The sequence below is a fragment of the Pseudoalteromonas aquimarina genome (assembly GCF_049257255.1).
Taxonomy (GTDB): domain Bacteria; phylum Pseudomonadota; class Gammaproteobacteria; order Enterobacterales; family Alteromonadaceae; genus Pseudoalteromonas.
Window position 1 is genome coordinate 576,717 of the sequence record NZ_JBMMUG010000001.1, and the last position, 57,671, is coordinate 634,387.

Genomic DNA, 57,671 nt, shown 5'->3' on the forward strand with positions numbered 1-57,671 from the left:
GTGTTTAAATTAGAGGTACCCAAAGGTAAATATGCGCTATTTATTTATGATCAAGACCAAAAAACCAATGAAGTTAAGGTTGAATCCCTATTAAATAATGCGCCACTTATTTTTGGAAATGCTTCTGTTACTCTTGAAAAAGGTAAACCCTTTTCACTTTCAGGTATTGGTTTTAATCAAGATTCAAAAGTGGTGTTGGGACCGCTTAAAATTACCCCGAAATTCGTTTCAAATACCCGTTTAACATTTGAAGTTCCTAATAATGCTGCAGGGCTTCAGTTTTATATTGAAAACAATGCGTTAAAGAGTAACATTATTCGTGTTACAAGCTACAAATAGGCTTATTGTTTTCATTCTTGTCTTTTACTTGCTCTTAAATAGTTTAATTACTTAAGTGACTACGCATTTTACAGATTAGTAAGTAGCACGATTCATGTTTGATTAAAGCTAAATGGTTTATTTTTAGTTCAAAATAAACAAATGTTAATTAATTTAGGTTAACTTTGTTTTTATTTTATTGCTGCACAGCCTATTTTTAAAGGCTTTGTGTTTTTGTAAAGGGGTATAACAGGTGTTATTTTATAAGCGTTTTTATTTTATGTTTTGCTGTTTATTAATTGTTTTATTTGGGTGTAAATCTACAACTTCTCCTACGCTCACTGTGTCTGGACTGGCTTTTTATAATGATGCAAACAGCACTATTGAAAATATTAAATTAACTGTTGTTGAATCGGCCAAAATGGTTAGCTGTAATTTAGTTGAGCCGCAAAGCTATTGTGGTACTGGCTTTCCACAAGCGCGTTATCAAGGTGCAGATTTAGTCTTAAGTTGGCAAACATCTCAAGGCCAAATAATCACGCGACCAGTACTTTTAAAACAACCTCAGAAATTCGACGCCTCTAAGCGCTATGCTGCTGTTATTAAATTTACAGACCCCACTAATTTTGAAGCGTTCTTCACAGTTAACCCAAGGCCTTTTTAAACGCTTTTTTTATACCTCATTTATTAGCATTTTATTCTCGGAATATCTGACCAACGAGTAGTGTATTTGGGAGATAAAAATGCGCGTCGCATATGCCAAAAAGCGCTTTGTTTTTCGCTTGCAAGCTTAAGCGCGTCGTTACCAAAGCGTTGGTTAATAGTATCTAAGCATTGCATTAGTTCAGGTTTATCTTGAGAGTGATTAAATAAGTCACCTTGGCGATACATTTCGTCTTCTAACTCAATTGCCCCAATACCGCATTTTTGAAAGCGCACATTCGAGCTATAAATTTTTAAAAATATTTTTTTTACAGCATTAGCAAATACCGTGACGTCGTTAGATGCTACGGGAAACTCATAAATAAATGTGCGTTTATAGTAATGCTCTTCAAAGGGAGAGCTATGGGCAAAAATAACAATGCGTTTCGCCAAAGAGCCTTGTTTTCTAAGTTTTCGTGCCACAATATTACAATGTGCCGCAAAGGCAGCGCGTAACGAATGTGCATCGCTAATGCGTTCGCCAAAGGAGCGAGTAGAGTAGACCTCTTTCTTTTTTTGCTTCACATCATCCCACGATAAGCAAGATGTACCATTTAACTCATTAATGGTTCGCTCAAGTACAACACTAAACTGCTTACGCATTAATTTTGCGGGTTGATTTGCTAAATCAAGTGCACTGTGAATATTCATGAGTTTTAGCTTTTTACTAATACGACGCCCAACCCCCCACACATCTTCTACAGCCATTAATTTTAAAATATGCTTACGGGAGGCCTCATTGTTTATTACTGCCACACCATCAAATCCAGGTAATTTTTTTGCTGCATGATTAGCAGCTTTAGCAAGGGTTGCTGTCGGGCCAAAACCTACACCTACGGGGATTTTAGTTTTACGCCATACTGCTTTACGAATGGTATGGCCATACTCATGCCAGTCATTAATTAGATTGTTAAAGCCATTAAAATTTAAAAATGATTCATCAATTGAGTAAATATATTGGTTATCACTAAATCGACTAATTTCGTTCATCATGCGAGCACTTAAATCAGCATAGAGCTCATAATTAGAGGAACGTACAATAACGTTATGTTTTTCAAGTAACTCTTTGACTTTGAAATACGGTTCAAACTTCGGAATATTCAGCTTTTTTGCAATAGGGCAAACAGCACAAATGCAGCCATCGTTGTTAGTTAACACAACAACAGGGCGATTTCGGATGGTTGGGTCAAAGACCTTTTCGGCGCTGGCGTAAAACGATACAGCATCTACAAGTGCAAACATTAAAACAAGGCCTTACGCGCGCGATGTAACCGTACCGATGTACTTACTACACCTTCGTATTGAAATGTATCGCCTTTATTAACCAAGATTGGCGGGTAGTGGGGAGAGCTCGATATCAGCATACCACGTTGTTTATCAAAAATTTTACAGGTGAACACACCATTAAAATTAGCCACGATCACATCACCTTGGTGCGGCTCAAGTGCGCGATCCACAATTAAAATATCGCCATCAAAAATACCGCAACCAATCATAGAGTCACCCGTTGCTACGCCAACAAAAGTGGCGTTAGGGTGTTGTATAAGCAGTTCATCAAGAGATAATCCAAGCTCTTGATATTCGGCAGCAGGGGACTCAAACCCAGTTATGCCTGCCTCAATTTTTATTGGTACAACTTTCACAAATAAGTAAATATTAAATAACTGTATAAATATACAGCTTAGTGCAAATCATCAAAATTAGGTAGTGTCGGTTTGTTCACCTGTAAAAGTTTTTAACACCCAAATGTGTAAAGTATGACAACTCAATAAGTTACAAATTACAGCAACGAAAAATAAAACTGGCCTAAAAGTTGATAAATAATTTTTGAAACAATGAACTATGTTAGGAAAACAGCATGTTGTTATATAACACACTTAAAAGGGACGTAAATTTAACAAATGGTACTGACATTAAAGAAGATACTCGTCCTAAAACAGGCAAAGAAATGCCGATGGCTGACAATTCGGCAACATTTTCTGAGCAATTAAGTACTGAGATGCCAAAACAAACAGCGTCACACACAGCGAGGCAGTATCAACAAAAAAGCGTTTATGAAGCCGACAAAAACGCGAGCTTTCTAGCAAAAATGCAAGAAGCTATATTAATGCAACGGCTAGGTGTGGATCTTGAAAAGATAAAGCAACTTAAAGAGAAAATTGAAGAGATTGAAGCACAGCTGAACTCCGGTGATATAAGCCAAAAAGATGCGAATAAACACATTGCAGCTTTAGAAAAAATGATTGCTGAAGAGTATCAAAAAGGCCAAGAACGAAGCCAGCTCATGGCACAAAAACAAGACATAGTTGAAGAATTTGAATAGTACTTGAAACTATCAGTTATTGGCGAAAATTTAAAAGTTATTAGCCGAATACCAAGACTCAGTATGATACTTTTTTAAAATGTCATTGAGCTTGCCACTAGCTTGCAAGCTGTTAATACCATCGTCAAAAAGAGTAATTACATCATGTGAAATCTGTGCGTTAAAACCAAGATAAAGTGGCGTAAGCGAACCTTCAGTAGTTACTCTAACAACATCATGGATATGTAAACGTGAAAGTTGGTAATCTAAGTTAAAGCGAGAATCTAATAAAAAATCGATGCGACCTTTTTGTAATAGCTTAATATTGCGCTTTAAAGGTGCGTTACCAGTGGAATAATACAAATTATTTGGGTACTCAGCAAAAAGCTTATCTAAAGTATCACCATATTCGTAACCTTTAATTAAACCAATCCGATTATGTTTGCGAAATATGGCTGGCAATATTTTTGAGTCTGGTTCATTTATTAAACGCTTAGCTGTATCGTTAAGAGCATAAAAATCATTGTACCAGCCACCAAATATTTCATGTGATTGTTGTAAATTAAACTCTTTAACATGTTGCTGTGTTAGCGCAAGTACAATATCAATTTCGCCGTGATCTGCCATTTTTAATGCACGCGATAATGGAATGATTTTAATATCGAGTAATAAATGATTGCTCAGTGCAATTTCATTCATAACTTCAATAAGAATGCCCGGTGAACTTGCATTGTCACAAATAAATGGGCACCAATAGTCTGAAGCTACTTTTAGTGTTTTTGCATTTAAGGAAATACTGGCAAGAAAAAGTGTTATATAAAACACAAAACGAATATGCAGTTTAAACATAAAAAATATTAACTAGACCAGTATCTAATTGAAATTTAAAGAATGATGCGTAATTTACCTAAAATTGGTAAGGTTCACCAGAAAATATTTAAAGCTATTATAAAAACTAAGTAAATAGTTATTGACAAGTATAATAAAGCACATGCTAAGTGATTAGATATAAATACAATTGATATCTCATAATGTATATTATGTTAAATAAGGTGTGTTTATATAATTTGTTAGTTTCGCCCTCCAATTTTCACTGCTTGAACGCACTTTTCAGCACATTAATTTAATAATATGGATTGAAAAATACAGTTTTGATGCGCGAGTGAATTTTGCAAGCTATAGTAAGTGACACTTTCTAGTGATTGTAATCAAACTAGATACCTGTATATTAAGTTCGATAACAACCTTTTAAGAGATTTAAAACATTCACGTTACCGTTAAAAGTTAATGGTATCTCTTAAATAAAAAACAAACTTATTAGATTTAGCAAATTACGTTCTCAGCAGTTAACTTCGAGAACTATAAACGTGTAAATCTAACCAATGGAAAATAGCAAAACATAATGAATCAAGCGCTTGACCAAATCATCCAACAATTAAATTCAGTCATTTTAGGCAAACAACAGCAGATTAAACTCTCCTTATGTTGTTTACTTGCAAAGGGTCACCTATTAATTGAAGACTTACCGGGCATGGGTAAAACATCCCTTGCACATGCACTGTCAAATATCTTAGGGCTTGATTATCAACGGGTGCAATTTACGAGCGACCTTTTACCCTCGGATATCACAGGTAGCACCATTTTTGATCCAAATAAACAAACGTTTCACTTTCACCCTGGACCACTTTTTAATCAAGTAGTGTTAGCCGATGAAATTAACCGTGCAGGACCAAAAACACAAAGCGCATTACTTGAAGCAATGGAAGAACAGCAAGTGAGTATCGATGGTAAAAGTCATCCTTTACCGACTCCTTTTTTTGTTATTGCAACACAAAACCCAATGCATCAGGCCGGTACATTCCCATTACCTGAATCACAGCTTGACCGTTTTTTGATGCGAATTGGTTTGGGTTATCCAGATAAAGAATCAGAAAAAGCGATTTTGTTAGGTGAAATTAGTGCCGCAGCTAAAAAAGTCAGTGCACTGTTAACCCCAGCGAACTTAGTCGAAATGCAGTCTTTGGTTAATGATGTTGTGCTTTCAAATGTGGTTGTTGAGTACATACTAGATTTAGTCAATGAGACTCGAGATAGTCAAGATTACCCTATGGCATTATCACCACGTGCATCAATCGCAATTGCAAATGCAGCAAAAGCATGGGCATTTATACATAGTCGCGACTATGTAATACCTGATGATGTGCAGGCAATTTTCCCATCTGTTGCGGAGCATCGCCTTGGTATTGCAAGTAATACCACAAACAAACTATCCCATGATCTACTAAGCAAAGTGAAAATCAACCCTTAGTTATGTCCGATACTAAAAACAATCTGCGCTACCGTGTGAAGAAGTATTTAAATACTTGGTTTAACAATCAGTTAAAAAAGCGCAAACACAGTGCTCAAACCATCACGTTAAGTCATAAGAATATTTATATATTGCCAAGCAAATTTGGCTTAGCGTACTTGTTTGTTAACTTGTTAGTGTATGTGCTGGGCATTAATTACCAAAATAACCTAGTGATTATGTTTAGCTATTTAATGCTGTCATTTTTATTAGTTAATTTTATCGTCGCCTTTATTAATTTATATAACTTGAAAATCACACTTTCACATACAAATGCAGGTTATCAACACACAGGGTATTTTGCCCAGTTTCATTTTTCTAACCGTGACGGTACTACTAGCCTTGAGATTGAAGGTGAAAATATCCAAAATCAGTTTATTGATGGTGTTGATACAAACCTCTTTAAACTTGATGTTCAAGTAAATGAAATAAAACGAGGATCGCACACATTACCTCGCATAAAACTGCTTTCGCGTTACCCATTTGGCTTGGTTACAACATGGAGTTATTTTGTTTCAGAGGTGAAAACATACATTTACCCTACTCCATTGGCCTTTTCATTTCACCAAGTTAATCAAGCTGAACTCGAATCTGAAACTGATAACAGTAAAACAAGCTTTGCGAGTGAAAACTATCAAGGAGTTCGTCCTTACATTGAAGGTGACAAAGTTAATCGAATATCATGGAAGCATTATGCTAAACACCAAGTACTAGCAACAAAAGACTTTACCGCTGGCAGTTCAAGTGAATATGAATTTGGCTTAAATACGGTGCCTGGTGATTTAGAACAAAAACTACAACATTTAAGTTACCTAATTACCCATGCAGAGAATGAAAATCTACGTTACAGTTTGGTGTTACCAAATAATAAGGTTAACCTTGGTAGTGGTAATAAGCACATGACCGAGTGTCTAGAGAGGTTAAGTGATGTTTAACCATGACAAAGTAAAAAGCTTGTCGGCACTCATTATTGCGATTGTGAGCGCTTTGCTTTTTGATGATTTGGCCCTCTTTTTCGTTGCCACTGTGGCTTTGTTGATTGTATGGGTATTTGCAGTGTGTTACACCAAAGCAAGTGCCCCCACTATGGTAGTCGCTAATATATTAGCTATAGCCTGCACACTTACACTCTTTTTAACCATCGGAATAAGCGAACTCGTTAACTTATTTGTAGCGATGTTATTACAGGCAAATTGCTTAAAACTATTAATTGCAACCAAGCCTAAGCAAATAAAATCGATAGTGTTAGTTAACTTTTTTATTGCTTGCTGTGTATTTCTGTTTTACCAATCATTACCTGTAACATTTTTAGTGTTATCGTTATTTTTAATCAATATTACAGCACTTTACTTACTGACAAACCGCAAACTAGTAAGACAAAGTAGTGTTCGTGCTTTTAAACTTTTAGCATTAAGTTTGCCCATTACTTGTGTACTATTTTTATTTCTACCTAAACTGCCAGCGTTTTGGCGAATGCCCAGCCTTTCAAGTGCACAAGTTGGCTTATCCGAATCGGTAAACCCGTTTAATATATCGAATTTAACAAAATCAGATAAGTTGGCATTTCGTGCGTTATTACCAAGTAATTACCAAGCACCTTACTATTGGCGGGCAATGGTACATGAAGAATTTGATGGTAAATCATGGAATATTGCTAAATCGGCAGATAACATTTTGCCTTTTACCCAAATTAAAGAGTATGGCAATACGATAAAAATTTATCATGAACAATCATCATTAAAATGGTTACCAAGCCTATTCTACAGTAAAGCAAATGCTGCCAATATTGTTACAACAGAAAATGGTAATTTATATCGCGTAAACCCAAACAATCAAAAGTTTAGCTATGAATTTACTGAAATAGAATTAAGCCAACAACTTACGAACAATCAGAGAGTTCGAAATACAAGACTTCCTGCTGAGATAAACATGGCAAGCATCTCTTTGGCAAATCAGCTTAAAGCGCAAGCAAATTCAACAGAAATGTTTATCAATTTATTGGCTCGTTACTATAGCGACAATGGTTTTATATATACCCTAAAACCGCCTATTTATGACGACAAAAATGCCATAGACCAGTTTATATCAGGAAAAGAAGGGTTTTGCGGTCACTATGCCAGTACAAGTGCGTTTATCTTTCGTGCTGCAGGTATTCCTGCAAGGGTTGTTTCCGGTTATTTAGGCGGAGAATTTTCTGAAAACAACGAATATTTGTCAGTATATCAGTATGATGCTCATGCATGGACAGAAGTTTGGGTTGAAAATAAAGGTTGGGTGAAGTTTGATGCCACTGCTTATGTCGAGCCAGACCGTCTATTTGGATCGCTATCCCAACTAGATAGTATACGTAACGAGTTTGAAGATAATATTGGGCTTGGTTTAATCAGCTTAAGTGAAATTGCGATATTTAATGAATTGCGACTTTATTTAGAACAGCTTGATTATCAGTGGACTGCTTGGGTGTTAGGCTTTGATAACACAGCACAAGAAAAGCTCTTAAAAGAGCTAATGGAAGATGTGAGTGCACTAAAAATAGCAATTATTATTATGTCGTTAATCGGCTTATTTTTACTTACATTCTTAGCATTAAAACTGTGGCAGCGTCGGATCCGTTATGATGATCCCATTGTGTATTACTTATTTGCACTAGAAAACTATGCAAAAGGCAAAGGATTAATAAGAAAAGATGGTGAAACGGTTGACGCGTTTATAACACGCCTAAGTCAGTTAATACCTCACCATAAAAAAGATTTAATGAGCTTTTTAATGCTCTATAGCCGCCACCGCTATGGTGGTAAAACACTTAGTAAGGCACAAGTTAAAGTGCTTAAACGTAATGTCAATAATATAAAATATAAGAGACAACTATGAACTCAGTCGTACTCGGCGTTAGTGTAATGCTGATTTTAAGTTTACTACGTATTAATGTGATAGTGGCAATGACAATTGCTGCAATAACAACAGGATTAACCGCAGGACTTGGCCTTGAGCAAACACTGCAAGCGTTTAATGATGGTTTGCAAGGTGGCGCAAAAACAGCGCTTAGCTATGCCATGCTCGGTGGTTTTGCCGTGGCAATTGCAAAATCGGGATTGACCGATATTCTTGCAGACAAACTAATAAACCAAATTAAAGGTGAGCAATCTCGCTACTCTGAACTGTTTATAAAAGCGAGTGTTTTATCACTCATTTTATTGGTATCAATTAGCTCGCAAAACGTAATTCCAGTGCATATTGCGTTTATTCCAATTTTAATTCCACCGCTACTTATTATTTTTGATCACTTAAAACTAGACCGACGCGCCATAGCATGCGTTTTAACTTTTGGTTTAGCGACTGCCTATATGGTGTTGCCATACGGTTTTGGCGGCATTTTTTTGTTTGATATAGTGCATACAAATCTTGAGAAAAATGCGTTAACAATTGAAGCTGCAAGTGTGCCTTATGCGATGATTATTCCTGCTCTAGGTATGCTAGTTGGTCTCGTAATTGCCGTATTTTTTAGCTATCGCAAAGAGCGTGTTTATCATGAACTAAACCAAGGTTCTGAAATTAAACTGCCTAAAAACAAAAGCAAAGTGATTGCTGTGGGTGTCATTGCCGTTGCTACTTCGCTTTATGCTCAAACCATTACTAACTCAATGATTTTAGGCGGCCTAATAGGTGTGCTTATTTTTACTATTTTTGGTGTTGTGAAATGGCAAGAATCGTCTGATATTTTCAGCAAAGGTGCTGCAATGATGGCGATGATCGGGTTTATTATGATTTCAGCCCAAGGCTTTGCCTCTGTTATTCAACAAACCAATGAAGTATCAACGCTTGTACAAAGTATTTCTAGTTCAATTGGTGATAGTAAAGCGTTTGCTGCAGCACTGATTTTAATAATTGGACTATTAATTACAATGGGAATCGGGAGCTCGTTTTCAACTGTGCCAATCGTGGCGACGATTATTGTACCTCTTGCTATGTCTTTGGGGTTTTCACCGCTAGCAACGGCTGCGCTAGTTGGTACTGCAGGTGCGTTAGGTGATGCTGGCTCCCCTGCTTCTGACTCAACGCTTGGTCCAACATCAGGTTTAAATGCCGATAATCAACACGACCATATTAGAGACACGGTTATACCAACCTTTATTCACTTTAACATTCCGTTATTAATATTCGGTTGGATTGCCGCGATGGTATTATAAAAAAGGCCTTATTAGGCCTTTTTTATTTTTTATCAAAACTAAAAATTGGGTTAAATACCCAGGCAGGCCCAATAAGTAAAAAACTTAAGTCATCAAAGAATGATGGTTTTTTGCCTTCAACCTTATGCCCTACAAACTGAAATATCCAAGCAATAACAAATACAGCAATGGCAATTTCAATCACATAAATTGAAATACTGAATGCAACGTAAATACATAACCCAGTAAATAGCGTCATTACTACACCAAGTTTAACGCTAAGCATAAAATAAAAAATTAATGCAGCAAGTGAAATAACAGAGAGACTAATCAACCCGGTTAATCCAGGAATAGCAGTTATAAGGGCAACTACAGAGAAATAGATAAGCGGGACAGCGACTTTGTGAATTTTTATATTGGTGGGATTCTGATGACTTTCACCATATAAAGAAAACCATTGTTCAATCGTTTTCATAATTACCTCAGTGTTATTTGTGTTATTAGAATAATTATACTAACAACAGTAATACACTGAGGTATAAAAAGCCAGTTGCTTGTTAGCTATCGAAACCGTTTAACATTTTGTCGCAAACAACCGGGGTTGGTTTATGCTCAGAATCAACGGCAACAAAGGTAAAAGTGCCTGAGATGGCTTGGTGTTTATCGTCTTTATGCATCGTTTCTAGGTAAATGATAACCTCAACTTTTAAACTTGTATTTCCAACATGCACAACGGTTGCTACTAGTTCTGCGAAGGTACCTGCCGGAATAGCTTCTTTAAAATCAACACGATCGGAAGAAATAGTAACAAGTGGCTTACGGCAAAATCGTGTAGCTGCAATAAAAGCAACTTCATCCATCCAAGCTAAAGCATCGCCGCCAAATAATGTGTTGTGATGATTGGTGCGACTTGGAAAAACAGTTTTAGTTACTGAAGTGACAGAGTCTTGAATACGTTTGTCTATAATGTCTTGTTTAGTCATGATTACTTTTGTTTACTTGCAAGTTCAACTTGCATTAATAATGCGGGATCAAGTCGGACTTGCCCCCAGTTTAAGCGCCAATCTAAGTGTGGGCCAGTAACACGACCCGTAGCGCCTATTTCAGCGATTTTATCGCCTAATTTTACTTCCTGACCTGCTTTAACATGTAATTTATGAAGATGAATATAGGTGGTTGTAACACCATAGCCATGATCAAGAATTAGCGTGCCACCTGAGTAATATAGATCGTTATCGGCAAATACTACTTTACCTGAAACAGGAGCATAAATAGGTGTGCCCGTTTTATTGGCAATATCTAACCCGAAGTGTGGACGTTTAGGGGTACCATTAAAATAGCGCTGGCTACCATAAACACCAGAAATACGCCCTGATGCTGGTCGGTATATTGGCGATAAAAAATCTTCTCTATGTGAAAAAGTACTGCGCGCTTCTTTTACAGCTTGTGCTTCTTTTTTAGTTCGCTCAAGTACAGACTTAGGTGGTGAAACATATTTTTTCTCCACCCCAGTTATTTTATCAATGTCATACTCACGCTTGGTAATAACCAGAGGTTGCTGATGCCATTTACCATCAGCAGTTTGCCAAGATAATGTATGCGATAACGTTTCATCTCTGCCAAAACCAAACACAAAGTGACCACCAGGTGTAATTGCAAGAGTTGTATCATTTAACTTAACTTGCTTCACATTATTTAACTGACCGGTAACTAGGCCGCCTTGTGTTAAATGACCTTTTAATTCAAGGGCATTGGCAGAGCTAATTACACACAAACTAAGGGCAAATAATTTCTTAAGCATAGGCAATTGCACCTTTGCCTACGCCTTCGTATGCAGCTACACGGAAGCTAGACTCTGGATTATCATTTTTTAAGGTATGCGCAATATGTTGCGCAATACATTCAACGGTTGAATCAACGGGTAAAATATCAACTACAGCTTCACTAATACTTAATTCAAAATAACCTTGCGATGAGGTATATGCAGAGTGAACACCACTTTCTACAGGTGATAGAAATTTAAGTTGCTCTGCGCTGATGCGATCCTCTTCACTGACAAGATAAATATCTTGCCATTTTTGGCACCATAACTTATTTAGCCTTGGGCTTCGCATACCATTTTCTTCAATTTCAATGGTGCTGCGGTGACCGTGAATAATACGCTGACAATTACCATCATGTTTTTTAAGACCATGACTATAGTGATAATAAAAACCATTGGTATGTTCTGGTCTTAAATTAAGCACAATTTTACTCACGTTTTTTGGTAATTGTGGCAAAATCGTGTCTTCTAAGAAGAGCTTTACACTTGCTTCATCTATCTTGTCTGTATCAATAAAGCAAAATGCTTGCTGCGGCGAACTCACAGCAAGTTGATGCTCGCCAAAACTAAAGCTAACGTTAGTTTGTTCACCTAAGTTTGAAATAACCGCATCACCTTGTGTTGCAATAGCAAGTTTATGGTCAATAACGTCATCAATAATGCGCTTAACTTGTTTTTTCACCAGTGAAAAATCAAGCACCATAGATTCATCGTTAAGATCACCGTGCATTTCAAGATCAACTATCCAGCTTTCGCCAAGCGGACCTCGTTTGTCACAAAGGTAAGAAAAATCAATAACAGTTAAGTCTTTTACAAATAAAATCATAGATAAGCTGCGCTTTTTAACAATGCTGTAATTATAAAGGGATAACTTCGCTATTAGTAGCAAATTGTTGGAAATCAACTGTTCGGAGTTGTTTGGCGTACAAGTGTAAGCTAAAGTAGCCGGAAAAATTTACAAAGAAAGAAGTTATGGAACAGAAAAACAGTTATAGCAAAGCCGAATTAGAAGCATGTGGTCGTGGTGAAATGTTTGGTGAAGGCAACTGCCGCCTTCCTTCAGATAATATGCTTATGATGGACCGTATCATCAATATCACCGATGAAGGTGGCGAGTATGGTAAAGGTGAAATCGTTGCAGAACTTGATATCGACCCAAGCCTTTGGTTTTTTGACTGTCACTTTAAAGGTGACCCAGTAATGCCTGGTTGTTTAGGCCTTGATGCTATGTGGCAATTAGTGGGCTTTTTCTTAGGTTGGTCAGGTGGCCCAGGCCTTGGTCGCGCATTAGGTGTAGGCGAAGTTAAATTCACTGGCCAAATTTTACCAACAGCTAAAAAAGTAACTTATCGTTTAAATATGAAACGTGTTATTAAGCGTAAATTATTTATGGGTCTTGCAGATGGTACGGTAGAAGTTGATGGCCGTGTAATCTATGAAGCAAAAGATTTAAAAGTTGGTCTTTTCCAAGATACTAGCGCGTTTTAATTTAAAACGAGCAAATACAAAAACGCCCACTTTATGTGGGCGTCGTCTCCTAAAGCTATGATTTAAACATTGTGCGATCTTCCATCGCTTCTCGCCATCCACCGAGCCATTGAGATCTTGGGTCAATATTGTCATACGGACACATTTCTTTGGAACGACCTGCTAGGCCCGCTTTATAACCTTGAGAATGTGCTCTTTCTAAACGATCTCTTTTTTGTCTCTTCATAGGTAATGTCCTCACCTTTTTTATTAAACTAATTGGATGTTGAAGTTGGGCCTGTGCCCGAAAACCAATAACTTAAAATTAGTAACGAAAACCGTTACAGCTAAGGGTGTTTAACATTTCCTTGTTAGCAACTATAACTAACAAATGGAAGTGCTCTACATAGATTTAAGTTGCTCCTTAATTGCATATTGAGATAGTAAATTGGCTTAAAAGCCACATGTCTAGAAGACCATATTTATAAGGTTAGATCAAACATTCGATCCGTGCTAGATAGAATAAACATGACAAATGTATGAAGATTTAATTGCATATTTAGGAAAACAATGCAGATAAATATGAATAGGAAAATTATTTTTTAATGAAATGAATTTAAGCGAATAAATATTTTTATTTGTGTTTTTTTCAAAACAATTTTGGAACTTTACGATTTACTCTTATCCATTTGATTTTCAATGAATAATTTTGGGTTTTTTGGGTAGTAATAGCTAGGGTGTTGATCACAAAGAGAAAACTCTCGGGTGTTCTTATACGGCAGCTTCATAAAGCCTGCAACGCCCACATCACGAATGCGAACAATGTTCGACATAATGCGATTAAGTAAGTTTTCAAACAGTCCTTTTTTAGCGGGTTCTAACAATCGATAATAATAATGCACTTTGATACGCTCAGGCAGTGATTCAATAATAATACAGCCCGTATGATGAATTTGGTTTAAGCCAAATACCGCTTTTAGAATTTCATTTGGTAGAGTCAATTGCTCATCTGGATCTTTACCATCTTCAAAATAACTGTGTGGCCTGACAATTTCGCTATCTGGCATTTCAGAGACTGAATATTTTAAGGTAGGTAATTCATCGAAAATAAGCGCACCCTCTTGGTCTCGCTCAAGTTGAATTGTTTGCCTTGCATCGAATAAACAACACTTAAATAACCCTTTTTGCTTTATGCCCTGAGCAATAAGAATGGTGTTATTAACTGCTTGCGTAAACGCTTTTCGATAAGATTCATCGTGAAGCACCAAGTTTGATTCAACATACAAATTATCTTCACGCCATTGATAACTTAAGCCCCCTACCACTGGGTATTTTGCTAATCTGGAAATAGACGCTAAAAACGCTTTTTCAGTATCACCCATATCGACCAGAAATTCTTTGTAGTAACGATCTAACTGCGCATCTTCAACCTTAGCCAACTGTTTTTCACTGTCAGCTTGACGTAAAAATTGTTTTCGCGAGCTATACACTACAGTATCCGGTGTATCATCAAAGGGGTGATGCCAAAAAGGAATAAGCGGTTTATCTTTATGAAGTGGTAAATCAGGTAAATAGCTTTTGGCAATTTTTGGCATGTTTTTGATAAAATAATCACCCGATAAGTCTCGCGTTGTTTTATCTTTACTCAGCATACCATCAATAATACTGGCAAATTCAATCGGCAACCCCAAACTTTTCGCAGGTAATACAAGGTTGCCAAAACGACATGATTGCGCAGACGCTAACGCATAAAGCGTGGATGCAACGCCTTGCTCATCAAAACGCGGCGAGGATTTAGCGCCCGACATCTGCTCATCACCAATAAAATAAACATCACCCATGCGAGCATTAGAGTAATTGGCATCGTGGCTCATTAAATCCATCATGTTAGCGGCAACAGGGTTGCCAAAGCCATCTTCTTGCGCAAACACACTTGAGCCCCAATCAACTAGTGAAAACTGGTTAGTGTGTTTATCCCACACAATGTTAGACGGTTTGATATCACCGTGAACTATAGGCTGTTCAGTAAAGCCTGTTTTATGATTACGAAGCGCCAGCAATATATTACGAAGTTCAAGACCCAGATTTACCAAAAAAGGCACTGATACACGGCCATGTTGTAAACTAACTTGTTCAAGGTTATCGCCTTTGGCATAGGCCATCATTAAAATGCCCTGCTTTTTTATGCGCTCAAAGGCATAAAATTCGGGCACCATGGGATTCTTCACTTGTGAAAGCATATAGCCTTCATCCTCTAAGCGGTCACGAACACTTTGTGCAAGCGTTATTCGTGAAAACTTAAATACGCAATCCTTACCTTGGGTATTGGTGCCAACAAACACAAAACCAAATGCACCTGAGCCAATCACTTTAACGTCATGGTAGCCAAGTTTTTCTAGCTGTTTTTCGCAAATTTTTAGCCATTGCTTATGCTTTTTAGCATCAATGTGTGAAAGCAAATAGATGGATTGCTCTTCATTGATATAAAAATTACGAATGGCTTTAGACATGAAAGGAAATAAACTGAGTTTTTATTGATTATAAAGAAAAAAACGAGTGAAAGACCACTCGTTTTTAGATTTAAACACGCTTTAGTGGTTAGAAAGTGATTCCACCATCAATTTCCATTACGCGGCCTGTTACAAACTCATTTTCAAAAATAAAGTTTGCTGTATGTGCGATTTCTTCAGCTTCACCTAAACGACCAACTGGTTTCATTTTAAGTAAACGCTCTTTCGCTTCAGGTTTCATTGCATCTGTCATTGCGGTGCGAATAACTCCTGGTGCAATCGCAGCTACACGAATACCATAACGGCCTAGTTCGCGCGCCCAAGTGGTCGTCATTGCAACAACGCCCGCTTTTGAAGCTGCGTAATTGGTTTGTCCCATATTGCCTGCACGTGCCACACTCGACATATTAATAATAACGCCTTTATTACCGTTATTAACCATATGGTTTGCAGCTTCTCGGCCACACAGAAATACACCTGTTAGATTAACGTCAATGACCGATTGGAACTGCTCTAGTGACATTTTTTTGGCAACTTTGCCTTCTTTGACTTTTAGAAATAAACCGTCACGTAAAATACCTGCGTTATTTACTAAACCATCAATCTGACCAAAGTCACTGTTAATTTGGTTAAAGGTGTCTTCAACTTCTTGCTCTTGCGTAACATTACACACATAAGTACGAATAACACCCGTTGTGGTGCCTAATTCAGACTTCGCATTTGCAAGCATTTCTTGTTGCATATCAATAAGGGCAATATTTGCGCCTTTATCAGCAAAATGTTGTGCCATCGCAAGCCCTAAACCTTGCGCACCGCCGGTAATAACAATGGTTTTACCATTTACTTGCATATTAAGAATCCTTATTAAACAACTTAAAGATTGAAGAGAAGTCGAGATTACCCATCTCTTGGTTTTGCATTAACTGATATAAGCTTTGCGATAAACGGCCAAGTGGTACATTTGATTGACTGCTGCTTGCTGTATCCATAGCAAGGCCGAGATCTTTCGCCATCAAATCAACCATAAAGCCACCTTTGTAGTCATTTGAGCTTGGCACATTTTCAAGCACATTTGGACAAGGGTTATATAATTCTAACGTCCAGTTACGGCCGGAACTTTGCAGCATAATGTCTGACAAGACCTTTGGATCAAGGCCATTATCGATGCCCATTTGAAGTGCTTCGCTGGTACCAGCCATTAAAATAGCAAGTAGCATGTTATTACAGATTTTAGCTACCTGCCCGGCACCGTGGTCGCCTGCATGAAAAATATTTTTACCCATATCAGCTAATACGGTTTTAGCATTTTCAAATTCAGTAACACTGCCGCCAACAATAAAGGTTAATGTACCATTCGTTGCGCCAGCAACACCACCAGAAACAGGTGCATCAACAAAACTAACGCCGCGATTGGCAAGCTCGCTTGCAACAAATTTAGCTGTATCTGCATCAATGGTGCTGCAATCAATCACTTGTGTATTATTTGTAAGTGCTGCGCCTACACCATTTTCATCTAAATAAATTGACTTAACGTGTTTGCCTGCAGGTAGCATGGTAATAACAAAGTCTTTTTCTTCAGCACATGCTAAAGCTGTTGTGGCACTGTTAGCACCTTTTTCAACAAGTTCAGTTACTGCTGAATCATTTAAGTCAAATACCGTAACTGAATGACCTGCTTTAACAAGGTTTGCAGCCATTGGGCCGCCCATATTACCTAAACCAATAAATCCAATATTTGCCATGATTATTCCTATAAATCCGTTAGTGGATGCCCGTTTGACCATTCAACATTAAAGAATGATTCAATCACTTCGCTATCTACATTGCTGATGGCGTCAAATTGCCATTGAGGGGCGTTGTCTTTATCAATCAATAATGCACGCACACCTTCTTTAAACTCACCAAGCTGACCACAACGTACACTCATACCAAGTTCCATTTGAAAACACTCTTTGAGTGATAAGCCATTTGCACGCTTAAGCTGTTGATAAACTAAATGGGCACTCAGTGGGCTTCCATGTGAAAGACCTTTTTGCGCACGCGTTAACCATTTATCGTCTGTTTCAAACGATAAAATGGCATCTACTTTATCGCTAAGTGCGTCTACTTCTGCCATTGCAGCAAATACTGCGTTGTGCGATTCCACATTGGCTGGCAGGTCAATATCACTTTTCGCATTATACGTTGTTAATAGATGACTTAATGCTTGATGGTTTTCATCAGCATTGGTTGACCACTTTGTACTTATAAGTGAATCTATTAACTCACTTTTAAATTGATGCTCAATTACGGTGTCGCCTAAACCAATATAAAGTGCATCTAAGGCATTAACTGATGCGCCGGTTAATCCTAAAAATAAGCCTACTTGTGTTGGCATTTTATTTAAAAAATAACTGCCACCGACATCAGGGTATAAACCAATGGTAATTTCAGGCATAGCGATACGCGATGATTCGGTTAATACACGGTGCGATGCACCAGCCATTAAACCAAGGCCGCCACCCATAATAATGCCGTTACCCCACACACATAGTGGTTTTGCATAATTATGGATAAGGTAATCTAAACGATACTCTTTAGTGAAAAACGTCTCGATGTAATCGCTTGGCTCGCCGGTATGCATTGCATTGTACAAGCTAACTACATCACCACCGGCGCAAAACGCTTTATCGCCCGCACCTTGTAAAAGCACCATGCTAACGTGTTCATCACTTTGCCAATCAAGTAGCTGGTTATAAAGCAGCTCAATCATTTCAAGATTAAGCGCATTAAGTGCCTTTTCAACGTTTAAGGTTGCGATACCGATAACAAACCCGTTATCGGTATTTTTTGTTTCAAACGTAACAACAGCCATTAGCCGTTCACCCAGTTTGCTTTGCGTTTTTCTAAAAAGGCATTCACACCTTCTTTTTGATCTTGCGTATCAAATAGGTTGATGAAAAGTTCGCGCTCAAGTGGTAAGGCAGAACTCATCGTGCCTGAGCGGCTATGTTGGATCAGTGATTTACACGCAGCAACCGAAGTTGGGCTTTGTTCTTCAACTTGTTTTGCAAGCGCCATTGCTTTATCAAATGCTTCACCTTTGCCAACAACCTCTTCCACAAGTCCAATATTATGGGCTTTTTCAGCTGTTAGACGCTCACCACATAAAATCATGCGTTTCGCCCAGCCTTCACCTACCAGCCATGCAAGGTTTTGCGTACCGCCAGCACAAGGTAATAAACCCACTTTAGCTTCTGGCAATGCCATTTGCGCTTGCTCTTCAGCAATACGTAAATCACATGCAAGTGCTACTTCTAAGCCGCCGCCCATGGCGTAACCATTAATTGCAGCAATAGAAACACCACGGAAATTACTTAACGCTTCAAACGCCTGACCAAAAATAATCGACATTTCAGCGGCAACGCCTTTGTCACCGCTTGCAAATAGGTTTAGGTCCGCGCCAGCTGAGAAAAATTTTTCACCTTCCCCTGTGATCACAAGCGAATACACATCTTTATTGTTATTCAGATCAGCGACCATATCTCGAAGTTGCGTCAGTGTTTCTTTGGTCCACGTATTTGCCGGTGGATTAGACATAGTAACAACTGCGATATGTCCTTCAATCGATAATTTGATTTGTGCGCTCATTATGCTCTCCTTACAGAATCTCTTGTGAACCTTCAGCTAAAATGCGACGACCAATTATCAGGCGCATAATCTCGTTGGTGCCCTCTAAAATTTGGTGTACACGAACATCACGGAAATGGCGCTCTAGCGGGTATTCTTTGATATAACCGTAGCCACCGTGAAGTTGCAGTGCATCATCACATACTTTAAAACCAACATCGGTTGCATAGCGCTTTGCCATTGCACAATACGTAGTGCGTTCAGGATCTTTTTCATCTAATTTGAATGCAGCAAGGCGTACCATTTGGCGGGCAGCTACAAGCTCTGTATTCATATCAGCAAGTTTAAATTGCAGTGCTTGGAATGCTGCTAATGGTTTGCCAAATTGCTTACGCTCAAGCATGTATTCTTTTGCTGTGTTCAGTGCTTGCTGCGCGGTACCAATTGAACAGGTCGCGATATTAATGCGGCCGCCATCTAAGCCCATCATGGCAAATTTAAAGCCTTCGCCTTCTTGACCAAGTAAGTTTTGTTTTGGAATACGCACACCATCAAACGAAATAAGGCGTGTCGGTTGCGCGTTCCAACCCATTTTTTCTTCTGCTTTACCGTATTCAATACCCGCTGCGTTTGCATCAACAACAAACGCCGAAATACCTTTAGGTCCATCTTCACCGGTACGCGCCATTACCACTAATAAATCGGTTTCGCCAGCGCCTGAAATAAACATTTTAGAACCAGAAATAACGTATTCATCACCTTCTAAAACCGCTTTGGTTTTAAGAGATGCAGCATCCGAACCGGAACCTGGCTCAGTTAAGCAATATGATGCAAGCAATTGACCCATCACAAGCTCATCACAATACTGTGCTTTAACTTCATCAGTACCAAAGCTTGCAATCATCCAAGTAGCCATGTTGTGAATGGTTAGCATGGCAGTCGTTGCAGTACAACCCATTGCCAGTTGTTCGAAAATTATGCTCGAATCAAGGCGCGATAGACCAAGACCGCCAGCTTCTTCTGGCGTATATAAACCACAGAATCCTAGTTCACCCGCTTTTTGGATTACGTCTTTTGGAAAAATATGTTCTTGATCCCATTTGCCTGCATTTGGTAATAATTCGCTCATAGCAAACTGTTTAGCGGTTTCTGCAAACGCTTGTTGATCTTCAGTTAGATTAAAATTCATAGTCACCCCTTTGAACGGCAGATAAGGCAAATGCCTTATCGTAGGTTGATACTCATATTTGGACCGGTTGCGATATCATCTTCAAACCAGCGTGCAGTAATTGTTTTAGTCTCAGTGTAAAAACGAACACCTTGTTTACCATAGGTGTGTTGGTCGCCATAGAAAGAGCCTTTCCAACCCGTAAATGAGAAGAAAGGAAGTGGTACCGGAATTGGCACATTAATACCTACTTGGCCTACTTCAATTTCATGCTGGAATTTACGTGCTGCAGCACCGCAAGCTGTAAATAAAGACGTACCATTACCGTATGGGCTTTCGTTGATGATTTGGATTGCTTCATCAAGCGTATCAACGCAAATACACGCAAGCACAGGGCCGAAAATTTCTTCTTTGTATAAGTCCATTTCACGCGTTACATCAGTAAATAACGTTGGGCCTACCCAGTTACCTTTGTCATAACCTTCAACAACAAAGTCAGAGCCATCTATTAAACACGTTGCACCTTGCGCTTTACCACTTTCAATAATTGATAAAATACGTGCTTTTGCTTGTGGCGATGTTTGAGGGCCATAGGCAGCTTTAGGGTCATTCCAAACGCCAGGACGTACTTTAGTAAATTCTTCTTTTAATTCGTTAATCCATTCTTTTGATTGACCAACAAATACAGCAACTGAAATACCCATACAGCGCTGACCAGCCGCACCAACCGATGCACCAACAAGGTTTGAAATGGCACGCTCTTTTTTCGCATCAGGCATAATTACCATGTGGTTTTTAGCACCAACACAGGCTTGAACACGTTTAAGATTCGCTGTACCACGTGAATAGATGTACTCACCAACACCACATGAACCAACAAATGAAATTGCACGTACACTTGGCTCATCTAAAATACGGTCTACTTGGTGTTTTGTACCGTGAATAACCTGTAATACACCTTTAGGTGCGCCAGCTTCTTCAAACAGTTCAACCAAACGCATTGGTGTAAGCGGATCTTGCTCAGACGGTTTTAAAATAAAAGTATTACCGCAAACAATCGCCATTGGGAACATCCAAAGTGGGATCATCGCAGGAAAGTTAAATGGTGTAATACCAGCACACACACCAAGTGGCTGCATATACGAATAAGTATCGATATTACGCGCTACGTTTTCAACGGTTTCACCCATCATTAGTGCAGGCGCGTTAGCTGCTTGTTCAACAACTTCAATACCACGCCACACATCGCCTTTGGCATCTTCAAACGTTTTGCCTAATTCGTGACAAATAATCGTTGCTAGCTCGTCATGATGTTCTTTTAAAAGTGCTGCGTAACGCATCATAATACGTGCACGCTCTGTTACTGGAACATCTTTCCACGTTTTAAACGTTTCTTTAGCAGAGGCAATCGCTTCATCAATTTCACTGTCTGTTGCTAGTGGCACTTGCGCCAATACTTCTTGGTTAGCTGGGTTTACAACATCTAACCATTCGTTTGATTCCGATTGGCGCATTTCGCCATTAATATATAAAGGAACCTTTACCATTATTCTTCTCCCCAAATAAAAAAGGCGCATAAACGCGCCTTCATTTTTAATTATTTTACTTCGATTGCCATTGCAACCGCTTCACCACCACCAATACACAGTGATGCTACGCCTTTATTTAGGCCACGGTTTTTAAGTGCATGAATAAGCGTTACTAAAATACGTGCGCCACTTGCACCGATTGGGTGACCAAGTGCACATGCACCGCCATTCACGTTTACTTTATTGTTATCAAGTTGCATTTCGTTAATAGCAAGCATAGTTACCATGGCAAATGCTTCATTAATTTCCCAAAGGTCAACGTCTTCTTTTGACCAGCCAGCTTTTTCTAACACTTTTTCCATCGCACCAATTGGCGCTGTCGTAAATTCAGCTGGAATATGTGAATTAGTCGCATGGGCTTTAATTTCACAAAGTGGTGTTAAACCAAGTTCTGCAGCTTTTGACGCTTTCATTAAAACAAGTGACGCAGCGCCGTCTGAAATAGACGATGAGTTTGCCGCCGTGATGGTGCCATCTTTTGCAAATGCAGCACGTAGGCTTGGTATTTTCTCAGGGCGCGCATTACCTGGCTGTTCATCAATTGCTACTGTCACATCACCTTTACGGCTTGAATAGGTATGTGGCGCAATCTCGGCTTCAAATGCACCACTTTCAATCGCAGTATTGGCTTTAGAAAGAGATGAAATTGCAAACGCATCCATATCGTCACGGGTTAAGCCATACTTATCAGCTGTTTCTTGAGCAAAGCAGCCCATTGCTTTATTGTCGTATGCATCTTCTAGACCATCGGCCATCATATGATCTTTAATTTCACCATGGCCCATACGGAAACCGCCACGTGCTTTTGGTAAGAAGTAAGGTGCATTACTCATGCTTTCCATACCGCCAGCAACAGCCACGTTAATGCTGTCTGCTTTTATTAAGTCATGAGCTAACATCGCTGCTTTTAAGCCAGAACCACATACTTTATTAATGGTTGTAGCGCCTGTTGCTAAATTAAGCCCTGCTTTTATCATTGCTTGACGTGCAGGTGCTTGGCCAAGACCTGCAGGTAAAACGCAGCCCATAATGACTTCGTCAATCATATCAACGTTTAGATTACAGCTTTCAATACTGCTTTTAATTGCTGTAGCACCTAAATCAGTTGCATTTACCGATGATAAAGCACCCATAAAACCGCCCATTGCTGTGCGTTTTGCACTCACAATTACTACTGGATCGATTTGAGAATTTTCAACAGACATTTGTTATCTCCAAAATTTATATGTTTTCAGCATACATAAAAATTACGTTTACGCAAACGTAAATCTAGATGTCATACCTTTTATAGTGTTAAGAAATAATGACAATGAAGGGTAATTGTGTAATGAAATTAAGGCAGAAAGTCAGAAATACAATGCATGCACGTTAATGTTTAGCCTATATATCCAAGACTAATTTGGTAAGATAAACACCTTACCCAAGCACACAGCTTTACCTTTACGTAAACTTCACTTATAGTTAATTACCAAATTAATGAGGTGTAGTTTAGATGAGTACAGAAAATACAGAACAGACCTTTAGTATTAGCGAACTTGCAAAAGAATTTGACATAACAACTAGAAGCATTCGTTTTTATGAAGACCAAGGTCTGGTTACGCCCCGCCGTCAAGGGCAAACACGTATCTATAGTAAACGCGATAAAGTGCGTTTAAAACTGATCTTACGAGGAAAACGCCTAGGATTTACGCTTGCTGAAACAGGCCGTTTGTTTGAGCTGTATGATGCCGACAAATCAAGTGCAACTCAACTTAAAATTATGCTTGAGTTAATCTCAGATAAAAAAGCACATCTTGAACAGCAAATGGATGACATTAAAGTTGTTTTAATGGAACTTGTTACCGCTGAGCGTCGTTGCCGTGACACGCTAAAAAACCTAGACGAAGCTTAAAATAATAACCACACCTTATGACAACAACACATCAATAGGATACACACAATGAGCACCGTTTCTCTTTATAAAGAATTAAATTTTGGTCTTGGTGAAACAGCCGACATGATCCGTGACCACGTAAATAGTTTTGCAACAAACGAAATTGCCCCACTCGCAGAAAAAACTGATATCGACAATATGTTCCCAAATGAACTTTGGCCAAAGTTTGGTGAAATGGGGTTATTGGGCTTAACCGTTGATGAAGAGTTTGGCGGTTCAAACTTAGGTTACCTTGAACACGTAATTGCAATGGAAGAAATCAGCCGTGCCAGTGCGTCTATAGGTTTAAGCTACGGTGCACATTCAAATTTATGTGTAAACCAAATTGCCCGTAACGGCAACCAAGCGCAAAAAGAAAAATATTTACCAAAACTTATTTCTGGTGAGCACATTGGTGCACTTGCGATGAGTGAGCCAAATTCTGGTTCAGACGTTGTTTCAATGCGTTTAAAAGCCGAAAAGCGTGGCGATAAATACATTCTTAACGGTAATAAAATGTGGATCACCAATGGTCCAGATGCAGATACCTTTGTTATTTATGCAAAAACAGATTTAGAAGCAGGCCCTAAAGGTATTACTGCTTTCATTGTTGAAAAATCGTATCCTGGTTTTAGCCAAGCACAAAAACTCGATAAATTAGGTATGCGCGGTTCAAACACTTGTGAGCTTGTGTTTGAAGATTGTGAAGTACCAGAAGAAAACATTCTTGGCGAATTAAACCAAGGTGTAAAAGTACTGATGAGTGGTCTTGATTATGAGCGTGTTGTGCTTGCAGGTGGCCCGCTTGGCATTATGCAAGCATGTATGGACATTGTTGTGCCTTACATTCATGAGCGTAAGCAGTTTAATACTGAAATTGGTAACTTCCAGTTAATTCAAGGTAAGATTGCTGATATGTATACGCAAATGAATGCCGCACGTTCTTACGTTTATACCGTTGCAAAAGCGTGTGACCGTGGTGAAACAACACGTAAAGATGCTGCTGGCGCAATTTTATATGCTGCAGAGCTTGCTACCAAAATGGCACTTGATGCGATTCAAATTCTAGGTGGTAACGGTTACATCAATGAATATGCAACAGGCCGATTACTGCGTGACGCAAAGCTCTATGAAATTGGTGCGGGTACATCTGAAATTCGCCGTATGTTGATTGGTCGTGAACTATTTAACGAAAGTAAATAGGATGTACCATGACCATATTAACTTCAAATATTAACCCGCTTGATTCTGACTTTTTAGCAAAAGCTGGATCAATGCAGCTACTGGTTGATGACTTAAAAGCTAAAACCAAAGAAATCACCCAAGGTGGTGGCGAAAGCCTAGTTGAACGTCATCGCAGCCGCGGTAAATTATTTGTCCGTGACCGTATAAATTGTCTATTAGACGAAGGTTCACCGTTTTTAGAAGTATCTCAATTTGCAGCTTTTGGCGTGTATCCAGAGCAAATCCCATGTGCCGGCGTAGTCGCAGGCATTGGTCGCGTTAAAGGCGTTGAATGTATGATAATCGCAAACGACGCAACGGTTAAAGGCGGTACCTACTTCCCTATTACGGTAAAAAAACACCTACGCGCACAAGAAATTGCAGAGCGTTGTCATTTACCGTGTATTTATCTTGTTGATTCAGGCGGTGCTAATCTGCCTGAGCAAGATGAGGTATTCCCAGATAAACTGCACTTTGGCCGTATTTTCTATAACCAAAGCCGTATGTCAGCTAAAGGTATTCCGCAAATTGCTGTGGTAATGGGCTTATGTACCGCAGGTGGCGCTTATGTGCCAGCAATGGCAGATGAAAGTATTATCGTAAAAGAGCAAGGCACCATCTTTTTAGCAGGTCCACCTCTTGTAAAAGCTGCAACAGGTGAAGAAGTATCAGCCGAAGAACTTGGCGGCGCAGATGTACACTGTAAAACATCTGGTGTTGCCGATCACTACGCTGAAAATGATGAGCATGCCCTGTCAATTGCACGCCAATGTGTATCGCGTTTAAACCATACACGCCCTACGGCACCAATTTTAACAAATTTCAAAGCGCCTCGTTATGATGCGAAAGAAATTTACGGCATTGTAGGTACGGACCTTAAAAAACCATTTGATGTTCGTGAAGTGATTGCCCGTGTTGTGGATGATTCATCGTTTGATGAATTTAAACAATATTTTGGCGAAACATTAGTTACTGGCTTTGCTGAGATTTTTGGTATGCCTGTAGGTATTGTTGCTAACAACGGTATTCTTTTCTCAGAATCAGCGCAAAAAGGCGCGCATTTTATTCAGCTTTGTGCCCAGCGCAATATTCCATTGGTGTTTTTACAAAATATTACCGGCTTTATGGTGGGTAAAAAATACGAAGCTGAAGGCATCGCGAAACACGGTGCGAAAATGGTAACAGCTGTAAGCTGCGCCGATGTGCCAAAATTCACCATTTTAATTGGTGGTTCGTATGGCGCTGGTAACTACGGCATGTGTGGCCGCGCATTTGAACCAACCATGATGTGGATGTGGCCTAATGCCCGTATTTCAGTAATGGGTGGTGAACAAGCCGCCGGCGTATTAACCCAAGTAAAACAAGATGGTTTAAAGCGCAAAGGCCTTGCAATGAGCGACGATGAAGTTGCAGCATTCAAAAAGCCTATTATTGCGCAGTATGAAGAACAAGGTCATCCGTATTATGCCAGTGCACGATTATGGGATGACGGCATCATCGACCCTGCTGAAACACGAAACGTACTCGGACTTGCTTTAAGTGCAGCTAAAAATGCGCCAGAGCAAGAATCGAAGTTCGGCGTATTTAGAATGTAGGAGTAAGTGATGTCTGTAACCTTAACAATAACAAAACAAAAAGTTGCGACCCTTACAATTGAACGCAGCGAAGTACATAACGCATTTGACGCACACACCATTGCACAACTAATTCAACAAATTGAATATGCCAACACATTGGATATTCGCGCGTTAATTTTAAAAGGCGAAGGCAAGCATTTTAGTGCTGGTGCTGATTTAAACTGGATGAAATCCATGGTGTCCAATACGTTTGAAGATAACGTCGCGGATTCAATGGAACTTGCCCGTTTAATGCAAGTACTGTTTGAAACCAAAGTGCCTACCCTCTGTTTAGTGCAAGGCGCGGCTTTTGGTGGTGCCCTAGGTTTAATCGCCTGCTGTGATATTGCTGTGGCTGATGAAAAAGCGAAATTTTGCCTAAGCGAAGTAAAACTTGGCCTTATTCCAGCAGTTATAAGCCCATATGTAATTAATGCAATTGGTGAGCGACAAGCGCGCCGTTATTTCCAAACGGCTGAAGTATTCTTTGCCGATAAAGCACTTGCCCTTGGTTTAGTTCATGAAGTATCAGATTCACCAGAAGATACACTCGACACCCTACTTCATGCGATTTTACAAAATGGACCTGAGGCTACAAAGCAAGCAAAACAGTTAATTTGTGATATAGCAAACAAACCGATTGATAACGATTTACGACAACTGACCGCAGAGCGTATTGCCCAAATTCGTGTATCGGATGAAGGACAAGAAGGTCTTCAAGCCTTTTTTGATAAACGCAAACCAAGCTGGCAATAGAGAGCATCACCATGATTAATAAACTTTTAATAGCAAACCGCGGTGAAATTGCGTGTCGTATTATCAAAACAGCACGTCGTTTAGGCATTAAAACTGTTGCGGTTTATTCTGACGCTGATATTCATGCAGAGCATGTAAAAGCAGCGGATGAAGCCTACCATATTGGCGCAGCACCAAGCCGTGAATCGTATTTAGATGGCGATAAAATTATTAATGTTGCACTTAAAGCTGGCGTAAATGCAATTCACCCAGGCTATGGCTTTTTATCAGAAAATACGCATTTTGCTGATAAGTGCGAGCAAAATAATATTATTTTTATCGGCCCAAGCAGTGAAGCAATTAACGCAATGGGGTCAAAATCACGCTCAAAAGAGCTGATGTTTGAAGCCAATGTGCCGCTTGTACCAGGTTACTATGGTGAAAACCAAGACCCAGCCTTTTTACTTGCAGAAGCGGAAAAAGTGGGTTTTCCAGTTTTAATTAAAGCGACCTATGGCGGTGGCGGTAAAGGCATGCGTGTGGTACGCGATAGCGCATCATTTAACAAAGAGTTAGAAGGTGCAAAGCGTGAGGCACTTGCTGGCTTTGGCAACGATAAAGTTCTGATTGAACGCTATGTTGAGGCGCCTCGTCACGTAGAAGTACAAGTGTTTGCAGATAATTTTGGTAACTGTATTTATTTAGGTGATCGCGACTGTACACTACAACGTCGTCATCAAAAAGTGATTGAAGAAGCCCCTGCGCCAGGTTTAAGCGCAGAGCTTCGAAAAGAAATGGGAGAAGCGGCGGTACGCTGCGCTAAAAAAATTAACTATAAAGGCGCAGGTACCGTTGAATTCTTATTGTGTGGCGATGAATTCTTCTTTATGGAGATGAATACACGCTTGCAAGTAGAACATCCTGTTACAGAGTGTGTGGTGGGTCAAGATTTAGTAGAATGGCAATTAGCCGTTGCTAGTAACGAGCCGCTACCGCTAGAGCAAGACCAAGTAGTGATCTCTGGCCATGCTTTCGAAGCACGTATCTACGCAGAAGAGCCAAATGATGACTTTATGCCATCTTCGGGTGTATTAACGCTATTTGATATGCCAAATGAGCATGCAAGTGATCTTTCAGCGGTAAGAATCGATACGGGTGTTATTGAAGGTTCTGAAATTTCCGCATTTTACGATCCTATGATTGCAAAACTGATTGTACACGGTGCCAATCGCAAAGTTGCGCTGCGCCAGCTATCACTTGCGCTTGAGAAAACTGCAATTTCCGGTGTTGCGACTAATGTAAGCTTTTTGCATACCTTAGCAAATCACCCAAGTTTTATCGAAAGCCCAACTAGCACCCATTTTATTGATGATCACATTAGTGAGCTAACGCAAAAAGATGAACAAGAACAGACTCTGCAATTACTAATGGCAGCGCTTGTTTATATTAATGCAAATACGTGTCAAACAAGTCCATCGCCTTGGAATACACTCACCGCATTTAGCTTAAATGCCAGTAATCATTACATTTTGCCATTTATTGATTTTAATCTTGAATGTCAGCGTAATAACGATGCTATGACCTTGGTTTACGATAATGAACACTTTGCAGTAAATGCCGATTTTAACGGTAATAACCTCACCGCATTTATCAACGGTGAAAAACACACGGCGAAGTTTGTATTAGATGAGCAGTCTATTGCGATTATGCACAATGGTAACACCCACCAGTTTGCTTTAAAAAGTAAGCACTATGTGGCTGAAAAGCAAAACGATGGTAATAGTTTACAAGCACCACTTAATGGTACCGTAGTCAAGCAAGTGGCAAGCGTTGGCGATAACCTTAAACAGGGTGATGCAGTTATCATTATTGAAGCGATGAAAATGGAATACACCTTAACGGCACCATTTGATGGGCAGTTAAGCCAATTCTATTTTGCTGAGGGCGACCTTGTATCGCACGGTGACCTACTTGCTAAAGTTGAGGAAGCGTAATGCAACCAAAGTTTGTAAAAGTAGTTGAAGTAGGCGCTCGTGATGGCTTGCAAAATGAAAGTTCAGTTTCAACACAAGATAAAGTATTACTGATTAACGCGCTTGCAAAAGCTGGTGTTAAGCATCTCGAAGCCGGAGCATTTGTGTCACCCAAATGGGTGCCACAAATGGCGGATTCTAGCGACGTATTAGGCCAAATTGATAAAAGTTTACTGGCTACATTCAGTGCGCTTACACCTAATTTAAAAGGCGCTGAGCTTGCATTTAATGCAGGTGCAAATGAATTTGCCATATTCACGGCGGCAAGCGAAGCCTTTACACAAAAAAACATTAATTGTTCGATTGATGAATCTATTGCACGTTTTCAACCTGTGATGGATTTTGCTAAGCAACATAACATTCCGGTACGCGGTTATGTGTCGTGTGTGATGGGTTGCCCCTACGATGGTGATGTTAGCCTTGATACTGTTGTAAAAGTAACCAAAAAGCTTTTATCTATGGGCTGCTACGAAGTATCACTTGGAGACACCATAGGTGTTGGCACACCTCAATCTACCGAACAATTATTAAACGCCCTGCTTGAGCAAGTATCAGCTGACAAGTTAGCTGTACACTTTCACGATACTTACGGCCAAGCACTTGCTAACGTTTATACCGCACTTAATATGGGCATTAAAACAGTGGACAGCGCAGTTGCTGGCCTTGGTGGCTGCCCTTATGCCGCTGGTGCGTCAGGAAATCTTGCCACTGAGGATTTAATTTATATGCTCAATGGACTTGGCATTGAGCATGGAATTGATTTAGAAATGCTAGCTCAAGCAGGTTGGCAAATTAGTGAAGCATTAAATAAACAACCAACAAGTAAAGTTTCAATGGCATTAAAAGCCAAACTAACTTAACCGATTTCTCGCCCTACTCGTTCAGGAGATTTTTATGGCAGGTTTTAATAAGGTCGTCGACAATTATCAAGACGCACTTGAAGGTATTAAAGACGGCGATACTGTTATCGCAGGCGGATTTGGCTTATGTGGTATTCCAGAGGGCTTAATCGCAGAAATTAAGCGCAGGAAAACCACTGATCTTACTGTGGTTTCAAATAACTGTGGTGTAGATGATTTTGGCTTAGGTATTTTATTACACGATAAACAAATTAAAAAAATTATCGCATCATACGTTGGTGAAAACGCGACTTTTGAACAGCAGTTACTTAATGGTGAAATTGAAGTTGAGCTCACGCCACAAGGAACGCTTGCTGAGAAAATGCGTGCTGGCGGTGCGGGTATCCCTGCATTTTATACAGCAACGGGTTACGGTACACCTGTAGCTGAAGGCAAAGAAGTCAAAGAATTTGATGGCCGCCCGTATATTCTTGAAGAGTCAATTACTGGTGAATTTGCCATTGTTAAAGCATGGAAAGCAGATCGCTACGGTAACTTAGTGTTTCGTCACACGGCTATGAACTTTAACCCAATGGCTGCAACGGCAGGTAAAATTACCGTTGCTGAAGTGGAAGAGATTGTTGAACCAGGTGAACTATCACCAAGCGAAATCCATACCCCAGGTATTTATGTTAATCGCGTGATTAAAGGTAACTTTGAAAAACGCATCGAACGTGTAACTACAAAAGACTAGGAGGCAACATGGCGTTATCAAGAGAACAAGTTGCAATGCGTGTTGCACAAGAACTACAAGACGGTTATTACGTTAATTTAGGTATTGGTATTCCGACCTTAGTTGCCAACTATGTACCCGATGGAATGGAAGTAATGCTTCAGTCTGAAAATGGTTTATTAGGTATGGGGCCATACCCTACTCGAGACCAAGTTGACGCGGATATGATCAACGCGGGTAAAGAAACCGTTACAGCAGCCACAGGTGCGGCAATATTTAATAGTGCCGAAAGCTTTGCAATGATCCGTGGTGGTCATGTAGATTTAACAGTACTTGGTGCCTTTGAGGTTGATCAACAAGGAAATATTGCTTCTTGGATGATCCCTAAAAAGCTTGTTAAAGGCATGGGTGGTGCAATGGATTTAGTTGCAGGTGCAAAAAATATTGTTGTTACCATGACCCACGCCAATAAGCACGGTGAATCAAAGTTACTTGAATCATGTACGTTACCACTGACAGGTGTAAACTGCGTTAAGAAAATCGTAACTGATTTAGCTGTGTTAGAAGTAAAAGACGGTGCATTTTATTTATTAGAGCGCGCACCCGGTGTAAGTGTTGATGAAATTATCAGTAAAACGGCTGGTAAGTTAATCGTTGAAGGTGATATTCCTGAAATGACAGTGTAAACCGCTTACACAGTAACAGTTCCTCATTCCCGGTGTAATGAACACTGAGAAACCCAACAAAAACCCCTCAATTGAGGGGTTTTTTCTTATCTAAAAAGTATATTCTTAGTTTGAATTTCTACGCATTGTTAGAAGACCACCAACTAATAATAACAGGCCACCAAACACTGCTGGTAAGTGTTGGTTGCTAGCTGTTTTTGGCAGTTCCTCAGGCTCTTCAACTATCACAATTTCTTCTACTGGCGCTGTTTCTTCTTCATCAATTGACACAAATGCCCAGCGATCATGTGGTACATATACCGTAATATCTTGGTAAGGTGCTAATTCAGCCCAAGTAATTTTTTCACCTTCATAGGTGCTAACTTTAAGATTTTTACTTGGCTTAATACGGTGAACTTTACCTAGTTTGTCATCATCTAAACGAAGTTGTAAACGAGTACGACCTAGCTGGTCTGTTTTCCCAATATGCGCTACTACTTTTGTAAATGATTCACCGTTACGTTCAACAACACCTTTACAAGCTTGTTGAATTTCAGGGTATACATTAGTAACTGAAGATGCATAAATAACATCGCTACATTGTTTATCGTTTGCAAAAGCAGCACCTGAACTTAATAAAATGCCTGCACCTACGATACTTGCTAGCTTGTTTCTATTCATCATTATTCTCCATAATATCAATTTAAGGGGTTTGCCATCACAATAAAACGCTCAGGAGCATCCCCTAAAAAATAAAAGGGATAGCACGTAACAAGCGTTAGTTGTTTTGACGGTGTAAAGCGCAATACATCCACATTATTTGGCTTTACGATTTTGGTTTGAAAAACTGTGTACAATTCAGTGCCACTATTAGTTTGAACGCTAATTGTGTCGCCTATCTGAACATCTTTTAACGATCTAAACCAAGAGTCACGATGTCCGGCAATGCCTATATTGCCATCTGGTTCATCAAAAAAAGCGGTATGTGATACCCAACCAGCACCTCTGTCCATATTGTCATCACTAGCACCTTGGAAAATTGGTACTTTCATAGATAAACGTTCAATTTCCATAATGGCAATTGGCGCTTCGCTTTTAGATAGTTTTTGGTATTTGTCTTTTGCGGATTTTGACCAAAGAGAAAAATTAGCTGGTGTTGCGTCAAGTTTAAGCTGAGTATCAACAGTCAGCGTATCCGTTTTTGTACTCTTTGTGTCTGTTTGCGTGTAATTTTGTGATTTATGGAATTGTGCAATATCCATTTCTGCTTGAGCAGACTTGATAAGTTGTGAAAAACCATAATGGCCAAGGATAACTACCCCAGCTAGCCAAAATACTCTTTCAATATATAAGTGAAATTTCCTTTTAATCACTTTAATTTACACTCGCTTATGTTCCTAAAACCTATCCTGATAATAAATAAGTTTAATGTCAATGTTATTGCATAAAATAACTCTAAAACTTGATCTTGATTAAAAATCACCAGCGATTAACGAATTCTCAATTATTTAATCAATTATCGTGGTTTTTATTAATTATATTCATCTTTAAGCTCATTTTATTGATGAATTAAAATCAAAGTTGATTGTTTGTTATAAATTGTTCATTTTGATGTGACTTCTGCTTTTGAGTTTGATACAAATAAATTAACAAACTTATCCAAGATAAGTAATTTGAAAAGAATGAGGAAGTTATTATGTGTTCAATTTTTGGCGTATTAGATATCAGAACAGATGCAGCGCAATTGCGTTCGCAAGCAATCGAAATGTCGAAGTTATTACGTCACCGCGGTCCTGATTGGTCTGGTGTATATTCATCTGAAAAAGCTATTTTAGTGCATGAACGTTTGGCGATTGTGGGTGTTTCAAGTGGTGCACAACCACTATACAACCCTGAGAAAACAAATGTACTCGCAGTAAATGGTGAAATTTATAACCATAAACAACTTAAACAAGAGTTAGCTGTTGATTTCGAGTTTCAGACAGAATCAGATTGTGAAGTGTTACTTGCGCTTTACAAGCAAAAAGGCCCTGAGTTTTTAGATGACTTAAACGGAATTTTCGCCTTTTGCTTATATGATGAAGAAAAAGATGCTTATTTAATCGGCCGTGATCACATTGGTATCATCCCACTTTATACCGGTCGTGATGAGCATGGTAACTTTTATGTTGCCTCTGAGATGAAGGCATTAGCGCCAATTTGTAAAACCATTGAGGAATTTCCTCCAGGTCATTACTTATGGAGCCAAGATGGCGTAATCCGTCCATATTACGCTCGTGATTGGCAAAGTTATGATGCAGTAAAAGACAATGAAGCAAAAGCAAGTGATGTTAAAGAAGGTTTAGAAGCCGCTGTAAAGCGTCAATTGATGTGTGATGTACCGTATGGTGTTTTACTATCAGGTGGTTTAGATTCATCTGTTATTTCAGCAATTACGCAAATGTATGCTGCAAAGCGTGTTGAAGACAATGATGAATCAAAAGCATGGTGGCCGCAATTACACTCATTTTCAATTGGTTTAGAGGGTTCACCTGATTTAGCTGCGGCACAAAAAGTTGCAGACGCTATTGGCACTGTTCACCACCCTATTACCTTTACAATTCAACAAGGAATAGATGCGCTCAAAGAGGTTATTTATCATATTGAAACATATGATGTAACTACAATTCGAGCATCTACGCCGATGTACTTAATGGCACGTTATATTAAAGCGATGGGCATTAAAATGGTACTTTCTGGCGAAGGTGCAGATGAATTATTTGGCGGCTACTTGTATTTCCATAAAGCGCCAAATGCAAAAGAATTTCATGACGAGCTTAACCGTAAAGTAAGCAAATTACATCAGTTTGATTGTCTACGTGCAAACAAATCAATGGCAGCTTGGGGTGTAGAAGCACGTGTCCCATTCTTGGATAAAGAATTTGTAGATACGGCAATGCGTATTAACCCTGAAGGTAAAATGTGTAAAGACGGTAAAATTGAAAAACACATTATTCGTGAAGCATTTGATGGCTATTTACCAGATGAAGTATTATGGCGTCAAAAAGAACAGTTTTCTGATGGGGTTGGTTATAGCTGGATTGATACCTTAAAAGAACATGTAGAATCAATTGTGTCTGACCAAATGATGGAAGCTGCAGCGTTCAAATACCCAATTAATACACCACTAACAAAAGAAGCTTATTATTATCGCTCTTTATTCGAAGAACACTTCCCGGGTGATGCTGCAGCTAAAACTGTTCCTTATGGTAAGTCTGTTGCGTGTTCTACAGAAGCAGCTTTAGAGTGGGATGAGTCATTTAAAAATAACGCAGATCCATCAGGACGAGCAGCAGGTGTTCATAACAAAGCTTACTAGTTATTTAATTAAATCATTTAGAAAATAAAAAACCGGCAATAAGCCGGTTTTTCTTTAAAACGACGTTTTAAGCGTTTTCTGATTGCGCTTTTTTACGTGCTGCTTTTTCTGCTTTGCGTTTCGCAATAGTTTCTTGTGCTTCATTGCCAATATGGCCTTCACCACGGGCTTTTGCCAGTTCTATTTGCTTTTGGCGCTCAGCAAAACGCTCGCGCTGTTCATCACTAACTGTGTCAATACAATGATGACACGACAACCCTTCTTGGTATGAATCAAGCTGTTTTTCTTCTTCAGTAATTGGCATTCGACATGCGTGGCATTGATCATATGAACCTTTATTTAAGTCATGATCTACCGCTACACGGTTATCGAACACAAAGCATTCACCTTTCCACATGGTTTCTTCTTTTGGTACTTCTTCTAAGTACTTAAGAATACCGCCTTCAAGATGATAAACTTCTTCAAAACCCTGCTCTTTCATATAGGCAGTTGATTTTTCACAGCGGATTCCACCGGTACAAAACATAGCAACTTTTTTATTCTTGCTAGGGTCGAGGTTTTTCTCTGCCCATTCAGGAAATTCTCTGAATGTTTTGGTTTTAGGGTCTACTGCATTTTCAAACGTACCAATTTCAATTTCGTAATCGTTACGGGTATCAACTAAAACAACATCTGGATCCGAAATTAAGGCATTCCAGTCTTGTGGTTTTACATAAGTACCAACCACTTTTTTAGGGTCAATACCTTGAACACCCATAGTCACAATTTCTTTTTTCAGCTTTACTTTTGTACGGTAGAAAGGACATTCATCGTCGAAAGATTCTTTAGATACAATATTATCAAGGCCTGGTTGCTTATCTAACCAAGAAAGTAATGCATCAATCCCTTCTCTTTTTGCAGCAACGGTACCGTTAATACCTTCTTCGGCTAAAAGTAACGTTCCACGAACATTATTTTGTTCCATTGTATTTAATAACGGTTGACGTAATTCTTTGTAGTTAGGCAAAGATACGAATTTATAAAGGGCACACACGACGTATTGTTGAGACATAATAAACCTAATGTTTAGCTTTAAATAATAACCGGAACGTAAATCCGGCGCCAAAATGGGTCGCTATTGTATCAGAAACGGTGTTAGGTTCAATTGCATTGACTATAATTTGCACAGCTAAAATACGTTATTAGCTATGTTTTTGTCTTTCATGTAAAATATAGCTTTAATTTTTTGCCACAAACGCATTAGTGGAGAGACACATTTGTCCTTTGTAGATCTTGGCGTTGATAAACGCATCGCAAGTCAACTTTCACACATTGGTATTTCAACACCAACAGAAATTCAGCAACAAGCAATTCCAGTTGCAATCGCAGGTCATGACTTACTTGCTCAATCTAAAACAGGTTCAGGTAAAACATTTGCTTTCTTATTACCGGCAATTACCCGATTGAGTAAACAAAAAGCCCTAAGTAAACGCGATCCTCGCGCTTTAATCATTACGCCAACACGCGAACTTGCAAATCAGGTATATAAACAACTTACGTTGATTATTGCTGGCACCGCATTAAAAGCGGCTAAAATTGTCGGTGGTGATAACTATAATGATCAAGTTAAAGCATTGCGCAAAGATCCACAATTTGTGGTGGCGACCCCAGGCCGTTTATGTGACCATCTTGATGATAAAAATTTCTACTTAGAAGGTCTTGAACTTCTTATTTTAGATGAAGCTGATCGTGTATTAGAACTTGGCTTTAAAGAACAAATTGAACGCATTAATGAGGCTGCTAATCATCGTCTTAGACAAACACTGTTTTTTTCTGCAACGTTAGAGCATGCAGAGGTAGATGCCCTATCGCGTAATTTATTAAAAAATCCTAAGCGTGTAACCATTGACGCAAGTACGCAAGAGCATAAAGACATTACACAAAAATTCTATTTAGCTGACCACCTAGACCACAAAATTGAATTATTAAAAGCAGCGACAAAACAAGCTGAATCTGGTCAGCAAATTATTTTTACTGCAACACGAGAAGATACCGTCAAACTTTCTGAATTATTAGAAGAAACGGGCTTTAAAACGTTAGCTTTGTCTGGTGATATGGCCCAAAGTAAGCGTACTTCGATTATGGATTCGTTTTCACGCGGTCATGCTCAAATATTGGTTACAACTGATGTGGCCTCTCGTGGTCTTGATCTATTAAACGTATCTCAAGTTATAAATTTTGATTTACCAAAACAAGCTGAAGAATATGTTCATCGTATTGGTCGTACTGGACGTGCAGGTTTTAAAGGTACGGCATTATCTTTAGTAAGTGCAAAAGATTGGCAAAGCTTTAAAGCAATTGAAAGTTATTTAAACAGACGGATTGGTTTTTCTGAATTAGCAGGGCTTGTAGGTAAATTTAAAGGTTTTAAAGATAAATCAGAAACTGTTAAAGATACGAAAAAAGTAAATCACAACAAAAAGAAAGCAAATACCAAAAAGACATACAACAAACCAAGAAAAGCAAAACCGGCTAAGGCAATACCTGCGCCGTTTGATGTTGATGGTGTCGCGCCACTAAAACGCCGCAAAATAAAGGATGATGAATAATGAGCATTCAACTTGGAAAAATTAACAATCTTGTTGTAAGTGAAATTGCTTATGAAGGTGCTTATTTAACTGATCATCAAGGCAATGGGGAAGTTTTTTTAAAGAAAGAGGAATTGCCTGAAGGCTTAAGCGCAAAACAATCTATAGATGTGTTTGTTTATGAAGAGCAAGGTAATTTAACTGCAACAACTAAAACTCCTATTGCTCAACTAGGTGATTTTGCACTTCTTCAAGTAACATCTATCAATAAGATTGGTGCTTTTGTCGATTTAGGTATTGGTAAAGAATTGCTTGTGCCCTTTAATGAACAAAAACCAAAATTTGAATTATCGAGATCTTATCTTGTAAAACTATATTTAGATAAAGCATCACAACGTTTATGTGGTTCATCAAATTTAAATAAATTTGTAAAACCAGAATCTTCGGGATTTAAAAAGTCGCAAGAAGTATCAATTATTGTTGCAGGGCGAACTGATCTTGGGTTCAAAGTGATTGTTAATAACGAGTTTTGGGGCATGGTGTTTACTGATCAAGTTTTCAAACCTCTTTTTATCGGCCAAAAGCTACAAGCCTATGTTGCAAAGGTGCGAGAAGATGGAAAGTTAGATATCCGTCTATCTAAGCCTGGTGTTGCAGGTTCAAATGAATTATCGGATGTTGTTTATGAAAAACTAGTTTCAGAGAATGGCGTGATCCATCTTGGTGATAAATCCGATCCTGTCGCCATAAAAAAAATGTTTGGTTGCAGTAAAGCCAATTTTAAACGCGCCATTGGTCACTTGTTTAAAGAAGGAAAAATAGACCTAGCGGCAACAAAGATTAGTTTAATAAAGTAAAAAAGGCGCTTAAAGCGCCTTTTTTATTATAAAGTGTTGGTATCAACTAAATAGGTAAATTGATTACTCAAAACACATTTTTGGTAACGCTTGCCATAATCTCTCGCTTCTTTGCCATCTTCAAACTCGACTGGGGCTAAACGGAAAATTTGTAACTCACATTCATCTTGATAAGTTTGCACTAAGTTTAAACACTCTTCCATTTTTGCAAGATTTGTCTCATCAGCACCAATTGCTTGGCAACGTGCTTTTACTTGCGTATTAAGTGATTGTTTAAGCTCAAATTGATTAATTGGTTGTGAATCTATCGTTTCAACGAGGGCGTTAAATGCATTTTGGCGGTTTTGATTATCGTAATGCTGATAACCTAAATAAGCTGCAGCAATAGCAGCAATTAAAATTAAAATACGCATGAAGTACAACTCTTTCTTATTTTTTTTAGCTTCAAGACTTAAAACACTAATGCATTTAGCAATGCATTAGTGCAACTACTTTAATTTAGATTAACTTAATGTTTTGTTTATTTCAATTAAAGTAGCTTGTGGATCTTCAGATTGCGTAATTGGACGACCAATCACTAAATAGTCACTACCTGCATCAATTGCTTCGCGTGGCGTCATAACACGTTTCTGATCACCTTTATCAGAACCAGCAGGACGAATACCAGGTGTAACTAATTTAAATCCTTGACCAAGAGTCGATTTTAAAACCGACGCTTCTTGAGCTGAACACACTACCCCATCAAGGCCTGACTCTTTAGCGAGTTGTGCTAAAAATTGCACTTGTTCAGCTGGAGTTTTATCAACGCCTAAACGTTTTAATTCAGCCTCGTCCATAGAAGTTAAGATAGTGACAGCAATTAAAAGCGGTGCGTCATCACCGTACTTTGCAAGCGCTTCTTTTGCTTTTCGCATCATTTCAGGACCACCACTGGCGTGAACATTTACCATCCACACACCTAGTTCTGCAGCGGCTGTAACAGCCTTAGCTACTGTATTTGGAATATCATGAAATTTTAAATCAAGGAAGACATCAAACCCTAAATCGATTAATTTCTTAACAAATTGTGGACCAAAATAAGTAAACATTTCTTTGCCTACTTTTAAGCGGCAATCTTGTGGTGAAACGCGTTTTACAAATTCTAACGCTGATTGTTCGTCCGCATAATCTAATGCAATAAGTACTTTGGCATCGTGATTCATTAATGAGTCCTGATTATAAAAAGATTGAAAAATGTTGTGTTAAAACCCATCTACGCCATTTAATGGCACTAAAGATTCTACATGTTTACAAGAGGGACAAAACCAATACAATTTTTTACTTGTAAACCCACAATGATTACACTGATAAAGTGCTTTTGTGGCAATGTAGTCTTGAACAAGTTTGTTTATCTCAGTTAGCACAAGTTTAATATCTTGGCTTTGCTCTGACATTAGAGTGAGTAAAAAACTAAAGCCACGTATATTAGGTTGTTTTCGTAAAACTTGGGTAATGTAATTGATTGCTTCATCAACCTTACCTTGTGCCATTAGATTCTTACAATAATGAATTTTGATAAGCACATTGTCATTTTTTAGATGCTTTGACAGATGTGAAAAATAATTTTTTTGTAAATTAAGTTTTTCATAGCTTAATTCCAGCTTATCTAAAAATATTGGGGCAAAAGCGGTATTTTTATCTAGTAAACTTCCCCAGTACTTAATTGCTTGAAGATAATCTCCTTCATTAAAAGCATTTTCGCCAAGCATGTATTTTGGTCTTACGAGATCTTGAGTTAAATCGGCAATTTCATCAAGTTGCTTAAAATTCTTTTCTAACAATGCTTTTTCACAGTAAAAATTAGCGATTGTTTTTTTAATTTGGCTAGATTTAAAGTCGGTTTGTTTTGATTCAAATAAAGCGATGCCTTTATCCCAATCATGACTTTGCAAATACAACAACATCAATTGGCAAAGCGCATTATCATCTTCTAGAGCATATAAATAAACTAAGTTTTCTTCCGCTCGGTCTAATAAACCAGCCATCATATAATCTTGAGCCAGTTCATAAAGCACATGTTTTTTTTGTTCTAATGAGAGCGCATCATGTTTAAGCAATAGCTCGTGTACTTTAATTGCTCTATCAAGTTCACCACGACGGCGAAATAGAGTTGCTAATGTAAGATAGTGTTCTACAGAATTTGCTGATATTTCTAGTAAACTTATTAAGTGCTCTAAACCTTGATCTTCTTCTCGATCAAGTAAAAACTTCAGACCCTTACTGTATTCATTAATGATTTCTTGATTTTGTTGTTGGGCTTCATTACTTGCGTTGTTTTTTCCCATTATATAGCCATATGCTGCAGCAACAGGTAACAACAAAAACAGCAATTCTATCATTAACTATCCATGGCTTTGTGAAGAAAGCTTCTGATTTTGTCTTCTCAATTGACGATTTTGCAGTTTAGCTTTTGACAACAGAATAGTACTAAGTGCAATACCTAAAAATAGGCCTAAAGCACAACAAATACTTATTATGAAAGCGAGAGGAATTTCTGCACTTGCTATTATAAAGTTTATTTTAACTAAATGTGGGTTTTGTGCGCCCAGTACAAATAAAATAAATAGCAAGCACAGGAGAAAAGTGACTTTGAGTATTTTTGTCAAAATAACCTCAAATTATGCAATACTTGCATTTACGCGATCGCGCAGTTCTTTTCCTGGCTTAAAGTGCGGTACGTATTTACCTTGTAATTCTACTTTATCACCTGTTTTAGGGTTGCGACCAACACGTGGTGCACGGAAATGAAGTGAAAAACTACCAAAACCACGGATTTCAATTCTATCTGAACTAGATAAAGAGTCAGCCATAAGTTCTAACACTTCTTTTACTGCATTTTCTACATCTTTCGCTGGGATATTTGCGTGCTGTTCAGCAAGTTTTTCAATCAGTTCTGATTTTGTCATGTAAGTACCCTTTATAATTGTAATAGGAAGGGCTGCTATTAAGCCGCCCTTCCAAGTCGACTAATTAGTCTTTTTGAGCATTTTTGAAAGCTGCTGCCATAGCGTTTTCGAACTGTGGCTCTTCTTTCTTAAGCTTGTCTAGAACTTCTTTCTCTTCAGCTTCTGAAATTGCTTTGATTGATAGGCTGATAGCACGGTTCTTGCGATCAACACCAACAAACTTAGCTTCTACTTCGTCACCTACAGAAAGAACTGTTGAAGCGTCTTCTGTACGCTCAACTGCTACGTCAGCTACACGGATGTAACCTTCAACACCTTCGATAAGTTCAACTGTAGCGCCTTTAGCGTCAACTTCAGTTACTTTACCTTTAACAATAGCACCTTTTTTGTTTGCGTCCAGGTAGTTATTGAAAGGATCAGCTTCGATTTGCTTAACGCCTAGAGAGATACGCTCACGCTCTGGGTCAACTTGTAAAACGATAGCTGTGATTTCATCACCTTTCTTGAATTCACGTACAGCTTCTTCGCCAGGCGTGTTCCAAGAGATGTCTGAAAGGTGAACTAGACCGTCAATGCCGCCTTCTAGGCCGATGAAGATACCGAAGTCAGTGATTGACTTGATCTTACCAGTAACTTGGTCGCCTTTGTTTTGTAGACGAGCAAATTCTTGCCATGGGTTAGCTTTACATTGCTTAAGACCTAGAGAAATACGACGACGCTCTTCGTCGATTTCAAGAACCATAACTTCAACGTTGTCACCTAAGTTAACAACTTTTGAAGGGTGGATGTTCTTGTTAGTCCAATCCATTTCAGAAACGTGTACTAGACCTTCTACGCCTTCTTCGATTTCAACGAAACAGCCGTAGTCAGTTAAGTTAGTTACACGACCAGAAAGCTTAGAACCTTCTGGGTAACGACCAGCGATAGCTGCCCATGGATCTTCGCCAAGTTGCTTAAGACCTAGAGAAACACGAGTTTTATCTTTGTCGAACTTAAGTACTTTAACTAAGATTTCGTCACCAACGTTAACGATTTCACTTGGGTGCTTAACGCGTTTCCAAGCCATATCAGTGATGTGTAGAAGACCGTCAACACCACCTAAATCAACGAATGCACCGTAGTCAGTAAGGTTCTTGATGATACCTTTAACTTCTTGACCTTCAACAAGGTTTTGTAGAAGTTCATCACGCTCTTGTGAGTTTTCTGACTCGATTACAGCACGACGAGAAACAACAACGTTGTTACGCTTCTGGTCTAGCTTGATAACTTTGAATTCTAACTCTTTACCTTCAAGGTGAGCTGTGTCACGTACTGGGCGCACGTCAACTAGTGAACCTGGTAAGAATGCACGGATAGTGTCAACTTCAACAGTGAAACCACCTTTAACCTTACCATTGATGATACCAGTAACAGTTTCTTGCTCTTCACATGCTTTTTCAAGACGGATCCAAGCTTCGTGACGCTTCGCTTTCTCACGAGAAAGGATAGTTTCACCAAAACCATCTTCGATTGCATCTAGTGCAACATCTACTTCATCACCAACTGCTACTTCTAATTCACCAGCAGTGTTTTTGAATTGCTCAGCAGGGATTGCGCTTTCAGATTTAAGACCAGCGTCAACTAGTACGATGTTATTTTCGATTGAAATAACAGTACCTTTAACGATTGAACCTTGTTCTGCTTCAAAACCCTTTAGGCTTTCTTCAAATAACTGTGCAAAATTTTCTGACATTATAAGTCTCTAAATAAATATATCCATTTGGCTATCCTGCCGCATGGGGTTGTTGTAAAAATTAACTCTTCCAGTGAGTTAACCAATTAAATTCTTTTCAATACACAAAGACACAACTTGCTCAAATGCCTGATTTGCATCTAGCTCGGTAGTGTCAATAACAATTGCATCCTCTGCTGGCACTAGTGGTGCAACAGGACGATTCATATCGCGATCATCACGCGCTTTGATATCTGCAACTAAGTTGTCTATTTTAACATCAACACCACGTTGCTTCAACTCAAGAAAACGGCGATTTGCACGCTCTTCTGCAGAGGCTGTTAAGTATATTTTTAAAACGGCGTCTGGAAATACCACTGTGCCCATATCACGACCATCAGCGATAAGCCCTTTTTCGCTTCTAAAAGCACGCTGCCTGCGCAATAACGCCTCTCGAACACTCGGTAACGCAGCAATTTTAGAGGCCATACCACCAACTTCTTCTGTACGAATAGATTTGGTAACGTCTTCGCCTTCTAAAACGATCTTGCCTTTACCCGTTTCAGTATCTACCACAAATTGCACATCTAAATTGGCCGCTAGCGGCAATAAAGCTTCTTCATCTGTTGGCGCTATCATATGGTGGCTAGAAGCTAATGCTAATACGCGATAAATCGCACCACTATCTAATACGTCCCAGCCAAGCTTATTTGCTAATAAACGGCAAACGGTTCCTTTTCCTGAACCACTTGGTCCATCGACTGTAATAACCGGTTGATTAACCTTCATTACAACCTCCCAAAATGTACAAAACTAAAATCGCCGCGCAGTATAAGCGATAATTAAAAAATTATCGCTACTTTACGGTGAAAAAACTGTGATTTCTATCAAACAATTTATTCTGAAACGCTTGCAAGTGTCTCAAAATAGGTAGGAAATGTTTTATAGGTACATTTCGGGTCATTTATGATGATATCGTGACCACCAACAGCAACCATGGAAAAACACATGGCAATACGGTGATCGTCATACGTGTCAATTTCGGCAAGTTGAATATTCTCGGTTGGCGTAACTTCGATAAAATCATGCCCTTCAACAACGTCAGCACCAAGCTTTCTAAGTTCCGTTGCCATCGCATACAGCCTGTCTGTTTCTTTTACACGCCAATTATAGATATTTCGAATAGCAGTTTTTCCCTTTGCAAAAAGAGCAACAGTGGCGAGTGTCATAGCTGCATCAGGAATTGCATTAGCATCAATATCAACGCCATTTAATTCACCTTTATTGACAATTAAGTAATCATCATGCCATTCGATGTTTGCACCCACCTGCTCCATTACTTTTGCAAAACCAATATCACCTTGAACACTTGCAGCGCCGACACCATTAATACGGATTGTGCCACCGTTAATCGCAGCTGCTGCAACAAAATATGACGCACTAGAAGCATCACCTTCCACCATTATGCGCCCTGGTGATTGGTATTGCTGATTACCTTTAACCACAAACGTTTGATAATTATGGTTATCTACAGTAATGCCAAATTTAGCCATCACGCCTAAGGTAATATCAATATATGGCTTAGAGACAAGCTCGCCTTTAATGCTAATTTCAGTATCATTCGAAAACAAAGGAGCAGCCATTAACAATGCAGTTAAAAATTGACTTGAAATACTGCCATCTATCTCAACTTTACCGCCAGCTAATTGCTTACCTGAAATTTTAAGCGGTGGATAATCTTTATTTTTTAGATATTCAACATCTGCATCTAAAGTATGTAACGCATCGACAAGATGACCAATAGGTCTTTCTTCCATGCGAGGTTCACCGATTAATTCAAATTCGCCTTGTGACGTTGCTAATACCGCTGTTAATGGACGAAATGCAGTACCAGCATTTCCAAGGAAAAGTGGCTCTTTAGGGGTTTTAAAAATTCCACCATTACCAGTTACTTGTGCAACTGTTTTGTCAGAATTTAGTGAAACGTCAATCCCCATATCACCAAGGGCTTTAAGCATATGGCGAATATCGTCACTATCAAGCAAGTTTTCTACTTGCGTTGTACCTTCGCACAGCGCTGCCAGTAATAAAATGCGGTTAGATAAGCTTTTTGAACCAGGTAATGTTACTTCACCATTTACACGCTTAATTGCTTTTAAATGTAATTGTTCCATTAACTGTGCTCCTTTTCGAATTTATGCATAAAATCAACAAGTGCTTTTATGCCTTCGATTGGCATTGCATTATAAATACTCGCTCGCATACCACCTACCATGCGATGACCTTCAAGCGCGAGCAAACCAGCTTGTTTCGACTGGGCCAAAAATGCTTCATTTAATGACTCATCATTGAGCCAAAATGGTACATTCATACGTGAACGAAAATCACTTGCCACAGTATTTTTATAAAACTGACTGTTATCAATAAAATCGTAAAGTAGCGCTGCCTTTTCGATATTAACTTGTTCTATCGCTGCTACACCGCCTTGCGCTTTGAGCCATTTAAAAACTTCAGCAGCTAAGTACCAAGAATACGTTGGTGGCGTGTTATACATGCTTTCTTTTTTCGCTTCTAAGGCGTAATCGAAAATGCTTGGTTTTTCTGTGCCTTCACGTGAAAGCAGTGATTTTTTCACAATCACAATGGCAAGACCTGAAGGACCAATATTTTTTTGTGCGCCCGCATAGATCAAATCAAACTGATCTACATCGATTTCACGTGAAAGAATATTGGAAGACATATCCGCGACAATCGGTGCTTCATGTTTAACGGTATCGAAAATTTCAATACCATCAATTGTTTCATTCGGGCAATAGTGAATGTATGACGCATCTTGTGGTAGTGCCCATTGCTCTGGTTTCAAGCAATTAAATTGACCATTTTCGTCATTGCGAACATTAAGTTCGATAGCTTGGGTAAATTTAAGCGCTTCGCTATAAGCACCATCAGACCAAATACCTGTATTGATATACACCGCAGGTTTATCAGGTAAATGTAAGTTTTGTGGAACTGCAGCAAATTGACCTCGACCACCACCGTGCATAAATAACACAGCATAGTCGTCAGATATGTTCATTAGATCGCGTAAATCGCGTTCACTTTGTTCAGCAAGGGCAATAAATTCAGCACTGCGATGGCTGATTTCCATCACATTAACACCTAGCCCCTGCCAATTAAGAAATTCTTTTTGCGCTTTTTCGAGTACTTCTTTGGGCAAACTTGCCGGCCCTGCACAAAAATTATATACACTCATTCCCAAAACCTCTTTTGTACATAACTTAGAAAATAAAAAAGCGGCTGTTAGCCGCTTTTAACATTGTTCATACTGTAACTGATTCATTTTCAAATTACCGCATGAGAAAGATGAATATTTTTTCTATTCAGCTGGTTGCTCTGAATTATTTTCATCTGTGTTAGGTGTTTCGCTATTTTCTGTTGAAATTGCTTCATCTTCACTGTCTTCTCCAGGGAATTGTGACTCTTCAATTTCATCAATGCGCTGTAATCCTACAACCTGCTCATCATCTGCGGTTCGAATTAAAATCACACCTTGTGTATTACGACCTACGGTAGATACTTCATTAACGCGTGTACGTACTAATGTACCTTTGTTTGAGATAATCATAATTTCATCATTATCTTCAACTTGTACCGCGCCAACTACTTTACCATTACGCTCAGATACTTTGATCGATACAACACCTTGTGTTGCACGACTCTTCGCTGGGTAATCTTCAAGTACTGTACGCTTACCGTAACCATTTTCAGTGATAGTTAAAATTGCACCATCATTCTTAGGCACAATTAATGAAACAACTTTCACATCATCTGGCATCTTAATACCACGTACACCAGTTGCAGTACGACCCATAGGACGAAGTGCTAATAGCTCTTCACCTGTTTCTGGGTCAATTTTCACTTCTCCAGTTTCAGAGTCACGCTGCTTTTCGTTAAAGCGTACTACTTTACCATGATCGGTAAATAGCATGATGTCGTTTGTACCATCAGTGATATCTGCACCGATTAAGCTATCGCCGTCATTTAAGTTGATTGCAATAATGCCTGATGCACGCTGACGGCTGTATGCTGTAAGTGGTGTTTTCTTAACTGTACCGTTAGCAGTTGCCATTAATACATACTTATCTTCTTCGTACTGACGTACAGGTAAGATCGTTGTAATACGCTCATCTGCTTCAAGTGGTAGTAAGTTAACAATAGGCTTACCACGCGCGGCGCGGCTTGCAAGTGGTAACTGGTACACTTTAAGCCAATATAAACGACCTGATGTTGAGAAACATAAAATCGTATCGTGTGTGTTTGCAACTAATAAACGTTCAATGAAGTCTTCATCTTTCATTTTAGTTGCAGACTTACCTTTACCGCCACGACGCTGCGCTTCGTAATCAGAAAGCGGTTGATACTTAACGTAACCTTCGTGTGAAAGTGTTACCACAACGTCTTCTTCAGTGATTAAGTCTTCAAGACTAATATCGTGCGCAGCTGCAGTAATTTCAGTGCGGCGCTCATCACCAAAGTTATCTTTAATTTCAACTAGCTCTTCACGAATAACTTCCATTAAACGCTCAGGTGTTGAAAGGATATAAAGTAGCTCAGCAATAAGCTCTAATAGCTCTTTATATTCATTTAAGATTTTCTCGTGTTCTAAACCAGTTAGTTTATGTAAACGTAGGTCTAAAATTGCATTTGCTTGCGCTTCTGATAAATAGTATTGGCCATCGCGAATACCCAAATCAGCAGCGAGCCATTCTGGACGAGCAACATCATCTTCACCTGCTTTTTCAAGCATGCCTTTAACGTTACCAAGCTCCCAGCTACGAGAAAGTAGTGCAACTTTTGCTTCTTCACGGGTTTGAGAACGACGAATTACTTCGATAATAGGATCGATATTCGCAAGCGCGATTGCTAAACCTTCAAGCGTATGCGCTCTGTCACGTGCTTTACGTAAGTCGAATACGGTACGACGCGTTACAACTTCACGACGGTGTGTAACAAATGCTTCAAGCATTTCTTTTAGGTTAAGTAGTTTAGGTTGGCCATTATCTAGCGCAACCATATTCATACCAAACACCGTTTGCATTTGTGTTTGTGCATAAAGGTTGTTTAGAACAACTTCGCCTACTTCACCGCGCTTAATTTCGATAACAATACGCATACCGTCTTTATCAGATTCGTCACGTAGTGCACTAATGCCTTCAATTTTCTTGTCTTTTACAAGTTCAGCAATTTTCTCAATTAAACGGGCTTTGTTAACTTGGTATGGGATTTCGTGAACAATGATTGTTTCTTTGCCCGTTTTTTCGTTAACTTGAACTTCCGCTTTGGCACGAATGTAAACTTTACCACGGCCTGTTTTGTAAGCTTGTTCAATACCTTTTTTACCGCTGATAATACCCGCAGTTGGGAAGTCAGGGCCTGGAATGTATTCAATAAGCTCATCAATTTGAATTTCTGGGTTTTCAATAACCGCTAAACAGCCGTTAATAACTTCTGATAGGTTATGCGGCGGGATGTTCGTCGCCATACCTACTGCAATACCAGAGGCACCATTTACGAGTAAGTTAGGTACGCGCGTTGGTAAAACAGCTGGAATTTTTTCCGTACCATCATAGTTATCAACGTAATCAACCGTTTCTTTTTCAAGGTCCGCTAATAATTGATGTGCCATTTTAGCCATACGTACTTCGGTATAACGCATTGCAGCGGCACTATCACCATCTACAGAACCGAAGTTACCTTGACCATCAACTAATAAATAACGAAGTGAGAACGGCTGAGCCATACGTACTATCGTATCGTAAACAGCACTATCACCATGAGGGTGGTATTTACCGATTACGTCACCTACAACACGTGCAGACTTTTTATAAGGTTTGTTCCAATCATTATTGAGTTCGTTCATTGCGAAAAGTACGCGGCGATGAACAGGCTTTAAACCATCACGTACATCAGGTAGCGCACGCCCTACAATTACACTCATAGCGTAATCGAGGTATGAATTTTTTAATTCATCTTCAATATTGATTGGAAGGATTTCATTGGCGAGATCTGTCATCCGATTTCTCTTCCTTCAATCGACTATTAATTCAGTTATTATTTTTATAACCGAAGCATGCTAACACAAAAAATCATTATTTACAGGTTGTAAGCGGTAGTCTTTTTATAAAAAATCCCTTTATAATGCCCTCAAATCACTCTGGATGCTTTTTATGACCGTTCAACAAAATGTCGATGCAAGTGAAATTGCAAAGTTTGAAGCCATGGCCGACCGATGGTGGGACCTTAATGGTGAATTTAAACCACTACATGAAATTAACCCGCTTAGATTAGATTTCATTAATTTACACAGCCAAGGTGTGTTTTCAAAAAATGTATTAGATGTCGGCTGTGGTGGCGGCATTCTAGCTGAGAGTATGGCTAAACTTGGTGGCAATGTAACCGGAATTGATATGGGTGAAGAACCGCTAAATGTTGCAAAGCTTCATGCCTTAGAAGTGGGTGTTACCCTTAATTATAAAAAGGTAACAGCTGAAGATTTTGCAGCCGAGCACCCTCAGCAATTTGATGTTGTTACCTGTATGGAAATGCTTGAACACGTACCGGATCCTGAATCGGTAATCGCTTCACTCGCAACGCTTGTAAAACCGGGTGGGCATGTATTTATGTCTACGCTTAATAAAACACTCAAAGGGTATTTATTCGCAATTGTAGGCGCGGAACATTTACTTAAAATCGTCCCTAAGGGTACTCATGATCACGACAAGTTTATCAAGCCAGCAACGTTAATTACTTGGGCTGAAAAGTACGGCTTAAAAGCACGTATTATGAAAGGTCTTAGTTATAACCCTCTTGGTCAAACCTATAGCTTAACCAACGATGTATCAGTCAATTACATGATCCATTTCGAAAAGTTGGCTTAAATAAATATGTATCAAGCAGTCCTTTTTGATCTTGATGGCACCTTAATCGATAGTGCGGATGATTTAGGTGCTGCTTTAAATTACGTATTAGCTAAACATAATAAAAATATAGTCAGTGCTGATTGTTATCGTAGCCAAGCATCTAATGGCACCATTGCCCTTCTTAAGCTTGGTTTTGGAGAGCAATGGCATCGTTTATCTAAAAATAAACAAGAGACGCTTAAACAAATGTTTCTTGAATTTTATAAACAACACCTTTGGCACAAAAGCCGTTTTTATGACGGTATAAAGGAATTAATTGCACACCTTGATAGACAACAAATACCTTGGTCTATCGTCACTAATAAGCCAGCACATTTAACTGAACCATTAGTGGCACAAATTCCTGAGTTTAATCTATGCCAAAATATTGTGTCTGGCGATACACTTGAAAAAGCAAAGCCGCATGCTGATCCTTTATTGCATAGTTGTCGTTTAATGAATGTTGAACCACACCAATGTATTTATATTGGTGATGATGAACGGGATATAATCGCTGCCAATTCTGCTGGTATGAAATCAGTCGCAGCGCTTTGGGGTTACCTCAATGGCAATGCTGTTTCTAGCTGGCAATTTGACCTATCTTTCAAGACCCCTTGGTTATTGCTTAACCATATATCTAGTTGCTCTGATAAAAAATAACCACTATATATTGTGGTTATTTTGTTGATGGACCCAAAAACAATATCTTGTAAATTTGCAACAAATAAATTTTAAATATTTTTTTTTATCGTCATTTTTTCGTTGTTTTTTTACATAGACTAAACATACTTTGCTTAACACGTTAGTGGATGCTAACACGCAAGTTAGTAAAAATTTGATCACTAATTTTCTCGCTTTTTTAGGCCTTGAAAAATGATCAAGACCCCTCTATCTTGTGATCATCTGTGAAGGCGACACCATATCTAGTAGCTGAGCACAAAAAGCTCACATTGATGATTTCGCCTGAGCCGTGCGCTAAATAATAGGACAAAAGTCCAACTAAACAATTTCGACATAATAAAAATTATTTGCTCGTTTGAAGGAATTTGCAGGCATAACTATGAACCAAGAGCTTTCAGTCAGTAAACGTGACGGTCGCAAGGAACCGCTTGACCTAGACAAAATTCACCGCGTTATTGCATGGGCAGCAGAAGGCCTAAATAACGTTTCTGTTTCACAAGTAGAATTAAAATCACATATCCAGTTCTATGATGGTATTCGTACTGAAGATATTCATGAGACGATCATCAAAGCAGCTGCAGATCTTATTTCTAAAGAAACACCAGACTATCAATATCTCGCTGCACGTTTAGCGATTTTCCATTTGAGAAAGAAAGCTTATGGTCGCTTTGAGCCACCGACGCTTTATGATCATATGGTTAAGATGGTCGAAATGAATAAATACGATCCACATTTACTTGCTGATTATAGCCAACAAGAAATCGACGAACTTGATGCGTATATCGACCATGGTCGTGATTTAACGTTTAGTTATGCCGCTGTAAAACAATTGGAAGGTAAATACTTGGTGCAAAACCGAGTATCTGGCGAAATTTATGAAAGCGCACAGTTTCTCTATATTCTAGTTGCAGCGTGTTTATTCTCGAAATACCCGAAATCAACACGTCTGGAGTATGTTAAGCGTTTTTATGATGCGACATCGACGTTTAAAATTTCATTACCAACACCGATTATGGCTGGTGTGCGTACGCCTACCCGTCAATTCAGTTCATGTGTACTAATTGAATGTGACGACAGCCTTGATTCAATCAATGCTACTTCATCTTCAATTGTTAAGTATGTCAGTCAACGTGCAGGTATTGGTATTAATGCAGGTCGAATTCGCGCGCTAGGTAGCCCAATTAGAAATGGTGAAGCATTCCACACAGGGTGTATTCCGTTTTACAAGCACTTCCAAACAGCGGTAAAAAGCTGTTCTCAAGGTGGTGTGCGTGGTGGTGCTGCAACCCTATTCTACCCACTTTGGCATTTAGAAGTAGAAAACCTTCTTGTACTTAAAAATAACCGTGGTGTTGATGATAACCGTGTTCGTCATTTAGATTATGGTGTGCAATTTAACAAAGTAATGTATTCACGTTTAATTAAAGACGATTACATTACCCTATTCAGCCCATCTGATGTGCCTGGCCTATACGACGCTTTCTTTGAAGATCAAGAAGAGTTTGAACGTCTGTATCTACAATATGAACAAGACCAGTCAATTCGTAAAAAACGCATTAAAGCGATTGAGCTGTTCTCTATGTTTGCACAAGAGCGTGCTAGCACAGGCCGTATTTATCTACAAAACGTAGACCACACAAATACACACAGCCCGTTTGATTCAAAAGTAGCGCCAATTCGCCAGTCTAACCTGTGTTTAGAGATTGCGCTTCCGACTAAGCCATTAAAACACGTGATGGACGAAGAAGGTGAAATCGCTCTTTGTACGCTTTCTGCGTTCAACTTAGGTGCAATTAAAACACTTGATGAATTAGACGAATTAGCTGAACTAGCTGTACGTGCACTTGATAACTTACTTGATTATCAAGATTATCCAGTTCCTGCTGCATACAATGCAACTATGGGTCGTCGTACATTAGGTATTGGTGTAATTAACTACGCTTATTACCTTGCGAAAAACGGTGTTAAATATTCAGATGGTTCTGCAAATGCGCTTACGCACCGTACTTTTGAAGCAATTCAATACTATTTGATGAAAGCATCAAATGAACTTGCGAAAGAAAAAGGTGCTTGTCCTAAGTTTAATGAGACAACGTATGCGCAAGGTATTATGCCAATTGATACCTACAAGAAAGATCTTGATGCAATTTGTGATGAACAATTACACCTAGATTGGGATGGTCTTCGTGAGAGCATTGTTAAGCATGGTATGCGTAACTCGACATTATCTGCGTTAATGCCGTCAGAAACTTCATCACAAATTTCTAACGCTACAAATGGTATTGAGCCACCACGTGGTCATATCAGCGTTAAAGCCAGTAAAGATGGTATTCTGAAGCAAGTTGTTCCTGAATATGAACGCCTGCAAGATGCTTACGAACTGCTTTGGGATATTCCAAGCAATGATGGTTACCTTCAATTAGTTGGTATTATGCAGAAATTTATTGACCAAACAATCTCTGCAAACACAAACTATGACCCAAGTAAGTTTGAAGGCGGTAAAGTACCAATGAAGCTACTGCTTAAAGATTTACTGACTGCATACAAACTTGGTGTTAAAACACTTTACTACCATAACACCCGTGATGGTGCATCGGATTCTCAGGATGAACTTAAGCCAGAGCCTGAAGATGATGGCTGTGCAGGCGGCGCGTGTAAAATCTAATCCACAACGGGCAAAGTTTGCACACTTTGCCCGTTAGTTTGTTTTCTCTAGAGTAAAAATAACTATGTCGTATTCTACATTTAGTCGCGAGCATAACGACCAATTAAAAGAACCTATGTTCTTTGGACAAACTGTCAATGTTTCGCGCTACGATCAACAAAAACACCCTATTTTTGAAAAGTTAATCGAAAAACAGCTTTCATTTTTCTGGCGCCCAGAAGAAGTTGATGTGAGTAAAGACCGCATTGACTTTGAAACATTACCAGAGCATGAAAAGCACATTTTCTTAAGTAACTTAAAATACCAAACATTACTTGATAGTGTGCAAGGTCGTTCGCCAAATGTGGCATTATTGCCAATCGTGTCAATTCCTGAACTTGAAACATGGATTGAAACTTGGGCATTTAGTGAAACCATTCACAGCCGTTCATACACGCACATTATTCGTAACGTTACAAAGCAACCTGAGCTTATTTTTGACGATATCGTAACTAACGATAAGATCGCAGAACGTGCAGAAGAAGTAACACGTTACTATGACGAATTAATTCGTTTAACGACTATTTACAATGAGCTTGGCGAAGGTAAACACCAAATCAATGGTGAAGAAGTTCGCGTAAACTTATTTGATCTTAAAAAGAAACTTTACCTTTGCATCATGTCAGTAAACATCTTAGAAGCGATTCGTTTCTATGTAAGTTTTGCATGTTCATTCGCGTTTGCTGAACGTGAATTAATGGAAGGTAACGCGAAAATTATCAAGCTTATTGCGCGTGATGAAGCACTTCATTTATCAGGCACACAGCACATTCTTAATATTATGCAAGAAGGTGATGATGATCCTGAAATGGCCATAGTGGCAGCACAATGTCGTGAAGAATCAATCGCAATGTTTAAGAAAGCTGCTGAACAAGAAAAAGAATGGGCTGAATACCTATTTAAAGACGGTTCAATGATTGGCTTAAACAAAGATATTCTTTGCCAGTATGTTGAGTATATTACAAATGTACGTATGGCAGCTGTTGGCTTACCAACCCTTTTTGAAACAAGTTCGAATCCAATTCCATGGATTAACGCTTGGCTTGTGTCAGATAACGTTCAAGTTGCTCCGCAAGAAGCTGAAATCAGTTCATATCTTGTTGGCCAAATTGACGCAGAAGTTGATGCATCAGACTTTGGTGATTTCGATCTTTAATGAGCAAAGTCACCATTGCTAATACTGATCAGAGTCTTGATTTTGACTCTGATCAGCCAAATCTTCTTACCTTCTTAGAAAACAATAATATTGAACCGCAATTTCACTGTCGTGAAGGGTTTTGTGGTGCATGCCGTTGCAAGCTAATTAGTGGTGATGTGGAATATCAGCAAGAACCTTTAGCCTTTGTGAGAAAGGGCGAAATATTACTTTGCTGTGCTACCCCTACTAATGATATTGAAATTGATATACCTAAGTTTTAGTTTCTATAAAACGTATTATCTTTCTTAAAATACCTGCCCTATTGTCATTTATTTGCAATTCATTACAAATATCATATGTAATGTTATAACAATTTATTTAAAACCGTACAATTTAATGTTACAGTATCACATAACATGAATTTCCCGTAGTTTTCTGAAGTATTGTTTATGAAAAAATCTCTCATTAACTTAGCTGTTGTAAGTGTAATATTTCCAATTGCGTCTCAAGCCGCTCCTATTTCTGGTCAATTAAAAGATCAACAAGGTAACCCTATCGCTGGCGTTGCTGTGCATGTTCACGGTAAAGAAAAGCAAGTTATCACAGATAATGCTGGTAATTACCGCATTGATCTTGATGCAAATAGCCAATTGCACTTTAGTAAAGATGGCTTTCTCGATAAGCGAATAGATGTTGAAAACGCCGAGCAAACTATCAATCTCGTACTTGAAAAATCATCAATCGAAGCAATTACTGTTTACGCATCAGCACTACATAAAAGCAATTTAGAAATGACTTCTCCTGTCACTGTAATTTCAGGCGATGAATTAAAAGATCAATCTTCTAATACGCTAGGTGAAACCCTAAACAAACTTCCTGGGGTTAACCAAACTTATTTTGGTCCTGTTTCATCTTCGCCCGTTATTCGTGGTTTAGATGGTCCACGCGTTCGTATCATGCAAAACGGTTTAGAAAGCAGTGATGCCTCACGTGTAGGCCCTGATCATGCCAATACCAATGAAAGTTTAAGTGCTGATCAAATCGAAGTGCTTAGAGGCCCTGCAACTTTATTATATGGTTCAGGTGCTATCGGTGGCGTTGTAAATGTAGTAGATAGCCGTATTCCGACTAGCAATTACGAATCGTTAGAGGGGGCTGTTGAGTTCAAACACGATACTGTAAACGAAGGAAATACTACTGCGTTTATTTTGAACGGTGGTGACAATGGCTTTAATTTTCATCTTGATGGTTTAAAGCGTAAAACCGAAGATACTACAGTTCCTGAATTTGAAGCGCATCATGATGAACATGAAGAAGATCATGAAGGTGAAGCACACGAAGAAGAGCACATTGATTCAATTGAAAACAGTTTTATTGATACAACTGCGTTTAATTTAGGCACAAGCTATGTAAATGAACACCTAGTAGTTGGTGTGTCTTACGGTAAATTAGAGTCTGATTACGGTATTCCTGGGCATTCACATGAAGGGCATGATCATGCTCATGACGAGGAAGAACATGATAATCATGAAGAAGAAGCTGAACATGAAGAGCACGGCGATGTATTTGCACGTTTAACACAAGACCGCTATCAAGCAAATCTAACATATAGTTTCCACGACGAGCTGATTGAGCGAATTGATTTAAAACTTGGTTACACTGATTATCGCCATGCAGAAATTGAAGGTGGTGTTGAAGGAACAGTTTTCACCAATCAATCTAAAGAGTTACGTGCAACTGCTGAGCACAACTTACTCGGTTGGCACGGCGTTATTGGTTATCACTATTATGATTCAGACTACGGTGCAGATGGCGAAGAAGCATTTACGCCAAACAGTGACACCACACAACATGCCCTATTCCTTTTAGAAGAGAAATCAATCGGTGATTTTCGTTTCGAATTAGGTGGCCGTTTTGAAACTACTGAAATTGATGCACCTGAAATTCATATGGAAGCAGGACATGATGATCACGCTCATGAAGAAGAACATCATGAAGGTGAAGAGTTTGCCTATCTAGGTGAATTCGATAGCATCAGTTTATCAGCCGGGAGTATTTGGAATTTCCAAGATGGTCATTCAATCTCACTGTCACTTGGTCATTCAGAGCGTGCACCAAGCGCAGCTGAACTACTTTCAAATGGTTTACACATTGCAACAGGGACGTATGATCTCGGTTTAGGCTATGAAATCGAAGAAGGCGAAATCCATTTTGAACCTGAGAACATAGAGCAAGAAACATCAAATAACCTTGATTTAACCTTGCGTAAATTTAACGGTGATTTTGGTTACACCATTAATGCTTTTTATAACCAGATTGATAATTTCTACTTCCAACAAGATACCGGTTTAGTAATCGATTCACACCATGATGAAATGCTTTCAATGGAAGAATACTTATCACATGGCCATGATGAAGACGAAGCAACACGTGTTTTCCATTATCAATATGCAGATGTTGATTTATACGGGATTGAATTTGATGTTCACTACCAAGTTAATAGTGACTTAATGCTTAAAGTGATGGGTGATCATATTCGTAACGATGTGAAAGACACATCTGATTATTTACCGCGCTTCCCACAAAACAAACTTGGCTTTGAAGCAGAATATGACTGGCATTCTCTGCAGTTAAATTTCTCAGCAACCCATTACTTTGAACAAAATAAACTGGGTGCACATGAAAGCCATACACAAAGCTACACCTTATTCGATATTGCAGCTAAATATAATTTAGATGTACTTAATGCTGACTCGTATATATTTGCCAAGGTGCAAAACTTAACGGATGAATTAGCATTTAGTCATACGTCATTTATCAAAGAAATTGCGCCATTACCTGGTCGTAATATCCAACTAGGTATGCGCGTTTATTTTTAAGTCGTATCATTAAAAATAAAGGGCGTAATAACGCCCTTTTTTTAATTCTTTAAACTTAATACATATTCTGCAACTGCTAACCTTGTTTCCTCTGGTAAATAATTCTGCGGTGGCA

55 protein-coding genes (2 of these 55 cut by a window edge) are annotated in these 57,671 nt (G+C 38.9%); 25 read left to right on the forward strand and 30 right to left on the reverse strand.

Annotated elements, in window-relative coordinates; translation table 11 throughout:
* Positions 1-339 carry the 3' portion of a hypothetical protein gene (locus AAEU29_RS02640; RefSeq protein WP_421971938.1) on the forward strand. 324 nt of this gene lie to the left of the window's left edge, so only the last 339 of its 663 coding nucleotides appear in the window; its start codon lies beyond the left edge, outside the window; it ends in the stop codon at positions 337-339.
* Positions 340-571: 232 nt separating this feature from the next.
* Positions 572-982 (forward strand): hypothetical protein, encoded by a 411-nt coding sequence (locus AAEU29_RS02645; protein WP_421971939.1) that lies wholly within the window; start codon positions 572-574, stop codon positions 980-982.
* A gap of 23 nt (positions 983-1,005) precedes the next feature.
* Here AAEU29_RS02645 and AAEU29_RS02650 read toward each other — a convergent pair whose 3' ends face one another.
* Together AAEU29_RS02650 and AAEU29_RS02655 are read right to left on the reverse strand one after the other, a co-directional pair.
* Positions 1,006-2,262 (reverse strand): Y-family DNA polymerase, encoded by a 1,257-nt coding sequence (locus AAEU29_RS02650; RefSeq protein WP_421971940.1) that lies wholly within the window; start codon positions 2,260-2,262, stop codon positions 1,006-1,008.
* Positions 2,262-2,663 (reverse strand): LexA family protein, encoded by a 402-nt coding sequence (locus AAEU29_RS02655; protein ID WP_372768450.1) that lies wholly within the window; start codon positions 2,661-2,663, stop codon positions 2,262-2,264. The genes AAEU29_RS02650 and AAEU29_RS02655 overlap by 1 nt, the downstream gene beginning before the upstream one ends.
* Positions 2,664-2,878: 215 nt before the next feature.
* On the opposite strand from AAEU29_RS02655, the gene AAEU29_RS02660 reads away from it, so the two are divergent.
* Entirely contained in the window at positions 2,879-3,343 is a 465-nt protein-coding gene (locus tag AAEU29_RS02660) for a hypothetical protein (protein ID WP_421971941.1), read from the forward strand.
* 30 nt (positions 3,344-3,373) lie between these two features.
* On the opposite strand, the gene AAEU29_RS02665 is transcribed toward AAEU29_RS02660, so the two are convergent.
* On the reverse strand, positions 3,374-4,171 hold the full coding sequence (locus tag AAEU29_RS02665; RefSeq protein ID WP_421971942.1) for a substrate-binding periplasmic protein: 798 nt from the start codon (positions 4,169-4,171) through the stop codon (positions 3,374-3,376).
* Positions 4,172-4,724: 553 nt separating this feature from the next.
* Here AAEU29_RS02665 and AAEU29_RS02670 point away from each other — a divergent pair.
* From AAEU29_RS02670 to AAEU29_RS02685, 4 genes are read left to right on the forward strand one after another with little or no spacing between them, the layout of a single operon-like run.
* Positions 4,725-5,630: an AAA family ATPase gene (locus AAEU29_RS02670; RefSeq protein WP_421971943.1), complete on the forward strand. Its 906-nt coding sequence runs from the start codon at positions 4,725-4,727 to the stop codon at positions 5,628-5,630.
* A gap of 2 nt (positions 5,631-5,632) precedes the next feature.
* A complete protein-coding gene (locus tag AAEU29_RS02675) occupies positions 5,633-6,604 on the forward strand; it encodes a DUF58 domain-containing protein (RefSeq protein WP_421971944.1) in 972 nt (323 codons plus the stop codon).
* Positions 6,597-8,540: a transglutaminase TgpA family protein gene (locus AAEU29_RS02680; protein ID WP_421972293.1), complete on the forward strand. Its 1,944-nt coding sequence runs from the start codon at positions 6,597-6,599 to the stop codon at positions 8,538-8,540. Before AAEU29_RS02675 ends, AAEU29_RS02680 begins: the two co-directional genes overlap by 8 nt.
* Complete coding sequence (locus AAEU29_RS02685) at positions 8,537-9,856, forward strand: Na+/H+ antiporter family protein (protein ID WP_421971945.1); 1,320 nt, start codon at positions 8,537-8,539, stop codon at positions 9,854-9,856. Before AAEU29_RS02680 ends, AAEU29_RS02685 begins: the two co-directional genes overlap by 4 nt.
* Before the next feature lie 22 nt (positions 9,857-9,878).
* Here AAEU29_RS02685 and AAEU29_RS02690 read toward each other — a convergent pair whose 3' ends face one another.
* From AAEU29_RS02690 to AAEU29_RS02705, 4 genes are all read right to left on the reverse strand, one after another.
* Positions 9,879-10,310 carry an Mpo1 family 2-hydroxy fatty acid dioxygenase gene (locus tag AAEU29_RS02690; protein ID WP_421971946.1) on the reverse strand — a complete coding sequence of 144 codons (432 nt, stop codon included), beginning with the start codon at positions 10,308-10,310 and terminating at the stop codon, positions 9,879-9,881.
* An 82-nt stretch (positions 10,311-10,392) separates the two neighbouring features.
* Complete coding sequence (locus tag AAEU29_RS02695) at positions 10,393-10,818, reverse strand: acyl-CoA thioesterase (protein WP_421971947.1); 426 nt, start codon at positions 10,816-10,818, stop codon at positions 10,393-10,395.
* 2 nt (positions 10,819-10,820) lie between these two features.
* Positions 10,821-11,636, reverse strand: a complete 816-nt coding sequence (locus AAEU29_RS02700) for a M23 family metallopeptidase (RefSeq protein WP_421971948.1) — start codon at positions 11,634-11,636, stop codon at positions 10,821-10,823.
* Positions 11,629-12,483 carry a 6-carboxytetrahydropterin synthase gene (locus AAEU29_RS02705; RefSeq protein ID WP_421971949.1) on the reverse strand — a complete coding sequence of 285 codons (855 nt, stop codon included), beginning with the start codon at positions 12,481-12,483 and terminating at the stop codon, positions 11,629-11,631. Before AAEU29_RS02705 ends, AAEU29_RS02700 begins: the two co-directional genes overlap by 8 nt.
* Before the next feature lie 146 nt (positions 12,484-12,629).
* On the opposite strand from AAEU29_RS02705, the gene fabA reads away from it, so the two are divergent.
* Positions 12,630-13,145: a 3-hydroxyacyl-[acyl-carrier-protein] dehydratase FabA gene (gene fabA / locus AAEU29_RS02710; protein WP_372768426.1), complete on the forward strand. Its 516-nt coding sequence runs from the start codon at positions 12,630-12,632 to the stop codon at positions 13,143-13,145.
* A gap of 55 nt (positions 13,146-13,200) precedes the next feature.
* On the opposite strand, the gene rmf is transcribed toward fabA, so the two are convergent.
* From rmf to AAEU29_RS02755, 9 genes are all read right to left on the reverse strand, one after another.
* Positions 13,201-13,371 carry a ribosome modulation factor gene (gene rmf, locus AAEU29_RS02715; RefSeq protein WP_010560105.1) on the reverse strand — a complete coding sequence of 57 codons (171 nt, stop codon included), beginning with the start codon at positions 13,369-13,371 and terminating at the stop codon, positions 13,201-13,203.
* A gap of 421 nt (positions 13,372-13,792) precedes the next feature.
* Positions 13,793-15,634 carry a protein kinase domain-containing protein gene (locus AAEU29_RS02720; RefSeq protein ID WP_421971950.1) on the reverse strand — a complete coding sequence of 614 codons (1,842 nt, stop codon included), beginning with the start codon at positions 15,632-15,634 and terminating at the stop codon, positions 13,793-13,795.
* Between the two features lie 88 nt (positions 15,635-15,722).
* Positions 15,723-16,484 carry an SDR family oxidoreductase gene (locus tag AAEU29_RS02725; protein WP_421971951.1) on the reverse strand — a complete coding sequence of 254 codons (762 nt, stop codon included), beginning with the start codon at positions 16,482-16,484 and terminating at the stop codon, positions 15,723-15,725.
* Position 16,485: 1 nt separating this feature from the next.
* A complete protein-coding gene (mmsB, locus tag AAEU29_RS02730; protein WP_421972294.1) occupies positions 16,486-17,382 on the reverse strand; it encodes a 3-hydroxyisobutyrate dehydrogenase in 897 nt (298 codons plus the stop codon).
* Positions 17,383-17,384: 2 nt separating this feature from the next.
* Positions 17,385-18,488: an enoyl-CoA hydratase/isomerase family protein gene (locus AAEU29_RS02735; RefSeq protein WP_421971952.1), complete on the reverse strand. Its 1,104-nt coding sequence runs from the start codon at positions 18,486-18,488 to the stop codon at positions 17,385-17,387.
* Positions 18,488-19,264, reverse strand: coding sequence for an enoyl-CoA hydratase (locus tag AAEU29_RS02740; RefSeq protein ID WP_421971953.1), 777 nt, complete (start codon positions 19,262-19,264; stop codon positions 18,488-18,490). Before AAEU29_RS02740 ends, AAEU29_RS02735 begins: the two co-directional genes overlap by 1 nt.
* A gap of 10 nt (positions 19,265-19,274) precedes the next feature.
* Complete coding sequence (locus AAEU29_RS02745) at positions 19,275-20,432, reverse strand: acyl-CoA dehydrogenase family protein (protein WP_010560111.1); 1,158 nt, start codon at positions 20,430-20,432, stop codon at positions 19,275-19,277.
* A gap of 35 nt (positions 20,433-20,467) precedes the next feature.
* Positions 20,468-21,958: a CoA-acylating methylmalonate-semialdehyde dehydrogenase gene (locus AAEU29_RS02750; protein ID WP_421971954.1), complete on the reverse strand. Its 1,491-nt coding sequence runs from the start codon at positions 21,956-21,958 to the stop codon at positions 20,468-20,470.
* A gap of 50 nt (positions 21,959-22,008) precedes the next feature.
* A complete protein-coding gene (locus tag AAEU29_RS02755; RefSeq protein WP_421971955.1) occupies positions 22,009-23,205 on the reverse strand; it encodes an acetyl-CoA C-acyltransferase in 1,197 nt (398 codons plus the stop codon).
* 287 nt (positions 23,206-23,492) lie between these two features.
* Between AAEU29_RS02755 and AAEU29_RS02760 the strand changes: the two genes are divergently transcribed.
* Genes AAEU29_RS02760 through AAEU29_RS02795 form a run of 8 tightly spaced genes read left to right on the forward strand, consistent with a single transcriptional unit; the run spans position 23,493 to position 31,778 of the window.
* The gene (locus AAEU29_RS02760) at positions 23,493-23,891 is read left to right on the forward strand and encodes a MerR family transcriptional regulator (protein WP_274760685.1); all 399 of its coding nucleotides are present in this window, start codon (positions 23,493-23,495) and stop codon (positions 23,889-23,891) included.
* A 48-nt stretch (positions 23,892-23,939) separates the two neighbouring features.
* Positions 23,940-25,115, forward strand: coding sequence for an isovaleryl-CoA dehydrogenase (locus tag AAEU29_RS02765; RefSeq protein ID WP_100913354.1), 1,176 nt, complete (start codon positions 23,940-23,942; stop codon positions 25,113-25,115).
* A gap of 8 nt (positions 25,116-25,123) precedes the next feature.
* Positions 25,124-26,731, forward strand: a complete 1,608-nt coding sequence (locus tag AAEU29_RS02770; RefSeq protein ID WP_421971956.1) for a carboxyl transferase domain-containing protein — start codon at positions 25,124-25,126, stop codon at positions 26,729-26,731.
* Between the two features lie 9 nt (positions 26,732-26,740).
* Positions 26,741-27,508, forward strand: coding sequence for an enoyl-CoA hydratase/isomerase family protein (locus tag AAEU29_RS02775; protein WP_421971957.1), 768 nt, complete (start codon positions 26,741-26,743; stop codon positions 27,506-27,508).
* 11 nt (positions 27,509-27,519) lie between these two features.
* Entirely contained in the window at positions 27,520-29,481 is a 1,962-nt protein-coding gene (locus tag AAEU29_RS02780) for an acetyl/propionyl/methylcrotonyl-CoA carboxylase subunit alpha (RefSeq protein ID WP_421971958.1), read from the forward strand.
* On the forward strand, positions 29,481-30,380 hold the full coding sequence (locus AAEU29_RS02785; RefSeq protein WP_421971959.1) for a hydroxymethylglutaryl-CoA lyase: 900 nt from the start codon (positions 29,481-29,483) through the stop codon (positions 30,378-30,380). The genes AAEU29_RS02780 and AAEU29_RS02785 overlap by 1 nt, the downstream gene beginning before the upstream one ends.
* A 34-nt stretch (positions 30,381-30,414) precedes the next feature.
* Entirely contained in the window at positions 30,415-31,113 is a 699-nt protein-coding gene (locus AAEU29_RS02790) for a CoA transferase subunit A (protein ID WP_421971960.1), read from the forward strand.
* Between the two features lie 8 nt (positions 31,114-31,121).
* Positions 31,122-31,778 (forward strand): CoA transferase subunit B, encoded by a 657-nt coding sequence (locus tag AAEU29_RS02795; protein WP_038641568.1) that lies wholly within the window; start codon positions 31,122-31,124, stop codon positions 31,776-31,778.
* A gap of 105 nt (positions 31,779-31,883) precedes the next feature.
* Here AAEU29_RS02795 and AAEU29_RS02800 read toward each other — a convergent pair whose 3' ends face one another.
* Together AAEU29_RS02800 and AAEU29_RS02805 are read right to left on the reverse strand one after the other, a co-directional pair.
* Positions 31,884-32,441 carry an LPXTG cell wall anchor domain-containing protein gene (locus AAEU29_RS02800; protein ID WP_421971961.1) on the reverse strand — a complete coding sequence of 186 codons (558 nt, stop codon included), beginning with the start codon at positions 32,439-32,441 and terminating at the stop codon, positions 31,884-31,886.
* A 14-nt stretch (positions 32,442-32,455) separates the two neighbouring features.
* Positions 32,456-33,130: a class D sortase gene (locus AAEU29_RS02805; RefSeq protein WP_421971962.1), complete on the reverse strand. Its 675-nt coding sequence runs from the start codon at positions 33,128-33,130 to the stop codon at positions 32,456-32,458.
* Positions 33,131-33,453: 323 nt separating this feature from the next.
* Between AAEU29_RS02805 and asnB the strand changes: the two genes are divergently transcribed.
* On the forward strand, positions 33,454-35,115 hold the full coding sequence (asnB, locus tag AAEU29_RS02810; RefSeq protein WP_421971963.1) for an asparagine synthase B: 1,662 nt from the start codon (positions 33,454-33,456) through the stop codon (positions 35,113-35,115).
* Between the two features lie 67 nt (positions 35,116-35,182).
* Here asnB and trhO read toward each other — a convergent pair whose 3' ends face one another.
* On the reverse strand, positions 35,183-36,166 hold the full coding sequence (gene trhO / locus AAEU29_RS02815) for an oxygen-dependent tRNA uridine(34) hydroxylase TrhO (protein WP_421971964.1): 984 nt from the start codon (positions 36,164-36,166) through the stop codon (positions 35,183-35,185).
* 205 nt (positions 36,167-36,371) lie between these two features.
* On the opposite strand from trhO, the gene AAEU29_RS02820 reads away from it, so the two are divergent.
* Together AAEU29_RS02820 and AAEU29_RS02825 are read left to right on the forward strand one after the other, a co-directional pair.
* Complete coding sequence (locus AAEU29_RS02820) at positions 36,372-37,703, forward strand: DEAD/DEAH box helicase (RefSeq protein WP_421971965.1); 1,332 nt, start codon at positions 36,372-36,374, stop codon at positions 37,701-37,703.
* On the forward strand, positions 37,703-38,539 hold the full coding sequence (locus AAEU29_RS02825; protein ID WP_421971966.1) for a CvfB family protein: 837 nt from the start codon (positions 37,703-37,705) through the stop codon (positions 38,537-38,539). The genes AAEU29_RS02820 and AAEU29_RS02825 overlap by 1 nt, the downstream gene beginning before the upstream one ends.
* Before the next feature lie 26 nt (positions 38,540-38,565).
* On the opposite strand, the gene AAEU29_RS02830 is transcribed toward AAEU29_RS02825, so the two are convergent.
* From AAEU29_RS02830 to gyrA, 10 genes are all read right to left on the reverse strand, one after another.
* Complete coding sequence (locus AAEU29_RS02830; RefSeq protein WP_421971967.1) at positions 38,566-38,952, reverse strand: hypothetical protein; 387 nt, start codon at positions 38,950-38,952, stop codon at positions 38,566-38,568.
* 90 nt (positions 38,953-39,042) lie between these two features.
* Positions 39,043-39,741 (reverse strand): orotidine-5'-phosphate decarboxylase, encoded by a 699-nt coding sequence (pyrF, locus tag AAEU29_RS02835; RefSeq protein WP_421971968.1) that lies wholly within the window; start codon positions 39,739-39,741, stop codon positions 39,043-39,045.
* 39 nt (positions 39,742-39,780) lie between these two features.
* A complete protein-coding gene (locus tag AAEU29_RS02840; protein WP_421971969.1) occupies positions 39,781-40,917 on the reverse strand; it encodes a lipopolysaccharide assembly protein LapB in 1,137 nt (378 codons plus the stop codon).
* A gap of 3 nt (positions 40,918-40,920) precedes the next feature.
* Positions 40,921-41,184, reverse strand: a complete 264-nt coding sequence (locus AAEU29_RS02845) for a LapA family protein (RefSeq protein WP_274760670.1) — start codon at positions 41,182-41,184, stop codon at positions 40,921-40,923.
* 12 nt (positions 41,185-41,196) lie between these two features.
* Entirely contained in the window at positions 41,197-41,484 is a 288-nt protein-coding gene (gene ihfB, locus AAEU29_RS02850) for an integration host factor subunit beta (RefSeq protein ID WP_038641558.1), read from the reverse strand.
* Between the two features lie 64 nt (positions 41,485-41,548).
* Entirely contained in the window at positions 41,549-43,216 is a 1,668-nt protein-coding gene (rpsA, locus tag AAEU29_RS02855) for a 30S ribosomal protein S1 (protein ID WP_421971970.1), read from the reverse strand.
* 78 nt (positions 43,217-43,294) lie between these two features.
* Positions 43,295-43,984 (reverse strand): (d)CMP kinase, encoded by a 690-nt coding sequence (gene cmk / locus AAEU29_RS02860; protein ID WP_421971971.1) that lies wholly within the window; start codon positions 43,982-43,984, stop codon positions 43,295-43,297.
* A 107-nt stretch (positions 43,985-44,091) separates the two neighbouring features.
* Positions 44,092-45,369, reverse strand: a complete 1,278-nt coding sequence (gene aroA / locus AAEU29_RS02865) for a 3-phosphoshikimate 1-carboxyvinyltransferase (protein WP_421971972.1) — start codon at positions 45,367-45,369, stop codon at positions 44,092-44,094.
* Positions 45,369-46,448, reverse strand: a complete 1,080-nt coding sequence (gene serC, locus AAEU29_RS02870; RefSeq protein WP_421971973.1) for a 3-phosphoserine/phosphohydroxythreonine transaminase — start codon at positions 46,446-46,448, stop codon at positions 45,369-45,371. Before serC ends, aroA begins: the two co-directional genes overlap by 1 nt.
* 123 nt (positions 46,449-46,571) lie before the next feature.
* A complete protein-coding gene (gyrA, locus tag AAEU29_RS02875; protein WP_421971974.1) occupies positions 46,572-49,268 on the reverse strand; it encodes a DNA gyrase subunit A in 2,697 nt (898 codons plus the stop codon).
* 154 nt (positions 49,269-49,422) lie between these two features.
* Between gyrA and ubiG the strand changes: the two genes are divergently transcribed.
* From ubiG to AAEU29_RS02905, 6 genes are all read left to right on the forward strand, one after another.
* Positions 49,423-50,133, forward strand: a complete 711-nt coding sequence (gene ubiG, locus AAEU29_RS02880) for a bifunctional 2-polyprenyl-6-hydroxyphenol methylase/3-demethylubiquinol 3-O-methyltransferase UbiG (RefSeq protein WP_421971975.1) — start codon at positions 49,423-49,425, stop codon at positions 50,131-50,133.
* A 6-nt stretch (positions 50,134-50,139) separates the two neighbouring features.
* On the forward strand, positions 50,140-50,814 hold the full coding sequence (locus AAEU29_RS02885) for an HAD family hydrolase (protein WP_421971976.1): 675 nt from the start codon (positions 50,140-50,142) through the stop codon (positions 50,812-50,814).
* A 400-nt stretch (positions 50,815-51,214) separates the two neighbouring features.
* On the forward strand, positions 51,215-53,500 hold the full coding sequence (nrdA, locus tag AAEU29_RS02890; RefSeq protein ID WP_421971977.1) for a class 1a ribonucleoside-diphosphate reductase subunit alpha: 2,286 nt from the start codon (positions 51,215-51,217) through the stop codon (positions 53,498-53,500).
* 64 nt (positions 53,501-53,564) lie between these two features.
* Positions 53,565-54,695, forward strand: a complete 1,131-nt coding sequence (gene nrdB / locus AAEU29_RS02895; RefSeq protein WP_421971978.1) for a class Ia ribonucleoside-diphosphate reductase subunit beta — start codon at positions 53,565-53,567, stop codon at positions 54,693-54,695.
* On the forward strand, positions 54,695-54,958 hold the full coding sequence (gene yfaE, locus AAEU29_RS02900) for a class I ribonucleotide reductase maintenance protein YfaE (protein WP_421971979.1): 264 nt from the start codon (positions 54,695-54,697) through the stop codon (positions 54,956-54,958). The genes nrdB and yfaE overlap by 1 nt, the downstream gene beginning before the upstream one ends.
* 168 nt (positions 54,959-55,126) lie before the next feature.
* Positions 55,127-57,556 (forward strand): TonB-dependent receptor, encoded by a 2,430-nt coding sequence (locus AAEU29_RS02905; protein WP_421971980.1) that lies wholly within the window; start codon positions 55,127-55,129, stop codon positions 57,554-57,556.
* A gap of 41 nt (positions 57,557-57,597) precedes the next feature.
* On the opposite strand, the gene AAEU29_RS02910 is transcribed toward AAEU29_RS02905, so the two are convergent.
* Positions 57,598-57,671: the final stretch of a parallel beta-helix domain-containing protein gene (locus tag AAEU29_RS02910; protein ID WP_274760168.1), read on the reverse strand. 1,429 nt of this gene lie beyond the right edge of the window; 74 of the gene's 1,503 nt are visible here — the last part of the coding sequence; its start codon lies beyond the right edge, outside the window; it ends in the stop codon at positions 57,598-57,600.

Bases quoted from the DNA above. Each gene is read 5' to 3' on its own strand.
- AAEU29_RS02650 (WP_421971940.1), bottom strand. From the start codon at position 2,262: ATGTTTGCACTTGTAGATGCTGTATCGTTTTACGCCAGCGCCGAAAAG.
- AAEU29_RS02660 (WP_421971941.1), top strand. From the start codon at position 2,879: ATGTTGTTATATAACACACTTAAAAGGGACGTAAATTTAACAAATGGT.
- AAEU29_RS02665 (WP_421971942.1), bottom strand. From the start codon at position 4,171: ATGTTTAAACTGCATATTCGTTTTGTGTTTTATATAACACTTTTTCTT.
- AAEU29_RS02670 (WP_421971943.1), top strand. From the start codon at position 4,725: ATGAATCAAGCGCTTGACCAAATCATCCAACAATTAAATTCAGTCATT.
- AAEU29_RS02675 (WP_421971944.1), top strand. From the start codon at position 5,633: ATGTCCGATACTAAAAACAATCTGCGCTACCGTGTGAAGAAGTATTTA.
- AAEU29_RS02680 (WP_421972293.1), top strand. From the start codon at position 6,597: ATGTTTAACCATGACAAAGTAAAAAGCTTGTCGGCACTCATTATTGCG.
- AAEU29_RS02685 (WP_421971945.1), top strand. From the start codon at position 8,537: ATGAACTCAGTCGTACTCGGCGTTAGTGTAATGCTGATTTTAAGTTTA.
- AAEU29_RS02690 (WP_421971946.1), bottom strand. From the start codon at position 10,310: ATGAAAACGATTGAACAATGGTTTTCTTTATATGGTGAAAGTCATCAG.
- AAEU29_RS02695 (WP_421971947.1), bottom strand. From the start codon at position 10,818: ATGACTAAACAAGACATTATAGACAAACGTATTCAAGACTCTGTCACT.
- AAEU29_RS02700 (WP_421971948.1), bottom strand. From the start codon at position 11,636: ATGCTTAAGAAATTATTTGCCCTTAGTTTGTGTGTAATTAGCTCTGCC.
- AAEU29_RS02705 (WP_421971949.1), bottom strand. From the start codon at position 12,483: ATGATTTTATTTGTAAAAGACTTAACTGTTATTGATTTTTCTTACCTT.
- fabA (WP_372768426.1), top strand. From the start codon at position 12,630: ATGGAACAGAAAAACAGTTATAGCAAAGCCGAATTAGAAGCATGTGGT.
- rmf (WP_010560105.1), bottom strand. From the start codon at position 13,371: ATGAAGAGACAAAAAAGAGATCGTTTAGAAAGAGCACATTCTCAAGGT.
- AAEU29_RS02720 (WP_421971950.1), bottom strand. From the start codon at position 15,634: ATGTCTAAAGCCATTCGTAATTTTTATATCAATGAAGAGCAATCCATC.
- AAEU29_RS02725 (WP_421971951.1), bottom strand. From the start codon at position 16,484: ATGCAAGTAAATGGTAAAACCATTGTTATTACCGGCGGTGCGCAAGGT.
- AAEU29_RS02735 (WP_421971952.1), bottom strand. From the start codon at position 18,488: ATGGCTGTTGTTACGTTTGAAACAAAAAATACCGATAACGGGTTTGTT.
- AAEU29_RS02740 (WP_421971953.1), bottom strand. From the start codon at position 19,264: ATGAGCGCACAAATCAAATTATCGATTGAAGGACATATCGCAGTTGTT.
- AAEU29_RS02745 (WP_010560111.1), bottom strand. From the start codon at position 20,432: ATGAATTTTAATCTAACTGAAGATCAACAAGCGTTTGCAGAAACCGCT.
- AAEU29_RS02750 (WP_421971954.1), bottom strand. From the start codon at position 21,958: ATGGTAAAGGTTCCTTTATATATTAATGGCGAAATGCGCCAATCGGAA.
- AAEU29_RS02755 (WP_421971955.1), bottom strand. From the start codon at position 23,205: ATGTCTGTTGAAAATTCTCAAATCGATCCAGTAGTAATTGTGAGTGCA.
- AAEU29_RS02760 (WP_274760685.1), top strand. From the start codon at position 23,493: ATGAGTACAGAAAATACAGAACAGACCTTTAGTATTAGCGAACTTGCA.
- AAEU29_RS02765 (WP_100913354.1), top strand. From the start codon at position 23,940: ATGAGCACCGTTTCTCTTTATAAAGAATTAAATTTTGGTCTTGGTGAA.
- AAEU29_RS02770 (WP_421971956.1), top strand. From the start codon at position 25,124: ATGACCATATTAACTTCAAATATTAACCCGCTTGATTCTGACTTTTTA.
- AAEU29_RS02775 (WP_421971957.1), top strand. From the start codon at position 26,741: ATGTCTGTAACCTTAACAATAACAAAACAAAAAGTTGCGACCCTTACA.
- AAEU29_RS02780 (WP_421971958.1), top strand. From the start codon at position 27,520: ATGATTAATAAACTTTTAATAGCAAACCGCGGTGAAATTGCGTGTCGT.
- AAEU29_RS02785 (WP_421971959.1), top strand. From the start codon at position 29,481: ATGCAACCAAAGTTTGTAAAAGTAGTTGAAGTAGGCGCTCGTGATGGC.
- AAEU29_RS02790 (WP_421971960.1), top strand. From the start codon at position 30,415: ATGGCAGGTTTTAATAAGGTCGTCGACAATTATCAAGACGCACTTGAA.
- AAEU29_RS02795 (WP_038641568.1), top strand. From the start codon at position 31,122: ATGGCGTTATCAAGAGAACAAGTTGCAATGCGTGTTGCACAAGAACTA.
- AAEU29_RS02800 (WP_421971961.1), bottom strand. From the start codon at position 32,441: ATGATGAATAGAAACAAGCTAGCAAGTATCGTAGGTGCAGGCATTTTA.
- asnB (WP_421971963.1), top strand. From the start codon at position 33,454: ATGTGTTCAATTTTTGGCGTATTAGATATCAGAACAGATGCAGCGCAA.
- trhO (WP_421971964.1), bottom strand. From the start codon at position 36,166: ATGTCTCAACAATACGTCGTGTGTGCCCTTTATAAATTCGTATCTTTG.
- AAEU29_RS02825 (WP_421971966.1), top strand. From the start codon at position 37,703: ATGAGCATTCAACTTGGAAAAATTAACAATCTTGTTGTAAGTGAAATT.
- AAEU29_RS02830 (WP_421971967.1), bottom strand. From the start codon at position 38,952: ATGCGTATTTTAATTTTAATTGCTGCTATTGCTGCAGCTTATTTAGGT.
- pyrF (WP_421971968.1), bottom strand. From the start codon at position 39,741: ATGAATCACGATGCCAAAGTACTTATTGCATTAGATTATGCGGACGAA.
- AAEU29_RS02840 (WP_421971969.1), bottom strand. From the start codon at position 40,917: ATGATAGAATTGCTGTTTTTGTTGTTACCTGTTGCTGCAGCATATGGC.
- ihfB (WP_038641558.1), bottom strand. From the start codon at position 41,484: ATGACAAAATCAGAACTGATTGAAAAACTTGCTGAACAGCACGCAAAT.
- rpsA (WP_421971970.1), bottom strand. From the start codon at position 43,216: ATGTCAGAAAATTTTGCACAGTTATTTGAAGAAAGCCTAAAGGGTTTT.
- cmk (WP_421971971.1), bottom strand. From the start codon at position 43,984: ATGAAGGTTAATCAACCGGTTATTACAGTCGATGGACCAAGTGGTTCA.
- aroA (WP_421971972.1), bottom strand. From the start codon at position 45,369: ATGGAACAATTACATTTAAAAGCAATTAAGCGTGTAAATGGTGAAGTA.
- serC (WP_421971973.1), bottom strand. From the start codon at position 46,448: ATGAGTGTATATAATTTTTGTGCAGGGCCGGCAAGTTTGCCCAAAGAA.
- gyrA (WP_421971974.1), bottom strand. From the start codon at position 49,268: ATGACAGATCTCGCCAATGAAATCCTTCCAATCAATATTGAAGATGAA.
- ubiG (WP_421971975.1), top strand. From the start codon at position 49,423: ATGACCGTTCAACAAAATGTCGATGCAAGTGAAATTGCAAAGTTTGAA.
- AAEU29_RS02885 (WP_421971976.1), top strand. From the start codon at position 50,140: ATGTATCAAGCAGTCCTTTTTGATCTTGATGGCACCTTAATCGATAGT.
- nrdA (WP_421971977.1), top strand. From the start codon at position 51,215: ATGAACCAAGAGCTTTCAGTCAGTAAACGTGACGGTCGCAAGGAACCG.
- nrdB (WP_421971978.1), top strand. From the start codon at position 53,565: ATGTCGTATTCTACATTTAGTCGCGAGCATAACGACCAATTAAAAGAA.
- yfaE (WP_421971979.1), top strand. From the start codon at position 54,695: ATGAGCAAAGTCACCATTGCTAATACTGATCAGAGTCTTGATTTTGAC.
- AAEU29_RS02905 (WP_421971980.1), top strand. From the start codon at position 55,127: ATGAAAAAATCTCTCATTAACTTAGCTGTTGTAAGTGTAATATTTCCA.